General features: G+C 72.1%; 55 protein-coding genes (1 of these 55 only partly in view). 24 read left to right on the top strand and 31 right to left on the bottom strand.

Annotated features, from left to right (window positions below; genetic code table 11):
• Positions 1 to 1,180 carry the 5' portion of a HelD family protein gene (locus FH610_RS04260; protein WP_139572947.1) on the bottom strand. 1,085 nt of this gene lie to the left of the window's left edge, so 1,180 of the gene's 2,265 nt are visible here — the first part of the coding sequence; its start codon is at positions 1,178 to 1,180; its stop codon lies off the left edge, out of view.
• Positions 1,181 to 1,356: 176 nt separating this feature from the next.
• Between FH610_RS04260 and FH610_RS04265 the strand changes: the two genes are divergently transcribed.
• Genes FH610_RS04265 through FH610_RS04290 form a run of 6 tightly spaced genes read left to right on the top strand, consistent with a single transcriptional unit; the run spans position 1,357 to position 8,019 of the window.
• The gene (locus FH610_RS04265) at positions 1,357 to 2,577 is read left to right on the top strand and encodes an ROK family transcriptional regulator (protein WP_139572948.1); all 1,221 of its coding nucleotides are present in this window, start codon (positions 1,357 to 1,359) and stop codon (positions 2,575 to 2,577) included.
• A 32-nt stretch (positions 2,578 to 2,609) separates the two neighbouring features.
• A complete protein-coding gene (locus FH610_RS04270) occupies positions 2,610 to 3,947 on the top strand; it encodes an ABC transporter substrate-binding protein (protein WP_139572949.1) in 1,338 nt (445 codons plus the stop codon).
• 4 nt (positions 3,948 to 3,951) lie between these two features.
• Positions 3,952 to 4,893 carry a carbohydrate ABC transporter permease gene (locus tag FH610_RS04275; RefSeq protein ID WP_139572950.1) on the top strand — a complete coding sequence of 314 codons (942 nt, stop codon included), beginning with the start codon at positions 3,952 to 3,954 and terminating at the stop codon, positions 4,891 to 4,893.
• Positions 4,890 to 5,732 carry a carbohydrate ABC transporter permease gene (locus FH610_RS04280; RefSeq protein ID WP_139572951.1) on the top strand — a complete coding sequence of 281 codons (843 nt, stop codon included), beginning with the start codon at positions 4,890 to 4,892 and terminating at the stop codon, positions 5,730 to 5,732. The genes FH610_RS04275 and FH610_RS04280 overlap by 4 nt, the downstream gene beginning before the upstream one ends.
• Positions 5,729 to 6,991, top strand: coding sequence for a 6-phospho-beta-glucosidase (locus FH610_RS04285; RefSeq protein WP_139572952.1), 1,263 nt, complete (start codon positions 5,729 to 5,731; stop codon positions 6,989 to 6,991). The genes FH610_RS04280 and FH610_RS04285 overlap by 4 nt, the downstream gene beginning before the upstream one ends.
• On the top strand, positions 6,988 to 8,019 hold the full coding sequence (locus FH610_RS04290) for an N-acetylglucosamine kinase (RefSeq protein WP_205825545.1): 1,032 nt from the start codon (positions 6,988 to 6,990) through the stop codon (positions 8,017 to 8,019). Before FH610_RS04285 ends, FH610_RS04290 begins: the two co-directional genes overlap by 4 nt.
• Here FH610_RS04290 and FH610_RS04295 read toward each other — a convergent pair.
• Positions 7,965 to 8,438: an Lrp/AsnC family transcriptional regulator gene (locus FH610_RS04295; RefSeq protein ID WP_139572953.1), complete on the bottom strand. Its 474-nt coding sequence runs from the start codon at positions 8,436 to 8,438 to the stop codon at positions 7,965 to 7,967. The genes FH610_RS04290 and FH610_RS04295 overlap by 55 nt on opposite strands.
• A gap of 138 nt (positions 8,439 to 8,576) precedes the next feature.
• On the opposite strand from FH610_RS04295, the gene FH610_RS04300 reads away from it, so the two are divergent.
• Together FH610_RS04300 and FH610_RS04305 are read left to right on the top strand one after the other, a co-directional pair.
• Entirely contained in the window at positions 8,577 to 8,855 is a 279-nt protein-coding gene (locus FH610_RS04300; protein WP_240808753.1) for a hypothetical protein, read from the top strand.
• The gene (locus tag FH610_RS04305) at positions 8,855 to 9,952 is read left to right on the top strand and encodes a DUF6745 domain-containing protein (RefSeq protein ID WP_240808754.1); all 1,098 of its coding nucleotides are present in this window, start codon (positions 8,855 to 8,857) and stop codon (positions 9,950 to 9,952) included. Before FH610_RS04300 ends, FH610_RS04305 begins: the two co-directional genes overlap by 1 nt.
• Here the strand turns inward: FH610_RS04305 and FH610_RS04310 are convergent.
• The 8 genes from FH610_RS04310 to FH610_RS04345 all read right to left on the bottom strand — a co-directional run bounded on the left by FH610_RS04310 (position 9,928) and on the right by FH610_RS04345 (position 18,836).
• Positions 9,928 to 10,803, bottom strand: a complete 876-nt coding sequence (locus tag FH610_RS04310; protein ID WP_139572955.1) for an STM4011 family radical SAM protein — start codon at positions 10,801 to 10,803, stop codon at positions 9,928 to 9,930. The genes FH610_RS04305 and FH610_RS04310 overlap by 25 nt on opposite strands.
• Positions 10,797 to 12,065, bottom strand: coding sequence for an STM4012 family radical SAM protein (locus tag FH610_RS04315; protein ID WP_139572956.1), 1,269 nt, complete (start codon positions 12,063 to 12,065; stop codon positions 10,797 to 10,799). The genes FH610_RS04310 and FH610_RS04315 overlap by 7 nt, the downstream gene beginning before the upstream one ends.
• Positions 12,062 to 12,853: an STM4013/SEN3800 family hydrolase gene (locus tag FH610_RS04320; RefSeq protein ID WP_205825571.1), complete on the bottom strand. Its 792-nt coding sequence runs from the start codon at positions 12,851 to 12,853 to the stop codon at positions 12,062 to 12,064. Before FH610_RS04320 ends, FH610_RS04315 begins: the two co-directional genes overlap by 4 nt.
• Complete coding sequence (locus FH610_RS04325) at positions 12,850 to 13,899, bottom strand: STM4014 family protein (protein ID WP_139572958.1); 1,050 nt, start codon at positions 13,897 to 13,899, stop codon at positions 12,850 to 12,852. Before FH610_RS04325 ends, FH610_RS04320 begins: the two co-directional genes overlap by 4 nt.
• A complete protein-coding gene (locus FH610_RS04330; protein WP_240808755.1) occupies positions 13,896 to 14,849 on the bottom strand; it encodes an STM4015 family protein in 954 nt (317 codons plus the stop codon). Before FH610_RS04330 ends, FH610_RS04325 begins: the two co-directional genes overlap by 4 nt.
• On the bottom strand, positions 14,846 to 15,808 hold the full coding sequence (locus FH610_RS04335; protein ID WP_139572959.1) for an STM4015 family protein: 963 nt from the start codon (positions 15,806 to 15,808) through the stop codon (positions 14,846 to 14,848). Before FH610_RS04335 ends, FH610_RS04330 begins: the two co-directional genes overlap by 4 nt.
• 67 nt (positions 15,809 to 15,875) lie before the next feature.
• Entirely contained in the window at positions 15,876 to 17,651 is a 1,776-nt protein-coding gene (locus FH610_RS04340; RefSeq protein WP_139572960.1) for a tetratricopeptide repeat protein, read from the bottom strand.
• Positions 17,652 to 17,717: 66 nt separating this feature from the next.
• Entirely contained in the window at positions 17,718 to 18,836 is a 1,119-nt protein-coding gene (locus FH610_RS04345) for a M24 family metallopeptidase (RefSeq protein ID WP_139573213.1), read from the bottom strand.
• A 230-nt stretch (positions 18,837 to 19,066) separates the two neighbouring features.
• Here FH610_RS04345 and FH610_RS04350 point away from each other — a divergent pair, with 230 nt between their 5' ends.
• The 4 genes from FH610_RS04350 to FH610_RS04365 all read left to right on the top strand — a co-directional run bounded on the left by FH610_RS04350 (position 19,067) and on the right by FH610_RS04365 (position 22,945).
• The gene (locus FH610_RS04350) at positions 19,067 to 19,951 is read left to right on the top strand and encodes a PP2C family protein-serine/threonine phosphatase (RefSeq protein WP_240808756.1); all 885 of its coding nucleotides are present in this window, start codon (positions 19,067 to 19,069) and stop codon (positions 19,949 to 19,951) included.
• Between the two features lie 25 nt (positions 19,952 to 19,976).
• Positions 19,977 to 20,867 (top strand): 5'-3' exonuclease, encoded by an 891-nt coding sequence (locus FH610_RS04355; RefSeq protein WP_139573214.1) that lies wholly within the window; start codon positions 19,977 to 19,979, stop codon positions 20,865 to 20,867.
• A 49-nt stretch (positions 20,868 to 20,916) separates the two neighbouring features.
• Complete coding sequence (locus FH610_RS04360) at positions 20,917 to 22,353, top strand: RNB domain-containing ribonuclease (RefSeq protein ID WP_240808757.1); 1,437 nt, start codon at positions 20,917 to 20,919, stop codon at positions 22,351 to 22,353.
• Between the two features lie 76 nt (positions 22,354 to 22,429).
• Complete coding sequence (locus tag FH610_RS04365) at positions 22,430 to 22,945, top strand: hypothetical protein (protein WP_139572962.1); 516 nt, start codon at positions 22,430 to 22,432, stop codon at positions 22,943 to 22,945.
• On the opposite strand, the gene FH610_RS04370 is transcribed toward FH610_RS04365, so the two are convergent.
• The 7 genes from FH610_RS04370 to FH610_RS04395 all read right to left on the bottom strand — a co-directional run bounded on the left by FH610_RS04370 (position 22,927) and on the right by FH610_RS04395 (position 30,057).
• Positions 22,927 to 25,644 (bottom strand): DEAD/DEAH box helicase, encoded by a 2,718-nt coding sequence (locus FH610_RS04370; RefSeq protein WP_139572963.1) that lies wholly within the window; start codon positions 25,642 to 25,644, stop codon positions 22,927 to 22,929. The two genes, FH610_RS04365 and FH610_RS04370, sit on opposite strands and share 19 nt — an antisense overlap.
• A 92-nt stretch (positions 25,645 to 25,736) precedes the next feature.
• Entirely contained in the window at positions 25,737 to 26,621 is an 885-nt protein-coding gene (locus tag FH610_RS04375; RefSeq protein ID WP_139572964.1) for a diacylglycerol/lipid kinase family protein, read from the bottom strand.
• Between the two features lie 48 nt (positions 26,622 to 26,669).
• Positions 26,670 to 27,539, bottom strand: coding sequence for a twin-arginine translocase subunit TatC (tatC, locus tag FH610_RS04380; protein ID WP_139572965.1), 870 nt, complete (start codon positions 27,537 to 27,539; stop codon positions 26,670 to 26,672).
• Between the two features lie 34 nt (positions 27,540 to 27,573).
• Positions 27,574 to 27,897, bottom strand: a complete 324-nt coding sequence (gene tatA / locus FH610_RS04385; RefSeq protein WP_139572966.1) for a Sec-independent protein translocase subunit TatA — start codon at positions 27,895 to 27,897, stop codon at positions 27,574 to 27,576.
• Positions 27,898 to 28,011: 114 nt separating this feature from the next.
• Entirely contained in the window at positions 28,012 to 28,155 is a 144-nt protein-coding gene (locus tag FH610_RS42710) for a hypothetical protein (protein ID WP_161627911.1), read from the bottom strand.
• A gap of 13 nt (positions 28,156 to 28,168) precedes the next feature.
• Positions 28,169 to 29,119: a helix-turn-helix transcriptional regulator gene (locus FH610_RS04390; RefSeq protein ID WP_240808759.1), complete on the bottom strand. Its 951-nt coding sequence runs from the start codon at positions 29,117 to 29,119 to the stop codon at positions 28,169 to 28,171.
• Entirely contained in the window at positions 29,116 to 30,057 is a 942-nt protein-coding gene (locus FH610_RS04395) for a helix-turn-helix transcriptional regulator (protein WP_139572967.1), read from the bottom strand. Before FH610_RS04395 ends, FH610_RS04390 begins: the two co-directional genes overlap by 4 nt.
• Positions 30,058 to 30,096: 39 nt before the next feature.
• On the opposite strand from FH610_RS04395, the gene FH610_RS04400 reads away from it, so the two are divergent.
• A complete protein-coding gene (locus FH610_RS04400; protein WP_139572968.1) occupies positions 30,097 to 31,164 on the top strand; it encodes a DUF3866 family protein in 1,068 nt (355 codons plus the stop codon).
• Here FH610_RS04400 and FH610_RS04405 read toward each other — a convergent pair.
• Positions 31,110 to 31,586, bottom strand: a complete 477-nt coding sequence (locus tag FH610_RS04405; RefSeq protein WP_139572969.1) for a DUF3291 domain-containing protein — start codon at positions 31,584 to 31,586, stop codon at positions 31,110 to 31,112. The genes FH610_RS04400 and FH610_RS04405 overlap by 55 nt on opposite strands.
• 14 nt (positions 31,587 to 31,600) lie before the next feature.
• Positions 31,601 to 32,257, bottom strand: coding sequence for a helix-turn-helix transcriptional regulator (locus FH610_RS04410; RefSeq protein WP_205825546.1), 657 nt, complete (start codon positions 32,255 to 32,257; stop codon positions 31,601 to 31,603).
• Between the two features lie 201 nt (positions 32,258 to 32,458).
• Between FH610_RS04410 and FH610_RS04415 the strand changes: the two genes are divergently transcribed.
• Entirely contained in the window at positions 32,459 to 33,325 is an 867-nt protein-coding gene (locus tag FH610_RS04415) for a chitosanase (RefSeq protein WP_139572970.1), read from the top strand.
• 63 nt (positions 33,326 to 33,388) lie between these two features.
• Here the strand turns inward: FH610_RS04415 and FH610_RS04420 are convergent, their stop codons facing one another.
• The 5 genes from FH610_RS04420 to prcB all read right to left on the bottom strand — a co-directional run bounded on the left by FH610_RS04420 (position 33,389) and on the right by prcB (position 38,323).
• Entirely contained in the window at positions 33,389 to 34,351 is a 963-nt protein-coding gene (locus tag FH610_RS04420) for an FKBP-type peptidyl-prolyl cis-trans isomerase (RefSeq protein ID WP_139572971.1), read from the bottom strand.
• Positions 34,352 to 34,422: 71 nt separating this feature from the next.
• Positions 34,423 to 35,781, bottom strand: a complete 1,359-nt coding sequence (gene pafA, locus FH610_RS04425) for a Pup--protein ligase (RefSeq protein WP_030507137.1) — start codon at positions 35,779 to 35,781, stop codon at positions 34,423 to 34,425.
• A gap of 69 nt (positions 35,782 to 35,850) precedes the next feature.
• Positions 35,851 to 36,537, bottom strand: coding sequence for a RodZ family helix-turn-helix domain-containing protein (locus tag FH610_RS04430; RefSeq protein ID WP_139572972.1), 687 nt, complete (start codon positions 36,535 to 36,537; stop codon positions 35,851 to 35,853).
• A gap of 124 nt (positions 36,538 to 36,661) precedes the next feature.
• A complete protein-coding gene (gene prcA, locus FH610_RS04435) occupies positions 36,662 to 37,480 on the bottom strand; it encodes a proteasome subunit alpha (protein WP_139573218.1) in 819 nt (272 codons plus the stop codon).
• A 27-nt stretch (positions 37,481 to 37,507) separates the two neighbouring features.
• On the bottom strand, positions 37,508 to 38,323 hold the full coding sequence (prcB, locus tag FH610_RS04440) for a proteasome subunit beta (protein WP_139573219.1): 816 nt from the start codon (positions 38,321 to 38,323) through the stop codon (positions 37,508 to 37,510).
• Positions 38,324 to 38,556: 233 nt separating this feature from the next.
• Here prcB and FH610_RS04445 point away from each other — a divergent pair, with 233 nt between their 5' ends.
• The 7 genes from FH610_RS04445 (at position 38,557) to FH610_RS04475 (ending at position 48,002) form a co-directional block, all read left to right on the top strand.
• On the top strand, positions 38,557 to 39,930 hold the full coding sequence (locus FH610_RS04445) for an extracellular solute-binding protein (RefSeq protein WP_139572973.1): 1,374 nt from the start codon (positions 38,557 to 38,559) through the stop codon (positions 39,928 to 39,930).
• Positions 39,931 to 39,932: 2 nt separating this feature from the next.
• Positions 39,933 to 40,823 (top strand): carbohydrate ABC transporter permease, encoded by an 891-nt coding sequence (locus FH610_RS04450; protein WP_139572974.1) that lies wholly within the window; start codon positions 39,933 to 39,935, stop codon positions 40,821 to 40,823.
• Positions 40,820 to 41,644, top strand: coding sequence for a carbohydrate ABC transporter permease (locus tag FH610_RS04455; protein WP_139572975.1), 825 nt, complete (start codon positions 40,820 to 40,822; stop codon positions 41,642 to 41,644). The genes FH610_RS04450 and FH610_RS04455 overlap by 4 nt, the downstream gene beginning before the upstream one ends.
• The gene (locus FH610_RS04460; protein WP_139572976.1) at positions 41,641 to 42,699 is read left to right on the top strand and encodes an ABC transporter ATP-binding protein; all 1,059 of its coding nucleotides are present in this window, start codon (positions 41,641 to 41,643) and stop codon (positions 42,697 to 42,699) included. Before FH610_RS04455 ends, FH610_RS04460 begins: the two co-directional genes overlap by 4 nt.
• Positions 42,696 to 43,967 (top strand): CehA/McbA family metallohydrolase, encoded by a 1,272-nt coding sequence (locus tag FH610_RS04465; protein ID WP_240808760.1) that lies wholly within the window; start codon positions 42,696 to 42,698, stop codon positions 43,965 to 43,967. Before FH610_RS04460 ends, FH610_RS04465 begins: the two co-directional genes overlap by 4 nt.
• A 68-nt stretch (positions 43,968 to 44,035) precedes the next feature.
• Positions 44,036 to 45,247, top strand: coding sequence for a Gfo/Idh/MocA family protein (locus FH610_RS04470; RefSeq protein ID WP_240808761.1), 1,212 nt, complete (start codon positions 44,036 to 44,038; stop codon positions 45,245 to 45,247).
• A gap of 10 nt (positions 45,248 to 45,257) precedes the next feature.
• Positions 45,258 to 48,002, top strand: coding sequence for a glycoside hydrolase family 38 N-terminal domain-containing protein (locus FH610_RS04475; RefSeq protein ID WP_240808762.1), 2,745 nt, complete (start codon positions 45,258 to 45,260; stop codon positions 48,000 to 48,002).
• A gap of 264 nt (positions 48,003 to 48,266) precedes the next feature.
• On the opposite strand, the gene FH610_RS04480 is transcribed toward FH610_RS04475, so the two are convergent.
• Positions 48,267 to 48,476 carry a ubiquitin-like protein Pup gene (locus FH610_RS04480; protein ID WP_079315247.1) on the bottom strand — a complete coding sequence of 70 codons (210 nt, stop codon included), beginning with the start codon at positions 48,474 to 48,476 and terminating at the stop codon, positions 48,267 to 48,269.
• 306 nt (positions 48,477 to 48,782) lie between these two features.
• Here FH610_RS04480 and FH610_RS04485 point away from each other — a divergent pair, with 306 nt between their 5' ends.
• Positions 48,783 to 49,835 (top strand): serine/threonine-protein kinase, encoded by a 1,053-nt coding sequence (locus FH610_RS04485; protein ID WP_139572977.1) that lies wholly within the window; start codon positions 48,783 to 48,785, stop codon positions 49,833 to 49,835.
• A 109-nt stretch (positions 49,836 to 49,944) separates the two neighbouring features.
• On the opposite strand, the gene FH610_RS04490 is transcribed toward FH610_RS04485, so the two are convergent.
• From FH610_RS04490 to FH610_RS04505, 4 genes are all read right to left on the bottom strand, one after another.
• Positions 49,945 to 50,805, bottom strand: a complete 861-nt coding sequence (locus tag FH610_RS04490) for a class I SAM-dependent methyltransferase (RefSeq protein WP_139572978.1) — start codon at positions 50,803 to 50,805, stop codon at positions 49,945 to 49,947.
• A gap of 34 nt (positions 50,806 to 50,839) precedes the next feature.
• Positions 50,840 to 51,733, bottom strand: a complete 894-nt coding sequence (locus FH610_RS04495) for an IS982 family transposase (RefSeq protein ID WP_139572979.1) — start codon at positions 51,731 to 51,733, stop codon at positions 50,840 to 50,842.
• A 297-nt stretch (positions 51,734 to 52,030) separates the two neighbouring features.
• A complete protein-coding gene (locus FH610_RS04500; RefSeq protein WP_139572980.1) occupies positions 52,031 to 52,210 on the bottom strand; it encodes a hypothetical protein in 180 nt (59 codons plus the stop codon).
• A 3-nt stretch (positions 52,211 to 52,213) separates the two neighbouring features.
• On the bottom strand, positions 52,214 to 52,825 hold the full coding sequence (locus FH610_RS04505) for a TetR/AcrR family transcriptional regulator (protein WP_205825547.1): 612 nt from the start codon (positions 52,823 to 52,825) through the stop codon (positions 52,214 to 52,216).
• A gap of 53 nt (positions 52,826 to 52,878) precedes the next feature.
• Between FH610_RS04505 and FH610_RS04510 the strand changes: the two genes are divergently transcribed.
• Positions 52,879 to 53,904, top strand: coding sequence for a hypothetical protein (locus FH610_RS04510; RefSeq protein ID WP_139572981.1), 1,026 nt, complete (start codon positions 52,879 to 52,881; stop codon positions 53,902 to 53,904).
• Between the two features lie 53 nt (positions 53,905 to 53,957).
• On the opposite strand, the gene FH610_RS43215 is transcribed toward FH610_RS04510, so the two are convergent.
• Positions 53,958 to 54,113, bottom strand: a complete 156-nt coding sequence (locus tag FH610_RS43215) for a hypothetical protein (RefSeq protein WP_167538675.1) — start codon at positions 54,111 to 54,113, stop codon at positions 53,958 to 53,960.
• Between the two features lie 62 nt (positions 54,114 to 54,175).
• Positions 54,176 to 54,742 (bottom strand): TetR/AcrR family transcriptional regulator, encoded by a 567-nt coding sequence (locus FH610_RS04515; protein WP_205825548.1) that lies wholly within the window; start codon positions 54,740 to 54,742, stop codon positions 54,176 to 54,178.
• 109 nt (positions 54,743 to 54,851) lie between these two features.
• On the opposite strand from FH610_RS04515, the gene FH610_RS04520 reads away from it, so the two are divergent.
• Positions 54,852 to 55,808, top strand: a complete 957-nt coding sequence (locus FH610_RS04520; protein ID WP_139572983.1) for an NADP-dependent oxidoreductase — start codon at positions 54,852 to 54,854, stop codon at positions 55,806 to 55,808.
• The last annotated feature ends 260 nt before the right edge of the window (positions 55,809 to 56,068 follow it).

Raw genomic sequence — 56,068 nt, forward strand, 5'->3', positions numbered from 1 at the left:
TGAGCGCCACCCGCACCGGCTCCTCGGTGCGCAGGTCCTCGCGCAGGTCGGCGAAGTCGGCCTCGTCGAGGTTGCCGCGGCCCAGGTGCCGGGCCGCCTGCCGGGTGAGCACGGTCAGCAGGTGGCGGATGAAGACGGCCCTGGCCTGGTTGTGCGGACGGCGGGAACGGCCGGCCTTCGACCGGGCCGCCTCCAGCGTCTGCCGGTCGAGCTTCAGCGTGAACTTGTCGAGCTTGATCTCCACGGGCGTGCGCGGCATCCGCTGGCGCTCCCGTACGGCCCGGGCGACCACGTCGGCCATCGCGATCCGGCCCTTGACCGCGGCGGCCTCGGGCGGCTCCTCCCGGGTCGCGGTGACGCCCGGGTACAGCTCGCCCACGGTGGACAGCAGCACGTCGGTCTCGCCTAGGGACGGCAGCACCTGCTCGATGTAGCGCATGAAGGTCGGGTTGGGCCCGAGGATCAGCACCCCCCGGCGTTCCAACCGCTCACGGAAGGTGTAAAGGAGGTAGGCCGCGCGGTGCAGGGCCACCACGGTCTTCCCGGTGCCCGGGCCGCCCTGGACGACGAGCATGCCGTTCAGGTCGCTTCGAATGATCTTGTCCTGCTCGGCCTGGATGGTGGCGACGATGTCGCGCATGCGGCCGGTGCGCTTCTCGCCGAGCGCGGCCAGCAGCGCCGCCTCGCCGTTCAGCGAGGCCCGGTCGGCGTCGGTGAGGCTGTCAAGGTCGAGCAGGTCGTCGTCGATCGCGGTGACCCTGCGGCCCCGCGTGTGCAGGTGACGCCGCCGCGTGACGCCCATCGGGGCCGCCGGGGTGGCCCGGTAGAACGGCTGCGCCACCGGGGCCCGCCAGTCGATCAGCAGCCGGTGCTGGTCGTCGTCCGCCAGGCCGATCCGGCCGATGTACAGCCGGCTCGCGTCAGCCCGGCTCTCTTCGGCATGATCCAGCCTCCCGAAGCACAGGCCGTGCTCCACCGCCCACAGGCGGGCCAGCCGCTGGGTGTACATGACGGCGAAATTGTCGCGCTCCGAGCGGTTCTGGTGGGTGCCGAAGGCTCCCTGGGCCAGCACGGCGTCGAGCTGCCCGCGCGTGCGCTCCCGCAGCACGTCGAGGCGCTCGTACAGCGCGGCGACGTACTTCTGCTCCCGGGCCAGCTCGCCCGTCGAAGACTCTGGCATAGGCCGCCAGATTCTACGTGCCGTCCCGCTCATCTCCCGCATCGGGCACGGCGGGGTAACGGGTGCGGTCACAGGTGGATCTCGGCGCGGATCACGCTCTTGACGGCACTCGAGCCCGTTCGTACGGTCGCACCAAAAGTTAGGAAACTTTCCTAACCGCCTTCGTGGGAGAACGTATGACCCGGCCCATCGCGGGGACGCCGAGCCTGCTGCGCGCCATCAACGACCGTGCCGCGCTGATGGTCCTGCTCGAACGCGGCCCGCTGACCCGGCCCGAGCTGGGGGCCCTCACCGGCCTGTCCAAGCCGACCGCCTCCCAGCTGCTGGCCCGGCTCCAGGAGGCCGGCCTGGTCGTCCTGGACGGCATCCGCGAGGGCCTGCCGGGCCGTACGGCCGAGCTCTACCGGATCAACCCCCGCGCGGCACACGTGGCGGCGCTGGACGTCACGCCGGCGCGCATCGCCGTGGCGGTCGCGGACGTCACCGGCGCGGTCGTCGCCGAGCACCGCCTGGCCACCCCCGGGCGCACCGGGGGCGACGTGGTGGAGCGGGTCCGCGCCGCGCTCGCAGGGGCGTGCGGCCCGGCCGGGCTCGACCCGACGGAGCTGAGCCGGGTGGTCGTCGGCATCGGCGGCGCCGTCGACCCCTCGACGGGCAGGCTGGGATACGCCGCCCACATCCCGGGCTGGCACATCCCCGACCTGATCGGGACCCTCCGCGACGGGATCGGCGTGCCGATCGACGTGGAGAACGACGTCAACCTCGTCGCCCAGGCCGAACGGTCCACGGGCAGCGCCCGGGGCCACCAGGACTACGTGCTGCTGTGGGCCGACGAGGGCATCGGCGCGGCCCTCGTCATCGGCGGCCGCCTCCATCGCGGGGCGACCGGCGGCGCGGGCGAGGTCGGTTACATGCCCGTGGTCGGCGCCCCCACCGCGCGGGACGTCGGCAGGCGGGCCAACCACGGGTTCCAGGCGCTGTCGGGCGGCCCGGCCGTGCTCGCCCTCCTGCGGGCCCACGGCGTGCGCGGCTCCACGCCGAGCGGCGCCGTCCGCAACGCGGTCGCCGTGGCCGGACGCGGCGGCCCGGACGGCGAGAGCGCGCGCGAGGCCCTCCGCGACCTCGCAGGCCGCCTCGCGCTGGGGCTGGCCGCGATCACGGCCGTGGTCGATCCCGAGATCGTCGTGCTGTCCGGCGGCGTGCTGCTCGCCGGCGGCGAGGTCCTGCGGGAGACGGTCGAGCGGGAGCTGCACGCGCTGACCATCCCCCGGCCCCGCGTGCTGCTGTCCACCCTGGAGGGCAATCCGGTCCTCGCCGGGGCCCTCGACCTCGCGCTCGGCGCCGTACGCGAGGAGCTGTTCGGCGCGCTGAACAAATCCCCTTCGACGCACTGTTGACGCACTGCTGACGCACTAGGGAGGCACCCCCCATGAAACGCCTTCTCTTCCTCTCCGCGGCACTATCCATCGGGGCCGAGCTGGCCGCGCTCACCGCCTGCACGGCCGGCACCGAGAGCGGGCCGCCCAAGATGGCCCAGAGCGGGGCGAGCCACGAGCCGGTCACCATCGAGTTCTGGCACGGCTTCAGCGCCGACAACGAGCTCAAGGCCTTCGACGAGACCCTCGCCGGCTTCCGGAAGAAGTTCCCCTGGATCACGGTCAAGCCGACCAAGGCCGTCCAGGACGGCCAGATCCTCCAGTCCGTGCGCGGCGGCAACCCGCCCGACGTGGCCCTGTCGTTCACCACCGACAGCGTCGCCGAGTTCTGCAAGGCCGGGATCTTCCAGGACCTCAACCCCTACCTGAAGGCGAGCGGCATCGACCCGGCGTCGCTGTTCCCGAAGGTGATCGCCGAGTACACGCAGTATCAGGGCAAGCGCTGCGTGATGCCCATGCTCGCCGACGCGTACGGCCTCTACTACAACAAGACGCTCATGCAGGGCCACCAGCCCCCGAAGACGATGAGCGAGCTGGCCGACCTCGCCAAGAAGCTGACGGTCAAGGACGACAAGGGCGACATCAAGGTCGCCGGGTTCGTCCCGACCAGCCAGATGTACGAGAACGCCCCCATCCACACCGGTGTGATGGTCGGTGCGAAGTGGACCAATCCCGACGGCACCTCGGCCATCGGCTCCGACCCGCAGTGGAAGAAGCTGATGACCTGGCAGAAGGAGCTCACCGACTGGTACGGCTACGACAGGCTCGAGAAGTTCCGCAAGAGCTTCGGTGACGAGTGGTCGGCCGAGAACCCGTTCAACACGGGCAAGGTCGCCATGGCCGTCGACGGCGAGTGGCGCACGGCCATGCTCGCGGCCGACGCCCCCGACCTCGACTACGGCACCGCGCCGCTGCCGGTGGCGGACGACCAGCCGCAGAGGTACGGCGCGGGCTTCATCGCCGGCACCGTCATCGGGATCCCGCGCGGCGCCAAGCACGCGGAGGCCGCCTGGGAGCTGGTGAGATACCTCACCACCGACACCGGCTCGCTGGTGACGCTGTCGAACGCGATCAGGAACGTGCCGAGCACGCTGCCCGCGCTCCAGTCGCCGGACCTCAAGAAGGACCCGAACTTCCAGACCTTCCTCGACGTCTTCGCCAACCCCGACAGCACGACGCTGCCGGCTCACGTCAACTCCGTCTTCAACCAGCAGACGCTGCAGGAGGCGCAGATCAAGTGGGAGTCGGGCCGCGCGTCCGACCTGGACGCGCTGCTCGCCGAGGTCGACAAGAAGATCGACGAGAAGCTCAAGCTGACGGCGGGCGGCTGAGCCGATGGCAGGAACGGCTCTCAGCCGCCCGAACCCTCTCAGCCGGGGAAATCTCCGTGCGCTGCTCTACCTGTCCCCCTGGCTCGCCGGGTTCGCGATCTTCTTCGTCTACCCGCTGGTGTCCACGGTCTACTTCTCCTTCCAGCGGTACGACCTGTTCACCCTGGAGCCCGTAGGGCTGCTCAACTGGGAGTACTTCCTCAAGGACCAGGCGGCCTGGACGGCGATCCGCAACACGCTGTGGCTCGTCGTGGTGATGGTCCCCTTGCGGGTGCTGTTCGGCCTCGGCGTCGCCCAGCTGGTGACCCGGTTGAAGGCCGGTGCCGGGGTCTACCGCACGATCTTCTACCTGCCGGCCCTGGTGCCGCTGGTGGCCGGGACGCTGGGGTTCGTGTTCCTGCTCAACCCCGGCACCGGGCCGGTGCAGGCGATCCTGTCGGCGGTCGGGCTGCCCGCGCCGGACTGGTTCGGCGACCCGGCGTGGTCGAAGTGGGGCCTCACTCTGCTGGGCCTGTGGTCGGTCGGCGACCTGATGGTCATCTTCATGGCCGCCCTGCTCGACGTGCCGAAACAGCTCTACGAGGCCGCCGCGATCGACGGCGCGAACGGCTGGCGGCAGTTCACCTCGATCACGCTGCCGGTGATCCGGCCGGTGCTGATGTTCGCCCTCGTCACCGGGGTGATCCAGACCCTGCAGTACTTCACCCAGGCCGAGGTCGCCGCGCGGGTCGCGTCCGGGGCGACCGATTCGGCCGGGTCGGTCTTCACCCCCGGCTACCCCGACCAGTCCACGCTGACGTTCCCGCAGTGGCTGTTCCAGCAGGGCTTCCGCGACTACGCGATGGGCTACGCCTGCGTGCTCGCGCTGATGCTGTTCGCGGTCGCGATGGTGTTCACGCTCATCCTGCTCCGGCAGTTCCGCGGCCTCGGTGAGGAGGACGTATGACGAGGCGCTCGGTGGTCAGGAGAGGCACGGTACTGCTGTGGGTCGCCCGGCACGCGCTGGCCATCGCGCTCGCGCTGATGTTCCTCGGCCCGCTGGTGTTCATCGCGCTCACGGCCCTGATGAGCGACCGGCAGGCGCTCACCTCCGACCTGTGGCCGCACACCTGGAACTGGGGCAACTTCGCCGAGATCTTCGAGAAGGCGCCGCTGCTGACCTGGATCCGCAACACGCTGCTCTACTCGGTGCTCGCCACCGCGTTCATGCTGGTGTCGTCGATCCCCGTGGCGTACGCGCTGGCGCGGTTCCGCTTCCGCGGCCGCCGGCTGGCGTTCCTGCTGGTGATCACCACGATGATGCTGCCGCCGCAGGTCGTGGCGGTGCCGATCTATCTGATCTGGGCCCGCTTCCACCTGACCGGCACGCTGTGGCCGCTGATCCTGCCGATGCTGCTCGGCGACGCGTTCTCGATCTTCCTGCTGCGCCAGTTCCTCGTCACGATCCCGCGCGAGTACTCCGACGCGGCGAAGGTCGACGGATGCGGCGAGTTCCGCACGCTCGTGCGGGTGATCCTGCCGATGGCCCGCCCGGCCATCGCCGCCGTCGCGCTCTTCCAGTTCTTCTACTGCTGGAACGACTACTACGGGCCCCTGCTGTACGCGGGCACCGACCTGGACAGCTGGACGCTGTCGCTGGGGCTGGCGGCGTTCCGGTCGGTGCACCGCGTGCAGTGGAACCTCACGATGGCCGCCACGCTGCTGGCCATGGCCCCGGTGATCATCGTGTTCTTCTTCGCCCAGAAGGTCTTCATCGAGGGCGTCAAGCTGACGGGAGTCAAATGAAGCTGGCCGTTGTCGGGGGCGGTTCCACGTACACGCCGGAGCTGATCGACGGCTTCGCCCGCCTGCGCGGCGAACTGCCGCTGTCGGAGATCGCACTCGTCGACCCCGACGAGCGACGGCTCGCGACGGTCGCCGGGATGGCCCGGCGGATGCTCGCCCGCGCCGGGCACCCGGCCGCGCTGACCACCGCCACCCGCGTCGAGGACGGCGTCGCCGGCGCCGCGGCGGTGCTGCTGCAGTTGCGCGTCGGCGGCCAGGCCGCCAGAAACGTCGACGAGACCCTGCCGCTGGAGTGCGGCTGCGTCGGGCAGGAGACCACGGGCGCCGGGGGCCTCGCCAAGGCCCTGCGGACCGTGCCTGTGGTGCTGGACATCGCGGAGAAGGTGCGCGCGCACGCGCCCGGCGCGTGGATCGTCGACTTCACCAACCCCGTCGGCATCGTCACCCGGGCGCTGCTCGACGCCGGGCACCGGGCCATCGGGCTGTGCAACGTGGCCATCGGGTTCCAGCGCCGCTTCGCCGCCCTCCTCGGCGTGGCCCCCGAGCGGATCGCGCTCGGTCACGTCGGGCTCAACCACCTCACCTGGGAGCGGTCCGTCCTGCTCGACGGCGTGGACGTGCTGCCCCGCCTGCTGGACGAGCACGGCGAGGGCATCGCCGAGGCCGTCGGCCTGCCGGTGCGGCTGGTGCGCCACCTGCGCGCCGTGCCGTCGTACTACCTGCGGTACTTCTACGACCACGACCGCGTGGTGGCCGAGCAGCGGACCTCGCCGTCGAGGGCCGCCGAGGTGGCGGCAATGGAGTCGGCGCTGCTGGAGATGTACGCCGACCCGGCCGTGGACACCAAGCCCGACCTGCTGAACAGGCGCGGCGGCGCCTTCTACTCGGAGGCCGCCGTCGCCCTGGTCGCCTCGCTCATGGGCGACCGCGGGGACGTGCAGGTCGTCAACACCCGCAACAACGGCACGCTGCCGTTCCTCGACGACGACGCGGTGATCGAGGTCCCGGCCGCCGTCGGGGCCGCCGGGGCCGTGCCGCTGCCCGTCGATCCCGTGGAGCCGCTCTATGGGGGCCTGATCGCCCACGTGTCGGCGTACGAGTCGCTCGCCCTGGAGGCGGCCCTGCACGGCGGCGAGGACCGCGTCAGGGACGCCCTGCTGGCCCATCCGCTGGTCGGCCAGGCCTTCCTCGCCGACGACCTCGCCGCGCGCCTGGTGGAGGCCAACCGCGCCTTCCTGCCGTGGGCGGTGGCCCGGTGACCCGTACGGTGCTCGCCGTGGACGGCGGCAACAGCAAGACCGACGTCGCCCTCGTCCGCGAGGACGGCGAGGTGCTCGCCACCGCGCGCGGACCGGCGTTCCTGCCGCAGAGCGCCGGGGTCTCCGCCGCCGTCGACGTGATCGGGACGATCGTGCGCCGTGCCCTCGGGATCGCCGCGCCGCCGTACGCCGACCACGTCGCGGCGTACGTCGCGGGCGCGGACCTGCCGGTCGAGGAGGGGTGGCTGCGGGCCGAACTGCTGGCCCGCGGCTACGGCGCGAGCGTGGTCGTCGGCAACGACACCTTCGCCCTGCTGCGGGCCGGGTCGGGCACGGGATGGGGCGTGGCCGTCGTCTGCGGCGCCGGGATCAACGCGGTGGGCGTCAGCCCCGCCGGGCAGGTCGCCCGCTTCCCCGCGCTCGGCCGCCTCAGCGGCGACTGGGGCGGCGGTCACCACCTGGGCGAGGAGGCGCTCTGGCACGCCGTGCGGGCCGAGGACGGCCGCGGCCCCGCGACCGCGCTGACCGACGTCGTGCGCGCCTGCTTCGGCGCCGCCACGGTCGAGGAGGTCGTCGTCGGGCTGCACTTCGGCGACCTGCCGGCCGACCGGCTGCACGCCCTCGTGCCGCCCCTGCTGGCCGCCGCCGCGGACGGGGACGCGATCGCCGGGTCGCTGGTGGAGCGGCAGGCCGAGGAGGTCGCGCTGCTGGGCGTCGTCGCCATGCGGCGGCTCGGCCTGCTCGCCGCGCCCTGCGAGGTCGTGCTCGGCGGCGGCGTGCTGACCGCCCGGCACCCCCTGCTGACGTCGCTGGTCGAGCGGCGCTACGCCGAACGCGCGCCGCTCGCCCGGCTCGTCGTCGCCGACGTGCCGCCGATCGTGGGCGCCGCGCTGCTCGGTCTCGATCGCCTCGGCGCGCCCCCCGAGGCGTACGCCCGGGTGCGTGCGCACTTCCTCCGGGAGGAGGACGGCACTCAGCCCTCGGCGGCGTCCGCTTCCGGCTCCTTCTCGATCACCGGGGAGCGGTAGTCGTACGGCGTGCTGAGGACGACGGTCGTGCGTGTGCTGACGTTGGCCGAGGCGCGGATCTGCTGGAGGAGCTCCTCCAGTCCCAGAGGAGAGGCGACGCGAACCTTGAGAATGTAACTTTCATCGCCCGCGACGCTGTAGCACGCCTCGATGGCGGTCAGATGGCTCAGCCGCTCCGGCGCGTCGTCCGGCGCGGAGGGGTCGATCGGCTTGATCGAGACGAACGCGGTCATCGGAAGGCCGATCTCGTCGTAGTCCACGAGAGCGGCGTATCCGCGGATGACACCGCGCTTTTCCAGCCTGCGTACCCGCTGGTGCACGGCGGAGACCGACAGCCCGGTCTCCTTGGCCAGATCGGTGAAGCTCATCCGGCCGTCAGTCGCCAGCAGGGTGACGATTCGGCGATCGATCTCCTCCACCCCAGCAACGGTAGCGCCGCCCGAGACTGTCTCGTCCCGAAGCCACCGAATTGCGGTGTTCACAGGAATGTCAGTGGGCCTGGCTACCTTGCGATCATCGCCGAGACCGGAGGTCGACTGATGTATCGACAGGGAGACGTGTTGATCGTGCCCGTGACGGAGGAGTCGGTGCCGCGCGGACTGCGCCCGGTGCCGCGCGACCCGCGCGGGAGGCTGGTGCTGGCGGAGGGCGAGGCGACCGGGCACTGCCACGCGATCCCGGGCCCGGGAACGCTGTACCCCGGTTTCCTGCACCTGCCCGCAGGCGGACGCCTCGTCCACGAGGAGCACGACCCGATCTCGCTGCCGAAGGGCTGGTTCCGGGTGATCCGCCAGCGGGAGTACGTGCCCGGCTCGTTCCGGACGGTTGCCGACTGATGGGCCGACTGATGGAGACGATGGAGACGATGGAGACGCTGACCTGGGAGCGGGTGGCCTTCGCCACCGGCGAAGGCGACCACGACGAGGCGTCGGCGGGAGTGCGGCTGGCCTACCGCGAGGCAGGCCTGCGCGAGCCGGAGGTGATCGTACGGCTGGCCTCCCCCGCCGCCGGAGCGATCGCGGCGGTGTGGCTGCTCGGCACCGACGAGGTCCGGGCGGCGATGGAGGAGATCGGCTTCGGGCGGCTGCGGGCCCTCGACGGCGTCGACCCCGGGGCCTCGGTGCGCTACGAGGTCCGCACCGTCCCCTGGGAGAGCGCCAGGGCGGAGGCGAGCGCCGCCGCCGGGCCCGCCGGCTGGGCCCGGTTGTGGGAGGAGACGGGCGGCCGGCTGTGGCCGCGCGTCGACCGGCTGGTCACCGAGATCCGCAGGGCGATCGGCGACCTCGGCGGCGACGTGCTGCGCCAGGCGACGCTCGACGCGGTGCTCGGCCAGCACGACGCGCCCTGGCTGTCGGCCTTCGAGGGTCTGGAGGGGCTGAAGCGGGCCGCGCGGCACGCGGGCTGGTGGTGGCCGTACGAGCGGGTCGCGATCGTCACCGACCGGCCGGTGGAGCTGCACCTGGACGACGTGGGACGGCTGCACTCTACTTTCGGCTCCGGGCCTTTCGGCTCCGCGGCCGAGGCCCCGGCCCTGTCGTACGCCGACGGCTTCGCGCTGCACGCCTGGCACGGGATGCCCGTCCCCGCGGGGTTCGGCGCGACCATGGCCGCGCTCACGCCCGAGCGCATCCGCGCGGAGGAGAACGCGGAGCTGCGCCGGGTCATGCTGGAGCACTTCGGCCTCGACCGCTACCTCGCCGAGTCGGGCGCCCGGCCGCGGCACTCCGACGAGACCGGCGTCCTGTGGCGGATCGACCTGCCGGGCGACGAGCCGGTGGTGATGGTCGAGGTGGTCAACTCGACGCCCGAGCCCGACGGAACCCGGCGCACCTACTTCCTGCGGGTCCCGCCGTGGGTGACCAGGGCCCGCGAGGGGGTGGCGTGGACCTTCGGCGTACGCGAGGAGGACTACCACCCCGAGCGGGAGACCTGATCCCGGGCGGCATCCCAGGCGGCATCCCAGGCGGCGGGGACGCGTTCCAGCACGCCCCCCGCGAAGACGTCGTAGAGGCCGAGGGGCTCCAGGTGGACGTACCCGATGTGGCAGTCGCAGACGGGTAGCGGGCAGGCGCGGGGCCGCAGGGCGGGGCGGTACGAGCCGTCGTAGAGGTTGCCCAGGACCTCCGGCACGAAGTGGCAGCGCCTGACCGTCCCCTCGCCGTCCACCGAGATCACGCTGTCCCCGGTGCGGCACGGCAGGCCCAGGCTGCGGTGCGCGTGCCGGCTGTAGCCGAACAGCGGGTCGACGGCCGTCCAGTCCGCGGCCTCGGCGTCGCTGTAGACCCGGCCCTCCTGCGCGTTGACCCACAGGTAGGTCTCGGGCGGCAGGTCCGCCCGGAGCCTGCGGGCGTCCGCCAGATGCGCGGGGTCGCCGACGATGCCGACGCTGTGCCGTACGGGCAGCGAGCGGACCTTGGGCAGGAACCGCTCGTAGGGCACCTGGGTGGGGTGGTAGGTCACCCACAGCGCCGCCCGGTCCGACGCCTCAGCGAGCCAGCCGGTGCGGCAGCTCAGGTTCGTCTGGATGGCCACCCGGCGCACGTTGCCGAGCCAGGACAGCCGCACCAGCGCCTCGCGATACCAGGACCGCACCAGTCCCTCGCCCCACGGGGTGAACAGCACCGAGATCTCGGCGTCCTGGGCCGCCACCCACGCCGTGAACCGCTCCAGGGCGGCCCGGTCGGCGCGCAGTTGTTCCGGGGTGTCCCTGCGCTTGGCGAACGGGCAGTAGCCGCAGTCGTAGTCGCAGCTCGCCAGTGGCCCCCGATAGAGGATGGTCAGCACGCGTCGTAATCCTCCATGAGCGCCCTCACGCGCGGCGAGAACAGCGCGGGGCCGATGGCGTCGGAGTGGGCGAGCCCGTCGGGGGTCGGGCGCACGGCGGACGCGTCCGCAGTCAGCCAGCCCGGGAAGCGGTCCAGCAGGGGGAAGTCGTCGAGCACGTCGGTGCCGAACCTGGACCGGTAGAGGTCCCGCGACAGCCCCTCGGTCCGCAGCAGCGACTGGATGAGGTGCCGCCTCCTGCGCTCCTCCTCGTCCAGGGCGAACCCCACGTTGGCCACGCCGAAGTCGTCGCGCCGCACGTAGTCGTCGATGATCGCCCGCACGTGACGGGCCCCGACCGCGTACTCGAAGGAGTGGTGCAGGGCGCTCGTGTACGACCGGGCCCCGCAGCCGAGGCCGACCATGCCGTCGGTCTGGCAGCAGTAGTCCGTGGACGCCGTCGTATCGGGCAGCCGGAACATCCGCATGGACACCTGTTCGTACCCCGCGTCGAGCAGGTGGTCGCGGCCCAGGCGGTACAGCTCCATCCGCTGGTCGTCCCAGGCGCGGCCCTGCCTGCCCAGCCCCGTGAGAGGCCGGACGTACAGCGGGTAGAGGTACAGCTCCTCCGGCTTCCACGTCAGCGCGGCGTCCAGCGAGTAGCGCCAGGAGTCGGACGTCTGCCCGTCGATGCCGTAGATCAGGTCGATGTTGAGGGTCGCGATGCCCGACGCCCGGATCGCGTCGAGCGCGGCGTCCACCTCCGCGCGCTTCTGCGGCCGTACGGCCGCGCGGGCCTCGGCGTCCGCGAAGCTCTGCACGCCGATCGAGATCCGGCTCGCGCCCCGCTCGGCCAGCACGGCGAGACGGTCGGGCGTGGCGGTGGCCGGGGAGGTCTCCACCGACAGCGGGATCTCCCGCAGGTCGACGCCCATCGCCCGCTCGGTGAGGTCGAACAGGCGGGTCAGCTCCCGGGCGTCAAGGTAAGTGGGCGTGCCGCCGCCGAAGGCCGCGGTCGCGAAGCGCGGCCCGTCCAGAGCGGCCCGTACGGCTCGCGCCTGCCGTTCCAGAGCGTCCAGGTAGGCCCCGGTGAGGCCCTCCGGAGCGCCCGTGCGGGTGAACAGGTTGCAGAACCCGCACCGCATCTCGCAGAACGGGATGTGGACATACAGCGCGCCCGCCCGTTCCCCCGCCCAGACCTCGCTCAGCGCCGGGCGCGGATCGAGCGGCCGGTAGGCGGTCTTGTGCGGGTAGGCGTAGACGTATCCCTCGTAAGGCGTCAATCGTGCTCCCCATCTGGATCAACCAGAATGAACTCGGCGTAGGGCACCGTCCAGACGACCTCGTGACCGACCCGGTGCCCGACGTGCCCGTCCTCGCCGTATGCCGTCCCGTGGTCGGAGCAGACGATGACGAGACAGGGCCGGCGCATCAGCGCGTACAGCCTGCCGATGTGCCGGTCGACGTATTCGAGCGCGGCGGCGTGGGTGTCCGGGCCGTCGCGGGTGGCGCCGGGCAGGTAGAAGTGGTTGGGCTGGTGCAGCGCCGACACGTTGACGAACAGGAAGACCGGCCGGTCCCGCCGGGCCAGCACCTCCTCGGCGCGGTCGATCTGCCGTTCCAGCGAGTGGGGGCCCGTCACCCCGAACTCCGGCTCCCAGTGGCTCTCCGCGAACAGCCCGGGCAGGGCCGAGCCCAGCGGAGTCAGCTTGTTGAAGAACCCGACCCCGCCGATGCAGACCGTGTGGTAGCCGGCGCGGGCGAGCCCGGCGGGCAGGTCGGGCGCGTCGAACACCCAGGTGCCCGCCCCGGTCGTCTCGCTGCCGGGGAAGGTGGCGGCGAACGGGCGCGGGTGCGGCCCCGGCGTGACCGGCGTGGGCAGGAACCCCGCGAAGATCGCGGCGTGCGCGGCATAGGTGAAGCTGCCGGGGCTGTGCCGCCGCTCCCACCTCCGGCCGCCGGGCAGCAGGCCGGGCAGCCGCCCGGCGTCGGCCAGCTCGGCCGCGACGTCGTAGCGGAGCGTGTCGAGCGTGACCAGGAGGATGTCGTGGGTCCCCACGATCTCGTTCATGTCCATCGCCGGTCCAGGATGGCCTCCACCTGCTCGGCGTAGGTGTCCCTGCCGTTGCCCGCCAGGTCGCCCAGGCCGGGCAGCAGGTCGCCGAACGCGTTGACCTCCGCCATGGCCACCGACCGCAGGTCGGCCCCGACCATCACGTCGGCACCGGTGGTCAGGCTCCCCGGGAAGCAGGCGGCGGTCCGGGCGGCCACGTCGAGCACCCGCTCCATCAGGCCGGGCCGCGCCCTGACCACGCCGAGGTCGCCCCGCTGGCCGCCGAGATGCAGGTTGGTGATCGGCGTCCTGCTCGTGCGCATCACCGCGTGGGTCGGGGTCCCGGCCACGGTCACGACGCGCAGGTCGAACGTCCGGCCGTCCGCCGACGCCTTCGGGAACCACCGCTCCACGTGCAGCCCGTCGGGCGCGAGCGTCTCGACCAGCGCCTTCACATCGGCCTCGTCCTCGTAGGCGCGGACCCGCAGCGAGTTGCACAACGTGCCGCCGATCCACGCCGCCGACGTGACCGCCTTGACCCGGCCCGCGTGGGCCTGGAAGGCGACCACCCCGGAGGCCGACGAGCCGTGGGCGGGCTTGACGAACACCCGGGCCCAGCCCCGCTCGGCCATCCGCTCGCGCAGCTCGCCGTACGAGCCGGCCTCGAAGGCGGGCGGCACCGGCACCCCGGCCGCGGCCAGCCGGGCGTGGCAGCGGCGTTTGTCGAACATCACCGCGATCTCCTCGACGTCCCCCAGCAGACGGACGCCGGGAACCGCCGCGATCCTCCGCAACCCGGCCGTGAAGGCGGCGTACCAGGCCGCGCCCCCGCCGACCCGGGTGGGGTCCCCCGGGCCGCGCAGCAGCGCGTCGGTCGCCGCGTCCTCGCCCGGCGAGTCGATCCGCACGAGCGTCCCCGGAGGCAGGCCGATCTCGCGTCCGGTCAGCACCTCACGCCAGGGGACCACCCGCGGCTCGGGCAGCCCCCGGGCGACGACGGCGTCGCGGAACATCGTCACCCGCCGGTCGCCCGGCACCCCGACCACGGCCAGGTGCGGCGTCACTCGCTCACCGCCACGTAGCGCTCGTCGTCGGGCTGCCGTTCGGACAGGTCCACGTCGACCCCGGGCAGGGACGCGGCGATCCGGGCCGCCATCGGCCCGCTGAGGTAATGGTGGTGCAGGTCGAGCCGGCGCAGACGGGTCAGCGGCTGCCCGCCGAGCAGCGCCTCCGCACCGGCGTCGGTGAGCTCGCCCATCGACAGGCTGAGCTCCTCCAGCCGGGCCACCACGGGGGCGGCGGCGACCGCCGCCGCGATCTCGTCCTGCGCCGGGCTGTCGCACAGGCCGAGCCGCCGCAGCGCGGGCAGGCGCTCCCCGGACAGGATCGGCGCCAGGTCGGCGACGGTGGTGTCCCCGCCGTACTGCTCCAGGCCGAGCCACATCTCCAGGTGCTCCAACGCGGGCAGATCGCAGGCCCCGACCGCACGCACCACATCGGCGGGCAGCCCGCCGGACTCGAAGCGCAGCACCCGCAGCCGCTCGTGCCGTACAGGCCGCAGGGTCAGCCCGTCCGAGCCGCGGACGTCCAGCCGCTCCAGCTGGGGGAACGCCTCCAGCAGCGGGGTGACGTCCCCCTGCTCGATCCAGGAGATCTCCATCAGCTCCGCGCTGACGAAGCCCAGGAAGACCGACCGGAGACGGGGCAGCCGCGCCGCGTCGGCGGCCAGGACCGCGGGCACGTCGCGCCCGTCGTGAACCAGCACGATCGACTCGATCGAGTCGCCGCCCATCGAGTCGATCAGGCGCCGAAGTTCCTGCTCGAGTCCCGGCTCTCCCCCGTTGCCGGACAGCCCGTTGGTGAGAGCCCACGCGACCGCCGATGGGTCGGCGACCGTCTCTCCCGGTTCCACCACCGGCCTGCCGGCGAAGAACTGCCCGGGCTCCCACTCCTGGCCGTACAGGTAGAGGTCCTCGTGGACGAAGGTCTCGCCGGGGTCGGGCGCGGCCGTCACTCGCTCACCGCCACGTAACGCCAGACCTCACCTTCGTCCTCCTCGGCCTCCTCCTGTTTCGACAGGTCGACCTCGACGCCCGGCAGCGCCTCGGTCACCCGGGCGACCATCGCGTCGGTGAGGAAGTGGTGGTGCAGGTCGAGCGCGTGCAGGTGGGTCAGCGGCTGCCCGCCGAGCAGGGCCTCCGCCCCGGCGTCGGTGAGCATGCCCATCGAGAGGGCGAGAGACTCCAGCCGGGCGACGACCGGCGCGGCGGCCACGGCCGCCGCGATCTCGTCCTGGATCTCGCTGTCCTGCAGGCCGAGGTGGCGCAGCGCCGGCAGCCGCTCGCCGGACAGGATCGGCGCGAGGTCGGCCACCGTGGTGTCGCCGCCGTAATTCTCCTCGCCGAGCCACAGGTCCAGGTGCTCCAACGCGGGCAGGTCGCAGGCGCCGACCGCGCGCACCACCGCGGCGGGCAGCCCGCCGGTCTCGAACCGCAGCATGCGCAGCGACTCGTGCCGCACAGGACGAAGCGCCAGGCCCGTGCCGCCGCGCACCTCCAGCCGCTCCAGCCACGGGAACGCCTCGAGCAGCGGCGTCACGTCCGACTGCTGAATCCAGGAGATCTCCGCCTCGTCGGAGCTGATCGCGCCGAGGAAGAGCGAGCGCAGCCCGGGGAACCGGGCGGCGTTGTCGACGAGCAGGCCGACAAGGTGCTCCGACGAGGTTCCGTAGCAGTCCTCCCACTCACCGATCACGAGTGCCGGAACCTTGGCCGTGTCCACACGCTTCAGTAAGGCGTCGAACGCCTCGTCGACGTCGTAGTCGTCGTCCATCTCCGCGCTGATCCGCACCGCCACCGAAGCCGGGTCGGGGATCTCCTCGTCCTCCTCGGGGACAACTTCGATCACCGGCAGCCCGGCGTAAGTGTCCTCGTACCGGTGCTTGTAGCCGAAGTAGGTGTCGTACGGGATCATGGGCGGACTTTCTCGTCGGGGGGAGTCGGCAGGTCCGTCCTACCAGACCCGGGCGACAATTCCGCGATCACGCGTCCGCGGCCAGCGCCCGTACGTCGGGGTGCATGCCGGGGGTCGCCGACACGAGGGCGGCGAGCGAGCCGAGGATCGTCACGGGCCGCGTCCTCGACGCCTCCACGGCGGCCAGGTAGCGCCAGGCCACCAGTTCGGCCACGTCGTCGCGGGCGTCCGGGTCCACCCAGGCCGTGGCGATCATTCCCAGCAGGGCGGCCTCGGTCACCCAGTCCTCCGGCCCGTACGCCAGGTCGGCCAGCACGCTCCTGCGCTCGGACTCCGCCCACGCCTGACCGGCCTGGTGGTGGGCGATGCCGAGGCAGGCCCACGCCTGGACCTGCCTGATCCACAGCGGCACGGCCGCGGGCTCGCCGTACGGCGACAGCGGCGGGTGCACGAGCACGCCGAGCAGGTCGCCGAGGGACAGGCCGGACAGGCGTACGGCGTGGTCGTAGGCGGCCGGCAGGTGCGGCCAGCGCAGCGTCGCGACGGCGGCGACGGCCTCCAGCGCCTCGCGGGACGGCGGCGGCACGGCGGGCACGGCCGTCATGCCCTCGTAACGCCACACCCGGCGTGTCACGCTCCGCACCGGGCCGTGGGCGTACACCTCCGGCACGGTCAGCCGCGCGTCGGGGGCCGGCGCGTCCGCGACGGTCACCTCGAAGCCGGGCACGACCAGGGAGAAGGCGAGCAGCGCGCTGGGCGGCTCGGGGGCGGAGACCGTGAGCTCGCCGTCGGCCGGGATCTCCTCCTGCTCCACCACCTGGTAGAGCACGTCGATCACCGACTCCGTCGGGCCGGGGACGCGTCCCAGCCAGAGGCGCAGCGCGCAGTGCTCGCCGAGGACCGCGTCGCCGTGCTCGTTGCCGGGGTCGTCACGCAGGTGGTCGGCCAGCTCCACCAGGTGCCGGACGTCCCCGTCCCGCTCGAAACGCATTCCGCAGGCCGTCGGGTAGGCGTTCGCGTGCCGGGGCTCGCGCCGCAGCGCGCGCTCCACCCACTCCAGGCCCTCCTCCGGGCGACCGCTGCTGTACAGCATCTCGCCGATGTCGGTGTACAACGCGAGGTTGGCGGGGTCGTGCTCGAGCGCCCGCACCATCGCCCGCTCGGCCTCGGGCCACCGATGCAGGTCGCGGCACGCGTATCCCTCGGCCAGTGCGGCCTGGAAGGACGGCGCCAGCGCGTAGGAGCGGGCGGCCAGCTCCACCGCCTCCTCGGCCTCCCCCACCCGGCGCAGGAGGAGCGAGGCCAGCCAGAGCAGCGACACGTCGTCCGGATGGGCGCGCAGCGCGCCCCGCACCAGGGCGACGTACGGCAGCAGCGCCTCGCGGCCGTCCTCCGGCACCGTGCCGGGCAGCCCGGAGGCCAGCAGCGAGACGAGCGAGCCCAGTTCGCCGGGCGGGATCCGCCCGGGCAGCTCGGGGTCGAGCACCCACGGCACGTGCGCCCAGCGTCCTCCCGGCTCGTGCCGCTGCACGGAGATCAGCAGACGCAGCGCGGGCACGTGCTCGCCTCGCGCGGCCAGTGCGTGGGCGCGGGCCAGCGCGGTGCCGAGGAAGACCGGCTCCTCCAGGGGGAACAGGTCCGGCCCGCCGCCCGGCCCGGCCAGCAGCCGCGCCAGCATCTCGTGCGCCTCGGGCAGGGCGGGATCGTGGGCCAGCGCCGCCGCGACGTGCGCGGCGGCGTGCCCGGTCTCCCCGTCGGCCAGGGCCAGCCGCGCCATGCTGACCTCGCCCTCGGCCTGGGCGCGGGGATCGTCCATGCCCTCGTCGATGCCCTCGTGCGTCATACGTCCTCCGATCCGGCAGTCGTGATCATCACTCTGCCAGAGCGGCGGAGAGCACGGCCGCAGGGATCAGTCGACCACGACCAGGTCCCTGGTGGTGTTGTTCATCCGCTCTCCGGCGGTCTCGCCGCAGACGACGATGTCCTCGATCCGGGCGCCGTGCCGTCCGGGCAGGTAGATGCCCGGCTCGACGGAGAAGGCGAACCCCGGCCGCATCTCCTCGGTGTTGCCCGCGACGATGTACGGCTCCTCGTGCGTCTCCAGGCCGATGCCGTGCCCGGTGCGGTGGACGAAGTACTCGCCGTACCCGGCCTCCGTGATCACCTCGCGGGCGGCGGCGTCCACCGACTCGCAGCTCACGCCGGGCCTGACGTGGGCACAGGCGGCCTCCTGGGCGCGCTTGAGCACCTCGTAGTACGCCGCGAAGTCGGCCGGGGGCTCGCCCACGCAGTAGGTCCGCGTGGAGTCGGAGCAGTAGCCGCTCGGCATGACGCCGCCGATGTCGACCACGACGGGCTCGCCGGGCCGGATCACCCGGTCGGTCAGCTCAGCGTGCGGGCTGGCGCCATTCGGGCCCGAGCCCACGATCACGAAGTCGACCCGGGCGTGACCCGCGTCGATGATCGCCTCCGCGATGTCCTTGCCGACCTCCCGCTCGGTGCGGCCGGCCTTCAGCAACTGGGGCACCAGGTTGTGCACGGCGTCGATGGCCGCCCCCGCCTCCGCGAGCGCCGCCTTCTCCGCGGGCGACTTGCGCATGCGCAGCTCGCGCAGGACGCTCCCGGCCAGCACCTGCTCGGCCCCGGGCATGGCCGCGCGGAACCGCAGCGACTGCAGCGCCCACATGCGGTCGGCGAGCCCGACCCGGGCGACCGGGCCCAGGCGGCGGGCCACCTCGGCGAACGGGTCGTCGGTCTCGTCCCACGCGACGAACTCGATGCCGAGCCGGGAGGCAGGCGAGTGCTCGGCGGCCGGCAGCTCCAGGCGCGGCACCATCAGGAACGGCGCGCCGGACGCCGGCACGACCAGGCAGGTCAGGCGTTCCAGCGGCATCGCGTCGTAGCCGGTCACAAAGCGCAGATCGGGGCCTGGCGTCAGCAGCAGCGCGTCGAGGCCGGCGCGGTCGACGGCCTCGCTCACTGCGGCCGGACGGGTCGTGGGATACAGGTCGGAGTGCTCCGGGGACATCGTCGTCACGCGACCTAATCTAACGAGCGCGGGCCCTGACGACCTACTCAGGTGCGCATACCACAGGCGCCACGCGGGCGAGCTTCGCGGGGCTCTGGCTTATTCCACGCCATAGAAGAAAACCAACCCCTGCGGAATGCAGGACTGCTACGCTCCGCGTCAGGGCGAGCACGGAACGTCCGCACGGCACTGCAAGAGCGGCATCGAGAGCGAGACAAATGGTCGGCGTAGTGGGCGGCACGAGGCCCGCCCTTCCCCCCGCGGACGACCGCGACCCGGACATGACGCCCGGCGCCGCCCCCGTCGGCACCCTCGTGGTTCAGGACATCGGCGGACGGCGGTGGGCCGAGCGCCGGGAACGCGCCGTCGAGGAGCGCCGCGTCACCCTGGCGCTGCGGGAGGCGATCCTGCCCGAGCCCGGCGCGTCGATCGACCTGCCCTACGCCCGGATCGCGGTCCGGTACGTCCCGGCGGGCCGGGCGTCGAGCCTCGGCGGCGACTGGTACGACGCCGCGCCGCTGCCCGACGGACGCATGTTCCTCGCGGTGGGCGACGTGTCCGGACACGGCCTGCCCGCGATCGCCGAAATGGCTCAGCTGCGTCACGCGCTGCTCGGCCTGAGCATGACGGGAGCCTGCCCCGGCAGGCTGCTGACGTGGCTGAACACCCTGGTCCTCACCCGGTTGGACGACACCACCGCGACCGCCGTGTGCGGCCACTTCGACCCGGCGACCCGCCTTTTCACGTGGGCACAGGCGGGCCACCCCGCCCCGATCCTGGTGCGTCGCGGGGGCGCGCGCCAGCTCGGGGCGCCCCGGGGGGTCGTGCTCGGGGCGACGTCGAGCCTGCCGTACGGGGTGGCCGACGTCCGCCTCGAGCCCGGCGACCTGCTGCTGATGTTCACCGACGGCCTGGTCGAGCGCCGCTCGCGCGACATCGGCGCCGGGGTCTCCCTCATCGTGGAGGCGGCCGTGGCGACCGGGCTCGGCACGGCCGGAGCGGACCTCGACGCGGGCCTCGACCGCCTGCTGGAGGCGATCGGCGGCCCCAACCCCGAGGACGACACCTGCCTGCTGGCCGTGGCGGTGACCGGAGAGGGCCCGCGGCACCCCTGACAGGCGTGACAATGGCAGGGTGCTGATGCTTCTCGACACCCCGTCGCTGTACTTCCGCGCCTTCTACGGAGTCCCGGAATCGGTGACCTCGCCGGACGGCATGCCGGTCAACGCGGTGCGCGGGCTCCTCGACATGATCGCCACCCTGGTCCGGCAGCACTCCCCCGCCCAGATCGTGGCGTGCATGGACGCCGACTGGCGGCCGGCGTTCCGGGTGGCCGCGATCCCGTCGTACAAGGCGCACCGGGTGGCGAGCGGCGACGAGGAGGAGGTGCCGGACACGCTGGCCCCGCAGGTCCCGGTCATCGAGGAGGTCCTGGACGCGCTGGGCATCGCCCGCGTCGGCGTCGCCGGATACGAGGCCGACGACGTGATCGGCACCTACGCGACCGCCGCCGCCGACGCCGTGGACATCGTCACGGGCGACCGCGACCTGTTCCAGCTCGTCGACGACGAGAAGCCCTGCCGTGCCCTTTACACAGTAAGGGGAATCCGCAACCTCCAGATCATCGATGAGGCGTTCGTCCGGGAGAAGTACGGCATCCCGGGCCGGGCATACGCCGACTTCGCGACGCTGCGCGGCGACCCGAGCGACGGCCTGCCCGGTGTCGCCGGGATCGGCGAGAAGACGGCGGCGGCCCTCATCACGCGCTTCGGCTCGCTGTCCGCGCTGCTCGCCGCGCTGGACGACGGCGGCGCCGACGGCTTCCCCGCGGGCGCACGCAACAAGCTCGCCGCCGCCCGCGACTACCTGGAGGTCGCCCCTGCCGTGGTTCGGGTGGCCCACGACGTCCCGGTCCCGGACGTCGACATCACCCTGCCCGCCGCGCCGCGCGACCCCGAGCGGCTGGTCGCGCTGTCGGAGAAGCACGGCCTGGACAGCCCGCTCAACCGCCTGCTCGCCGCGTTGGCCTGACCCCCGGCCGTTACGGCCCGGAATGTCCACACTCGGGTAGGTTGATCGCGTGCCGTACACGACGATCCGCCTCCCCCACGAGGACGGGCTCCGCCCGGGGTTGAAAGCAGGGTTCGCCCGCATCCGCGGCGAGTTCGACCTGCCGGACGGTTTCCCCGCCCCCGTGCAGGAGGAGGCCGAGCGGGCCGCCGTCTCCCCCGCCGTACCTGGCGAGGATCAGACCGGCCTACCGCTGGTGACCATCGACCCGCCCGGCTCGATGGACCTCGACCAGGCGCTGTGCATCGAGCGGCGCGGGACGGGCTACCGCGTCTGGTACGCGATCGCCGACGTCGCGGCGTTCGTCCGGCCCGGCGGGGCGATCGACGCCGAGGCGCGGGTCCGCGCCGAGACCGTCTACATGGCCGACGGGCGTGTGCCGCTGCACCCGCCGGTCCTGTCGGAGGGCGCGGCCAGCCTGCTGCCCGGGCAGGCCCGCCCCGCGGCCCTGTGGCGGCTCGACCTCGGGTCCGACGGGGAGATCGAGGCGGTGGACCTGCGCCGCGCGCTGGTGCGCAGCCGGGAACGGCTCGACTACGAGACGGTCCAGGCCGCGGTGGACAGCGGCCGAGCGGAGGGGACGATCGCGCTGCTCGCCGAGGTGGGGCCGCTGCGGCTGGAGCGTGAGCGGGCCAGGGGCGGGCTGTCGCTGCCGACCCCCGAGCAACAGGTGGTCCCCGACGGGAACGGCGGCTACCGGGTGGAGTTCCGCACGAACCACCCCTGCGAGGCGTGGAACGCCCAGATCTCGCTGCTCACCGGCATGGCGGCCGCCCGGATGATGCTGGACGCGGGCGTCGGCGTGCTGCGGGTCCTCCCCGAGGCGGGCCCGGAGGACGTCGGCAAGGTCCGCAGGGTCGCCGCCGCGCTCGGCGTGCCCTGGCCCGACGGCACGTCGTACGCCGAGGTCGTGCACGGGCTCGACCCAAAGATCCCCGGCCATGCCGCCTTCCTGCACGAGTCGACGGTGCTGCTGCGCGGCGCGGCCTACGTCGCCTTCGACGGCTCGGCACCCACGCAGGTGCTGCACGCCGCCCTGGGGGCGCCGTACGCGCACGTTACCGCGCCGCTGCGGCGGCTGGTCGATCGGTACGGCACCGAGGTCTGCCTGGCCGTGGCCGCGGGCCGCCCGGTCCCCGAGGAGGTCGCGGCGGCGCTGCCCGACCTGCCGGAGCAGATGGCCGCGGGCGGCAGGCGGGCCGGCGCGGTGGGGCGGGCCTGCGTGGACCTGGTCGAGGCGGCCGTGCTGCACCCCAGGATCGGCGAGGTCTTCGAGGCGGTCGTGGTCGACGTCACCGACGGAAAACCTGGCGGGCAGGTGCAGGTCACCGAGCCCGCCGTCATCGCCCGCTGCGACGGCGACCGCCTGCCACTCGGCGAGCGCGTCCCCGTACGGCTCACGCGCGCCGACCCCGCCACCCGCGAGGTCCGCTTCACCGCCGCCTGAGCGGCCACGCGCCGCCTTTCCGGGCTTTCGGTGATGACCGTCGTTATTCTGCGATGATCACGTCGGCGGAGGCCACATGACCACAGACGACTCCGCGCCGGAATCCGGCCGCGGCCCCCGCCCATGGGGCGAGTACGCCCTCATGATCCTCGGCCTCTCGGTCCTGTGGGGCGGCGCGAACTGGTTGAAGAAGACCTGCGAACCGCCGAACGCCGTGTGGGCGGCGGGCATCCCCGCCGTCGCCCGATTCTTCGCCGCCAACCCGCTGCGCGCCCTCGGGTACGCGGCCGAGGGCCTCAGGATGGGCACCGCACCGGCCGTGCTCTTCATCTGCCAGGAGCTACGCACCACCCGCCCGCTGCGGCAGTACCTGGCGATGTGCCTCACGCTGCTCGGCGTGGCGCTGCTGACGCTGGCGGGCGGACTGGTGATCCCGTCGAACGCCGCCGCCTACTCCGTCGCGATGGGCCTGCTGCTCGGCACCGCGCTGCCGGGCGCCGCCGGTCTCGTCCACGTCGCGTTCGCCTGGATACGGGACCGGACGGCGGGCCGCCGTGCGGCAGCCGGCGCGGGTCAGCTGACGGAGGAGTAGGCGACGACCCCGCGGCGCATGGCGTCGATGGCCTTGACGGCGTTCTCGGCGACCTTGCTCCCCTTGGGCGCGGCGTCCCTGAGCTGGCCGAGCAGGTCGAGCAGCTGCTTGACCCAGCGGACGAAGTCGCCCGCCGCGAGATCGCAGTCGGTCAGCACGGCGTCGAGACTGTGGCCCTTGGCCCAGCGGAAGGCCGCCCAGGCGAAGCCGACGTCGGGCTCGCGGACGAACGACAGGCCGTGGTCCTGCTCGATGCCCTCCAGCTCGCCCCACAGCCGCACCATCTCCCCGAGCGCCTCGCGCGTGGCCCCGGCCGGGATCTTGGGGCTGCGGACGTCGTCGGCCTGCCGCGACTCATACACCAGCGACGACACGCACGCGGCCAGTTCGGCGGGGTCGAGACGGTTCCACACGCCCGCCCGCAGGCACTCGGCCGTGAGCAGGTCCAGCTCGGTGTAGAGCGAGGCGAGCCTGCGGCCCTGTTCCGTGACGGTCTCGCCGTCCAGGTAGCCGAGCTGGTCGAGCACGCCGCAGACCCGGTCGAAGGTCCGGGCGATGACGTGGGAGCGCCCCTCGACCCGGCGGCGCAGCCCCTCGGTCTCCCTGAGCAGCTTGTGGTAGCGCTCGGCCCAGCGGGCGTGGTCCTCACGCTCGTCGCAGCCGTGGCAGGGGTGCTGGCGCAGCTCCCGCCGCAGGCGCGTGATCTCCTCGTCCTCCGCGGCGTGGTCGCGCGCCCGCGGCGGCTTGCCGAGGTCGCGGTCGCCCAGCTTCGCGTGCACCGTCGAGACGAGGTTGGCCCGTTCCTTCGGCGAGCGCGGATTGAAGCCCTTCGGAATCCTGATCTTGTCGACCGGCTCGACCGGCACCGGGAAGTCGGCCGCCGACAGGCGCTTGACCTGCTTGCCGATCGTCAGCACGAGCGGCGCGGGGCCCTCGTGTCCCCGGCCGTTGACACCGGGGTCGAGCACGACCGCGATGCCCGCACGGCGCCCGCCCGGCACCCGGATGACGTCGCCGGGCTTGAGCACCTCCAGGGACTGCACGGCCTGGGCGCGGCGGGCCGCCCCCCGCTGGCGCGACAGCTCGGCCTCGCGGTCCGACAGCCGCCTGCGCATCGCGGCGTACTCCTCGAAGTCGCCGAGGTGGCAGGTCATGGCCTCGGCGTAGCCCTCGAGGGCCTGCTCCGCCTTGCGGAGCTGACGGGCCAGCCCGACCACGGCCCGGTCGGCCTGGAACTGGGCGAAGGAGTCCTCCAGCAGGGTCCGCGCCCGCTCCCGGCCGACCTGCCCGACGAGGTTGACCGCCATGTTGTACGACGGCTTGAAGCTGGAGCGCAGCGGATAGGTGCGGGTGCCCGCGAGACCGGCGACGGCGAGGGGATCCATCCCCGGCTGCCAGACCACCACCGCGTGGCCCTCGATGTCGATGCCGCGCCGCCCGGCCCGGCCGGTGAGCTGGGTGTACTCCCCCGGGGTCAGGTCGGCGTGGGTCTCGCCGTTCCACTTGTCGAGCTTTTCGATCACCACGGACCTGGCCGGCATGTTGATGCCGAGCGCCAGCGTCTCGGTCGCGAAGACCGCCTTCACCAGCCCCTTGGTGAACAGCTCCTCCACGACCTCCTTGAAGGCCGGGAGCATGCCCGCGTGATGGGCGGCCAGGCCGCGCTCCAGGCAGTCGCGCCATTCGAGGTAGCCGAGCACCGCGAGGTCCTCGTCGGGCAGGTGCGCGGTGCGCTCGTCCACGATCTGGCGGATCTCGTGGCTCTCGGCCTCCGTGGTGAGGCGCAGCCCCGAGTAGAGGCACTGCATGACGGCGGCGTCGCAGCCGTTCCTGGAGAAGATGAAGGTGATCGCCGGCAGCAGGCCCTCGGCGTCGAGCTTCTCGATCACGTCCGACCGGCTCGGCGTCGTGCCCCGGCCGGGCCGCGAGTAACCCCGTCTGCCCCTGGCCTGGGCCAGCCGCATCTCGTCTCGGGAGATCCGCATGAGGGACGGGTTGACCCGCAGGGTGCCGTCGCCCTCGTCGACGAACAGGTCGAACATCTTGTTGCCGACCAGCATGTGCTGCCACAGCGGGACCGGCCGGTGCTCGTCCACGATGACCGTGGTGTCGCCGCGCACCTCGCCCAGCCACTCGCCGAACTCCTCGGCGTTGCTGACCGTGGCCGACAGGGCCACCACCCGCACCGACTCCGGCAGGTGGATGATGACCTCTTCCCAGACCGCGCCGCGGAACCGGTCGGCCAGGTAGTGGACCTCGTCCATCACCACATATGCGAGGCCGGTCAGCGTGTTCGAGCCCGCGTACAGCATGTTGCGCAGGACCTCGGTGGTCATGACCACGATCGGGGCCTCGCCGTTGACGCTGTTGTCGCCGGTCAGCAGGCCGACCTTGCGCGCGCCGTACCGCCTGACCAGGTCGTTGTACTTCTGGTTGGACAACGCCTTGATCGGCGTCGTGTAGAAGCACTTGCGGCCCTGCTCCAGCGCCAGGTGGACGGCGAACTCCCCCACCACCGTCTTGCCCGACCCGGTCGGCGCGGCCACCAGCACGCCGTCCCCGGCCTCCAGCGCCTGACAGGCGTCGATCTGGAACTCGTCGAGCTCGAAGTCGTATAGTTCGCGGAACGAGGCGAGAGCGGGTCCGGCGCCGGACTGCCCCTCACGGAAGGCGGCATAGCGTTCCGCTGGCGTACTCATACCGTCAACCCTACCGATAACGGGATTCCGGGCGTCCGTCATCGGAGATCCTTTTACGCGACCGCCTTTACGCCGTAGATCAGCATGGTCGGTCAGGGGGCCAGGACACGCAGCGCTCCCGGCTCCACGGCGCAGGTCAGGGGGGCGGGGCCGGCCCGCTCGCCGTCGGCGTACGCGACGACGTCCCCGTCCAGGGCCTCGATCTCCACCCGCCGGGCCCGCCGTAGGGTCACGGCGGGGTGCCCGGTGTGGCTGCCCCGGTAGACGCGGGGGAACGTGCGCAGGAACTCGCCCTTGGGCACCGCCCCGAGCACGAGGACGTCGAGCAGGCCGTCGTCGGGCCGGGCGTCCGGGCACACCCGCATCCCGGCGCCGTACGACCGGGTGTTGGCCACCGCCACCAGCATCGCCTCGCGCTCGGCGGCCTCCCCGTCGAGAGTGATCCGGAAGGGGATCGGCGTGAACGACCGCAACTCGCGCACGAGCGCGACCAGGTATTTCGCCATTCCGGGCGGCCGGGTCATGGCGTTGGCCCGCTCGTTGACCCGGGAGTCGAACCCGCAGGCGAGGACGCCGGCGAACCACTCGCCCGTGCCCAGCCTCGCGGCGTCGATCGTCCGGCAGGCGCCCGCGGTCACGATGTCCGCGGCGGCGAGCGGATCCTTGCGCGGGATGCCGAGGGCGTCGGCGATGTCGTTTCCGGTCCCCGCGGGCACGATCCCGAGCGGCACGGCCGTCCCTGCCAGGGCCTGCAGGGCCAGGTGGACCAGGCCGTCGCCGCCGAAGGCGACGAGCGCGGCCGGTCCGGCGGCGACGGCCTCGCGGGCCCGGCCCAGGGCGTCCGCCGCCGAGGTCCCGACGACCACCGAGACCGGGCGGCCGCCCGCCCGCAGCCGCCGCAGCACCGGGTCGAGCAGGCGCAGCGTACGGCCACCGCGGGCGGCGGGATTGACCAGCACGACGATCTCATCGGCCATAGGCGGAACCTACCGCCACCCACCAGGCGACACCAGAGGGATATTCGGTCAGTCCCTCACGTCGACCGAGTCCGCTGTGCCCTCGGCGGCGGACGGCCCGTCGAGCTCCTCCTCGATGGCCCGCGCGTGCGCCGCGTCGGCGGCGTCGCGCTTCTTGTCGTGGAAGTACATGAACGCCTCCGCGACGAAGAACAGCGCGACCATCGGGAGCGCCAGGGCCAGCATGGTGACGGGGTCCTGGCTGGGCGTCGCGACGGCAGCGAAGACGAACATCAGGAACACGACCATGCGGGTGTGCTTGGACACCGTCTTGAAGCGGAGCACCCCGATGACGTTGAGGAACACCAGCAGCAACGGCATCAGGAAGGAGACCCCGAAGATGATCAGCATCGCCATCGCGAAGCTGAAGTACTCGTTGATGCTCACCAGCGTCAGCGTGCCCTCGGGGGCGAAGCTGAGCAGCAGCGCAAGGCCCTTGTCCAACGTAAGGTAGGCCAGGCCCGCTCCGGCCGTGAACAGCGGGACGGAGAGCCCGAGGAACGCCATGGTGTAGCGGCGCTCGTTCTGGTACAGGCCCGGGGTCACGAACGCCCAGATCTGGTAGATCCAGAACACCGCCGAGACCACCACGCCGAAGATCACGGCGACCTTGAGGTTGACGAAGAACGAGTCGAAGACCCCGTTCACCACCAGCGTGCACTTGTCGCCGTTCAGCTGATGGGCCTGCGGCAGCCGGCAGTACGGCTGCTTCAGGAAGTTCCAGATGGGCTCGAAGTAGATGAACCCGACGGCGGTCCCGACGACCACCGCCAAGATGGCCTTGATCAGCCGGTTGCGCAGCTCGCGGATGTGCTCCATGAGCGTCATCCGCCCGTCATGTGCCGTGGCGGCGGGAGTCGACCGTTTCAACAGGGCCATCTGGTTCGTCCTGGGGTCAGTGGGGGTGCGGCGCCTAGTTGGAGCGCTGCTCGTTCTGCGAGCTCACCGGCTGCTGGCTCTCACGCAGCCTCCGGTTCTCCTCCTCCAGGACACGCAGCCGCTCCTCGACGGACGGGGTGGCCGGCGGGATCTGCGCCGCCGGCGGAGCGACGGGCTCGGCCTGCGCCTTGACCGTCTGCCGCTCCTCGTCCTCCTCGCTCATCTTGCTGGTTTCCTTCTTGAACATGCGCAGCGACTGCCCAAGGGCCCTCGCGGTGTCCGGGAGCTTCTTCGCGCCGAAAAGAAGGATCAGAACCAGGAGGATCAGAATCCATTCCATGGGTCCGAGGTTGGGCATGTCATGTCCTTACCGCGAGGGCCGTGGGTACTACCCCCCGATCGTACGCGCACCGGCCGCCAAAGTTCACCTGTCCTCGGGGCTCAAAATCACATCAATCGTGGGCAAAGTCCCTTATTCGGACACTCCGAGCCGCCCCTTGGCCCGCTTGACTTCGGCGTGCAGGTCCCGCGCCGCGGCCAGCACCCGGACGGCCGGCCACATGAGGACGGCGAGCCCCGCCACGGCCACCGCGGACAGGGCGAAGATCAAAGTCATGCGCTCCCCCAGGTCACACGGTCTCGTAGTTGGCCAGCGCCTGCTTGGCGGTGGCCGTCACCCGCTCGGCGAGGGACGCCGGCGACAACACCCGGCCACTGTCGCCCAGCCGGAGCGCGAGCCGCACCAGCCAGGACTGGTCGCGGGCCCGCAGCGAGACGCGCAGGCGGCCTTCGCCCAGCTCGGTGACCTCCTCGCAGGGGTAGTACTCCGCCACCCAGCGGCCCGCCGGGGTCAGTTCCAGCTCCACCAGCTCGTCGCTGTCCGACGGCCGGAACACGCCCCGGGTGACATCCATCGGCTCGGCCCCGGCCGGCGGGTCCACGGGCACGTCGAGGATCTCGACGTCGAGGATCCGGTCGACGCGGAACATCCGCATCGCCTCGGCGCGGTAGCACCAGCCCTCCAGGTAGTGCCGCCCGTCCACGAGCACGACCCGCAGCGGGTCGACCTCCCTGGGGGTGATCTCGTCGCGCCCCGGCACGTAGTAGCGCAGCGACAGCCTGCGGCCCCTGCGGGCGGCGTCGGTGATGACGGCGTGGGCGTCCGGCGCCGCGCCGATCTCCACCTGGACCTGGCTGCTCACCGTGGCCGCGCCCTCGCCCGCCGCCTGCTCCAGCTTGGCGATGACCCGGCCGAGCACGTCGCGGCCCTGGAACTCGGGCAGTTCGTCGAGCATGCGCAGCGCGACGAGCAGCGCGCTCGCCTCGTCCACACCGAGCTTGAGCGGCCGGGCGATCGCCTCGGCGTTGTCGATGAGGATCTCGCCGCCGTCCCACGAGACGTCGATCAGGTCGCCGGGCGTGTGCCCGGGCAGGCCGCACATCCAGACGAGCTGGAGGTCGTCGACGAGCTGCTTTTCCGACAGGCCGAACAGTCGTGCCACCTCGGGCACCTGCGCGCCCGGATGCGACATGAGGTAGGGCACGAGCGCCAGCAGCCGCGGCAGCCGGTCCGAACTCACTGCAACGCCCCCTTCAGACGGCGGATCACGGCATCGCGCGCGTCCGGCGGGTCCAGCACGACGGCGTCCGCGCCGAGGCTGGCCAGCCACCCGGCGAGCCGTTCCGCGTCGGCGAAGGTCACCTCGGCCTCGTCCCACTCCCCCGGCCCGTTACGCACTGCCTGGGCGGCGTGCCGCAGACCGAGGCAGGTGCCCTTACGTACGCGCACCAGGGCGACCCGCTCGTTCGGCAGCTCCTGGTAGCCCACCATGGCCCGCAGGTCCAGCCCCTCCGGCACGGTGAACGCCCCCGGCCGCCCGAGCGTGGACACCGCCCCGGTGATCCGGCTCAGCCGGAAGACCCGGGCGGCGCCGCGGTCGCGGTCGTGCCCGACCAGGTACCACCGGCCGCGCCTGCTGACGACCCCCCACGGCTCGACCGTCCGCCGCAGCACCGACTCGCTGCCGGCCGACCGGTAGTCGAAGGCGACCCCGCGCCGGTCCCGCACGGCCTCCCACAGCGCGGGGAACGCGGGGTCGCGGGTGTCCACCCGCAGCTCCAGCGGGCTCTCCGCGAGGTCGGCGTGCACGCCGCCCGCGGTCAGCTTCAGCAGCGCCCCGCCGGCCGCCTCGGCGAGGCTCGCCCGCTGCCACACCTGCGCGGCCAGGCCGATGACGGCGGCCTCGTCGGGCTCCAGGGTGATCTCGGGCAGCTCGTACGCCTCGCGTACGATCCGGTAGCCGGGGTCGTCCTCCCAGGGGTCCTTGTGGACCTCGATGGGGATGCCGATCTCGCGCAGCTCGTTCTTGTCGCGCTCGAACATACGCTGGAAGGCCTCGTCGTTGTCCGGGTCGTACCCGGGGACGGCCTGCCGGATCTGCTCCGCGCTCAACGGCCGCCGCGTCGCGAGCAGGCAGATAACCAGATTGAGCAGCCGCTCGGTCTTCCGCCGCGACATCGGGCCTCCCTTCCAGTCGAGAACGCTACCCTTTTCGGCGTGATCAGATGGCGCAAGGGCGAAGTGGTGCGGGTCCGGCGCGAGTGGCCGGGGGCGGTGGAACTCGACGTCGCCGTCGCCGAGGGCGAGTGCCGGGCGCTCGCCTATCCCCCGCTGGTGGGACGCCCTGAAGTGGGCGACACCGTGCTGCTCAACACGACCGCCCTCGCCATGGGTCTCGGTACGGGAGGGTACGCCATGGTGGTGGCCGTCCCGGAACGTTTACCGCAAGATCCTTCCGGTCCCGGCCACCTGGTGAAAGCACGCTACACCCCGTTGCAGGCCACCGTGCTCGGCGCGGACGAGCAGGGGTCCCCGCACCACGAGGCGCTGCGGGAGGCCGATTCGGTCGATGGAATGCCCGTCGTGGTCGCCGACCTGCACTCCGCCCTGCCCGCGATCCTGTGTGGTCTGTACGCGGACTCCCCGGGGATCAGGGTGGCGTACGTGATGCAGGACGGCGGGGCGCTGCCGGCCTGGTTCTCGATGTCGTGCGCGACGCTGCGCGAGCGCGACTGGCTGTGCGGGGTGGTGACGACCGGCCAGTCCTTCGGCGGGGACGTCGAGGCGGTCACGCTCCACACCGGCCTGCTGGCCGCCCGCCACGTGCTCGCGGCCGACGTCGCCGTCGTGACGCAGGGGCCGGGCAACCTCGGCACCGGCACCCGCTGGGGCTTTTCCGGCGTAGCCGCGGGCGAGGCCGTGAACGCCGCCGCCGTGCTGACCGGGCGGCCCGTGGCCGCGCTGCGGGTCAGCGAGGGCGACCGCCGCGAGCGGCATGTCGGGGTGTCGCACCACTCGCTCACGGCGTACGGCCGGGTCGCGCTGGCCCCGGCCCAGGTCGTCGTGCCTGATCTGCCCGGCGCGTTCGGGGCGACGGTGCGCGAGCAGACCGCGGCCCTGGCCACGCGTCACGAGATCGTGACGGTGCCGGTGGAGGGCCTGCACGAGGCGCTCAAGGCGTCCCCGGTGCGGCTGTCCACCATGGGCCGCGGCCTGGAGGAGGACCTGGCCTACTTCGTGACCTCCGCCGCCGCCGGGAGGCACGCGGCGTCACTGCTGTCGTAGAAGTCCTTGAACGTGAACGCCTCCGGGCCCGGCCCCTGAGCCCGGAGCAGGTCCAGACGTGCCACGGCCTCGTCGAGCGGCGGCAGGTGGCCCTCTGGCACCCACCACATCACCGTGTACGGCTCGGCGATCCGATGGAACCACTCCCGGCGGCGCCGCATCACCTCCAGGTGCGCACTGCGGTAGACGAAGTTCCACAACGTCTCGCGGGACTCCCAGACCGAGAGGTTCACGACCAGCATCGGTCCGTAGTCGTGCTGGATCAGGTCCGTGGGCTCATCGCCCTCCTTCATGCGCCAGACGAAGCCGGGCGCGGCGTCCGACACCTGGTAGATCGGCGCCAGGGCGGCGAGGAAGTCCGCCAGCGTGGGGGAGTCGAGGGGTTCCCTGAGATGGGCGACGTTGAGCTGAGCGAGATGCATGCCGGGATTCTATGTCAATCTACGTTGTTTTTAGAAGGCGTGAAGGCCACACAACACTCCTCCGGTCTCGGGTCCAGCCTCGCGGCGAACCCACTCTCGCCCAGACCGGCCAGCAGCCCCTCGCACAGCGCGAGGTTCATCGAGCACACGAGCAGCGGATGGCTGTCGGCCAGCACATGGAAGGGGCAGTTGCGCAGCCGCACCCGCCCGTCCTCCTCGTACGGCTCGTAGCCGCGCGCGCGCAACACCTCCAGGAGATCGCCGGAGGCGGCATCGGAGGCGACGAGGCGCTCCCCCGCCCGCCGGGCGGCCTCCTCGGCCTTCTCCTCGCCGCCCAGCAGGTCGACGGTCTCCGCCAGCACGAGCGCGAGCGTGCGGTAGTCGCGGGGCGGCAGGCTCACGGTCCGCTCCTCGCGCACCCGCCGGTAGACCTTCGCCGGGCGGCCGCCGCCGGGGCCGGCTTTGCCGCTGAGCCGCCGGAAGCCCGCCTCCAGCAACCCCGCGTCTACCAGTTTGTCCAGGTGGTGGGCGGCCAGCGTGCGCTGGACGCCGGTCGCCTCGGCCGCCTCGTTGCGGCCCACGTCCCGCCCCTGCTCGGCCACGAACCGGTACAGCGCCCGCCGTACGGGATCGCCGAGCACGCTCATCGACTCCAGGTCGTCGCTCGTCACAGCCGGAGTTTAGGTCGTGGCGGCCGCCACCATCGGACGCCGGCCGGGACGGCCGGTCAAGGGGCTGTTGACACCACCGCGGAGTACTGCTTTCATTAGGAAACCTTCCTAACTAAACCCCCTCACGGAGGGCTCATCCCCCGCCCCGCGCCCCCTTCCCGCCACGACGCATGGCCGCGGGCGGAGAACGGAGCGACGCACGTGAAAGACCCGCTGATCAGGCGCACTCCCCGGCGCGCGGCTCTGCTGCTCGTGGCCGCCGCCGCGGCCGTACTCCCCTCGAACGCGGCGGGAGCCGCCACCGGCGGCCCGGCCGCCACCGCGGAGACCGTGAAGGTGACGGTCAAGGCGGCGCCGGTCGACCTCACGGACCCGAAGAAGAAGGAGATCGCGATGGAGCTCGTCTCCAGCGCGGAGAACTCCTCACTCGACTGGAAGGCCCAGTACAAGTACATCGAGGACATCGACGACGGGCGCGGCTACACCGCCGGGATCATCGGCTTCTGCTCGGGCACCGGCGACATGCTCGATTTGGTCGAGCTCTACACCACGCGCAAGCCCGGCAACGTGCTGGCCAGGTATCTGCCCGCGCTGCGGAAGGTGAACGGCACCGACTCGCACCAGGGGCTGGCCCCGAACTTCCCCAAGGACTGGCGCGCCGCCGCCGCCGATCCCGTGTTCCGGCAGGCGCAGAACGACGAGCGCGACCGGGTCTACTTCAACCCCGCGGTGGCCCAGGCCAAGGCCGACGGCCTGCGCGCGCTCGGGCAGTTCGTCTACTACGACGCCATCGTGATGCACGGCCCCGGCGCCGACCCGGTCAGTTTCGGCGGCATCCGCAAGACGGCCATGAAGAAGGCGAAGACCCCGGCGCAGGGCGGCGACGAGGTCGCCTACCTCAACGCGTTCCTCGACGCCCGCAAGGCGGCGATGAAGACCGAGGAGGCGCACAGCGACACCAGCCGGGTCGACACCGCCCAGCGGGTGTTCCTCAAGAACGGCAACCTCGACCTCGACCCGCCGCTGCGGTGGAAGGTCTACGGCGACGGCTACCAGATCCTCGGCTGACGCCCGTACGCCAGGGGCCCCTTCCCACCGCCGGGTGGGAGGGGCCCCTGTCGTCCGTCGCTGTCAGGCCGCGCCGAGGACGTCCACGACGAAGACGAGCGTGTCGGTGCCCTTGATGCCGCCCTGCGCGTTGCCCTCCTTGCCGTAGCCGAGGTCCGGCGGGATCGTGATCAGGACGCGGCTGCCGACCGGGACGCCGGTCAGGCCCTGCGCCCAGCCCTTGACGACCTGGTCGAGGGCGAACGTCGCGGGCTGGCCGCGGTCCCAGCTGGAGTCGAACTTCTTGTCGGTGCCCCAGATCTTGCCGACGTAGTGGGCGAGGACCGTCTGACCGGCCTTCACCTCCGGGCCGCCACCCTTGATCACGGTCTTGACGACCAGCTTCTTGGGCGCCTTCTCGCTGGTCTTGGTGGTCAGCGCCGGGGCCTTGTCGCCGCTCGGGTTCTCGACCTTCACGCCGTTCACGGCGGGGTCGACGGCGGTGCCCTGGACGGACTTCAGCGCGGCCCCCAGCACGTCGATGACCAGCACCTGGGACACGGCGTTGAAGTCCTGACCCTGCTGCTTGGCCTGGTTGAGCTGCTCCGCGCTCAGGTTGTCCTTGGCGATCACGGCCATCACCCGGCCGCCCGGCTTGGCGCCGATAAGCGCCTCGTGCAGCGCCTTGGGCAGCTGCGGGCTGACCGAGACGAACTCCGACTTGCCCTGGTCGTAGTCGGAGCCTGCCGCCTTGTTCTCCTTGCCGTCCCAGTTGTAGACGGTGACGTTGGCGGTGAGGACGTCGCCGTCCTTGGCCGGGGTGCCCTGGCCCTCGACGACCTTGATGGAGGCCGACGTGAGCGAGGGCTTGCCCGCCGGGAAGGTCACGGTGGGCTTCTTGCCGGCCTCTCCCGTCACCTTGATGGCCGAGGCCGCGGCCTGGCCACTGGAGGCGGGGCTCGCGCTGGACGTGCTCTTCTGCGCGGTTCCGCAGGCGGCGACGAGCAAGAAGGGTAGGGCGGCGACGAGTGCCGTACGACGGCGCATATGGGAATCCTCAAACAGACAGCGGGTCCGGGCCAGGCTACCCGAACCCGCCGTCAGAGCGGTGTAAGAGATCACATACCCGCGATGAGCTTCTCGACTCTCTCGTCGACGCTGCGGAACGGATCCTTGCACAGCACCGTCCGCTGGGCCTGGTCGTTGAGTTTCAGGTGGACCCAGTCGACGGTGAAGTCACGCCGCTTCTCCTGGGCCTTGCGGATGAACTCCCCGCGCAGCTTGGCCCGTGTGGTCTGCGGCGGAACCGACTTGGCCTCGAAGATGCGCACGTCGTCGGCCACCCTCTCGACGGCCCCCCGCTTCTGCAGGAGGTAGAACAGCCCGCGCTTGCGGTGGACGTCGTGGTAGGCCAGATCGAGCTGCGCGACGCGCGGCGACGACAGCGGCAGGTCGTACTTCTGTCTGTAACGTTCAATCATCTGGTACTTGGTGACCCAGTCGATCTCCCGCGAGACGAGGTCGAGGTCGCCCGTATCGACCGCCCGGAGCGTGCGCTCCCACAGCTCCAGCACCCGCTTGGCGATGGCGTCCCCGCCGCGCCGGTCGACGAAGTCCTGCGCCTTGGTCAGGTACTCCTGCTGGATCTCCAGCGACGAGGCCTCGCGGCCGTTGGCCAGGCGCACCCTCCGCCGGCCCGTCATGTCGTGCGACACCTCCCGGATCGCCCTGATCGGGTTCTCGAGGGACAGGTCGCGCATCACCACACCGGCCTCGATCATGCGCAGCACCAGGTCGGTGGCGCCGACCTTGAGCAGCATCGTGGTCTCGCTCATGTTCGAGTCGCCCACGATGACGTGCAGCCTGCGGAACCGCTCGGCGTCCGCGTGCGGCTCGTCGCGGGTGTTGATGATCGGCCGGGACCGGGTGGTCGCCGAGGAGACGCCCTCCCAGATGTGCTCGGCCCGCTGGGAGACGCAGTAGACGGCTCCGCGCGGGGTCTGCAGCACCTTGCCCGCACCGCAGATGATCTGGCGGGTCACCAGATAAGGGATCAGGACGTCGGCCAGCCGCCCGAACTCCCCGTGCCGGCCCACGAGGTAGTTCTCGTGGCAGCCGTAGGAGTTGCCGGCCGAATCGGTGTTGTTCTTGAACAGGTAGATGTCTCCCGCGATGCCCTCCTCGCGGAGCCGCTTCTCGGCGTCCACGAGGAGGCCCTCCAGGATCCGCTCCCCCGCCTTGTCGTGGGTGACCAGCTCCACGACGTTGTCGCACTCAGGGGTGGCGTACTCGGGATGGCTGCCCACGTCCAGGTAGAGACGTGCGCCGTTGCGCAGGAATACGTTGCTCGATCGGCCCCAGGACACCACTCGCCGGAACAGGTACCGCGCCACCTCGTCCGGCGACAGCCTCCGCTGCCCGCGGAACGTGCAGGTGACGCCGTACTCGTTCTCCAGCCCGAATATGCGTCGATCCATCACCTCACACTATTCCCATAAACCGGCGGCCGAACAGTGATCAGGCGGTGGAATGCCGAGAAGGAGCCGTCAGGCGGCGTAAATCTCCGTCACCTTGACGATCTGCCCGCCCTGAACGGTGATGAGCGCCCGCAGGTCGCCCGCGTCGGCCCGCAGGACCAGCTTGCCCCGTGAGCAGCGCTGGGTGCCGAGGTACTTGCTGTCGATGGTCTGGTCCTTGCCGTCGCAGCCGACCGCGCTGAGGAACACGACGTTCTTCGCGATCGGCGCGGCGAAGGCCGTCACGTCTCCCCCCGGCGGCCCCTCGAAGTGGCCGCTGGTGCTGCCGCCGTACTCCTTGACGAACTTGACGGGCCGGTACTCCGCCACGTTCTCGTCGTGCATGGCGACCAGCTGGCCGCGTACGACACCGTCCCTGCTGGGGCTGAGCCCCTTGGTGAAGTCGTGCCCGGGGTCCGACTGGATGGTCCCGCCGAAGGGGGCCGGCGTCTTGTCCGTGATCGGCGGCCCGGCCTTGCCCGGCTTCCGCGTCGGCGCGGTCGTGCTCGAGTCGGTGGGCGTGTCCGCCGCCGGGGTGTCGGAGGCCGCCGGATCGGCGGACGGCTCCGCGGGCGACGCCGGGGCCGTCACCGTCACGGTGGCGGTCACGGTGGGCGAGGCCGAGGTGCCGGAGGCTCCGGAGCATGCGGTCAGCGACAGGAGGGCGACGGCGGCGGCCGGAACGCCCGCTCGCCGGAAGAGATCAAAAGTCGTCATAACCGGATGAGGGTAGCGAAATCGGGGGTTGGCTGGACCGAAATGCCCGAGCCGACCGCATGAGACGGCGGCGCCGCGCCCCTGATGAGGGCGCGGCACCGCGGTGTACGGACGGGAGGACGGGCTACTCGCCTGAGCCCGTGTCGATGTCGCCCTCGGGGGCGATCGGCGGGGCGGTGTCGGGAGCCTGCTCGGCCTGTTCCCGCTCTGCCTGGGCCTCCTCGGCGGCGGGCTGCCGCGCGCCCCCCTGGCTCTCCTGGGCGGCCTCCAGGAGCTTCTCCAGGCGGGACCCGGTCAGGCGCAGGAACTTGCGGTGCTCCCTGCCCCGGTCGAGGACGGCGACCTCGATCTGGGTCACCGGGGGACGCTCGCCGCCCGGCTCGGTCAGGGCGGCCAGCGCGGCGTCGAGGGCCTGCGGCAGCGGCAGTCCCTCGCTGTAACGCTCCTTCAGGCGCCCTCCGACGGCTTCGGCCTGGCCGCCGATCACGGCCATGCCCTGCTCGTCGAAGACGGAGCCGTCGAAGGTGATCCGGTAGATCTGGTCGTCCTCGGCCGCCTCGCCGACCTCCGCGACGACGATCTCCACCTCGAACGACTTGATCGACTCGGTGAAGATCATGCCGAGGTGCTGGGCGTACAGGTTCGCCAGGCCGCGGCCGGTGACGTCGTTGCGGTTGAACGTGTAGCCGTTGATGTCCGCGTAGCGGATGCCGGCCAGGCGGAGCGACTCGAACTCGTTGTAGCGCCCCACTGCGGCGAAGCCGATGCGGTCGTAGATCTCGCTGATCTTGTGCAGCGCCTTGGACGGGTTGGGAGCCACGAACAGGATGCCGTCCGCGTACTGCATCACGACCACGCTGCGACCGCGAGCGATGCCCTTGCGGGCATACTCCGCCCTGTCCCGCATGATCTGCTCGGGCGAGGCATATCCTCCGAAGGGGATGGACACCGGGGGTGATCCTCTCTTGGGTTAGCGCAGCGGCGCGGTCGGGCCTTCGGGGGCGGTCATCCGCCTCTCCAGCATGGACTCCACGAACTCGGCGACCTCGTCGTCCGGGAGGCGGCGGAAGCCGTCGGCGGTGATGACGGACACGACCGGCCAGATCTTCCGCATCACGTCGGGGCCGCCGGTCGCCGAGTCGTCGTCGGCGGCGTCGTACAGGGCGTGCAGGCAGGCCAGGACCGTGTCCTGCGGGCTGGAGTTCTCCCGGTAGAGCTTCTTGAGCGAGCCCCGGGCGAAGATCGAACCCGAGCCGATCGAGTGGAACTCCCTCTGCTCGTACGGCCCGCCGCCCACGTCGTAGCTGAAGATCCGCCCGGTGTCGTGGGACGGGTCGTAGGCCGCGAAGAGCGGCACGACCACGAGGCCCTGCATGGCCATGGGCAGGTTTCCGCGGATCATGGTGGCCAGGCGGTGCGCCTTGCCCTCGGTCGACAGCGAGCGACCTTCGGTCTTCTCGTAGTGCTCCAGCTCGACGCGGTAGAGCCGGGCCAGCTCCAGGCCGGTGCTCGCGGTGCCCGCGATGCCCATGCAGGAGTAGTCGTCGGTGCGGAACACCTTCTCGATGTCCCGCTGCGAGATGATGTTCCCGGAGGTCGCACGCCTGTCGCCCGCCATCACCACGCCGCCGGCGCAGGTCGCCGCGACGATGGTGGTCGCGTGCGGGATCTCGTCACCCACCGGCGCCGCCAGCGACTCGTTGCGGGCGGGCAGCAGGTTCGGCGCGTGCACGCCTAGGAACTCCGAGAACGACGACGATCCCGTATATGTGAAGAGGCTGTTCATCCAGGCTGGCTGAGATGCCACGCGACTCCCTCCAAGCATGCGTTGTTACGCCCGACCATACTCAGGTCTCAGCGCTGGTTGCACTCTTCCCGATCAGCTCAGCGCGAACCAGACATCCCGCAAGAGGCCGGGCGCGCGTCCCTTACTCGTTCACCAAACCGTTTCTTTACGTGTCGGTAATCGCGTGCGAGTGTCGATTTGTCCGTACGTCAGGACTTACGGGGAGGTCGATCATGAGACCTGCGCTCGCGGTGGCGGCGGTGGCCCTGTTGACCCTGGGCGCCTGCGGCACCGGCGGCTCCGGCGACTCCACAGACGAGGGCGTCACCCTGACCGTCACCGCCAACGCGATCTCCGGCGGCAAGAACGCCGAGACCGCCGACTGGACGGCCAAATGGGTCATCCCGCGGTTCGAGGCCGCGCAGAAGGCCAAGGGCCGCGACGTCCGCGTGGTGTTCCAGCCGAGCGGCGTGGACGACGAGCAGTACAAGACGAAGGTCGCCCTCGACCTCAAGTCACGGGCGGGCGCCGACGTCATCGACCTCGACGGCATCTGGGTGGGCGAGTTCGCCCAGGCCGGGTACGTCAAGCCGCTCGCCGAGGTGGCCGGTCCCGAGGCGGACTCCTGGGAGGGCTGGAGCCAGATCCCGCAGGCCGTGCAGGGCCTCGGCGCGTTCGAGGGAAAGAGGTACGGCCTGCCGCAGGGCACCGACGGGCGGGTGCTGTTCTACAACAGGGCCCTGTTCCGGAAGGCCGGCCTGCCGGACCACTGGCAGCCGCGGAGCTGGCAGGAGATCCTCGACGCCGGCGCGGCGCTCAAGAGGGCCGGAGTCCCCGTCCCGATCCAGATCGACGCCGGCACCGCCATGGGCGAGGCGACGACCATGCAGGGCGCGCTGCCGCTGCTGGCGGGCGCGGGGGCGCAGATCTACGCGGACGGCAAGTGGACCGGCGCCTCCCGGGCGCTCAGGGACGTGCTGGACTTCTACCGGCAGGTCTACTCCGGCGGCCTCGGCGACCCCAGGCTGCAGCAGGAGGCGCGGGGGCGGGACAAGTCGTTCGCCCAGTTCGCCGAGGGCAGGATCGCCATCCTGGCGGAGGGCGACTACTTCTGGCGGTCGGTGATCGAGCCCGAGGCCGAGGTCGCCCCGATGAAGGACCGCGACTCCGTCGTCGGCTACGCCCTGATCCCCGCCCAGCGCCCCGGCGCCGGCGTCCGGGGCCAGGACTTCGTCAGCATGTCCGGCGGCGCCGTACGGGTGCTCAACCCCAACTCGAAGAACCCGAAGCTGGCCTGGGAACTGCTGTCGTTCATGCACTCGGCCGAGGCCACCAGGTCGCAGCTCGCCGGGGCCGCCCGGATCACGGCGCGCAAGGACGTGAACGACACGGTGCTGGGGGCCGACCCGATGCTGAAGTTCGTCTCCGACGAGGTCCTGCCCCTCACGGCGTACCGGCCGCCCCTGGCCGTCTACCCGCAGGTGTCGGTCGCCCTGCAGGAGGCCACGGCCGCGGTCGTGGCGGGCACGAGCGTGGACGAGGCGGCCGCCGCCTACCAGCGCAAGGTCGAGTCCCTCGTCGGCGGCCCCGCCCATGTCGCGAGCTGAGCATGGCGCGAGCTGAGTCCGGCACGCTGGGCCGCCGTCCCGCCGTGGGGTTCGTGCTGCCGGCGCTGGTGCTGATCGGGGTGTTCCTGGTCTTCCCCGCGCTGTGGACCGTCTATCTGGGCCTCACGGACTACCGGCTCACCGGCCTGGCGGCGGCCGATCCGCAGGTGGTGGGGGCGGCCAACTACGCCGAGGCGCTGGGCGACGAGCGGTTCCGCACGTCGCTGTGGCTCACCGTGCAGTTCGTGCTCGGCTCGGCCGTGCTCGGGCAGGCGGTGCTCGGGTTCGCGATCGCGTGGGCGCTGCGCGACCGGCGGGGGCCGCTGAAGAGCCTCACCGAGGGGCTGGTGCTGCTGGCGTGGATCCTGCCGTCGTCGGTCGTCGCGTTCCTGTGGATCGCGCTGCTCGACCGCGACGGCGGGACGCTGAACGCGATCCTGCACACGCCCGGCTTCGCCTGGCTGCTCGACCACCCCATGGCGTCGATCATCGTGTTCAACGTCTGGCGCGGCACGGCGTTCTCGATGATGCTGTACGGCGCGGCGCTGGAGAACGTGCCGCCGTCGCACCTGGAGACCGCCCGGCTCGCCGGCGCGTCGACGCTCCAGCAGCTCAGGGACGTGGTCCTCCCGCACATCAAGGGGCATGTGCTGACGAACCTGCTGCTGATCACGCTGTGGACGTTCAACGACTTCACGGCCTTCCAGCTCACCGCCGGAGGGCCCGAAGGGCGGTCGGAGATCCTGCCCGTCTACATCTACAACGTCGCGATGAGCGGCGGCAGGCTCGGTTTCGGCGCCGCGGTCTCCTTCCTCGTCCTCGTGGTGAACCTGGTCCTGGCCTTCGGCTACCTGCGCCTCCTGCGGTCCCGGGGGGAAGTGAGGCCGTCATGACGCCGGTGCGCCACATGCTGGGGACCATCGGGCGGGCCGCCTTCCTGGCCCTGGTGCTGGGGTTCTTCGCGCTGCCGCTGCTGTGGCTGGCTTCGGCGCCGTTCGACGCCCACCCGTCGATCACGGCCTCGGTGCCGGAGTTCACGCTGGCGAACTTCCGGGCTCTGCTGGACAACCCGTACGCGCTGGGCTCGCTGCGCAACTCGCTGATCCAGGCGTGCGGCAGCGCGGCCCTGGTCGTGACGCTGGCCGCGCTGGCGGCGTACGCGCTGTCGCGGGCGCGGGTGCCCGGCCGCGACGCGCTGCTGTACGTCCTGCTGCTCCTGTCGTCGGTGGTGACGGGGACGGCGGCGATGGTGCCGCTGTTCGAGCTGGCGACCCGGCTGAACCTGATCGACACCCACCTCGGCGTCGTGCTCACGCTGTCGGGTGGCCTGCTCCCCGCCGCGATCTTCATCCTGAAGGACTTCATGGACGCCACGCCCACGTCGTACGAGGAGTCGGCGCGGGTGTTCGGCGCGTCGCCGGGGCAGGTGCTGCGGCACGTCGTGATCCCGCTGGTGCGGCCCGGCCTGGCCACGATCGCGGTGTGGGCGGTCGCAGGAGTGTGGGGCAGCTTCCTGCAGCCGTTCATCCTGCTGCGCGACCCGGACAAGGCCCCCGGCGCGGTCATCCTCTACACGCTCTACACCGAGGGCGGCGCGCCGCGCCTCGATGTGATCTCGGCGTTCTCGCTGCTCTACTCGCTGCCGGTGGTGGTGATGTACGTGTTCGTCAGCCGGAGGTACGGCTTCCGCTTCCACGGGGGGATCAAGCGGTGATCGCGTTGCGCGGCCTGACCAAGGAGTTCCCCGGCGGGGTGCGGGCGGTCGACTCGCTCGACCTGGAGATCGGCGACGGCGAGTTCTTCGCGCTGCTCGGCCCGTCGGGCTGCGGCAAGACGACGCTGCTGCGGACGATCGCCGGCCTGGAGACCCCCACCTCGGGGCGGATCGAGATCGGCGGCGTGGACGTGACCGGAACGCCTCCGGGACGGCGGGACGTCGCGATGGTCTTCCAGGACTACGCGCTGTTCCCGCACATGGACGTGACCGCCAACATCGCCTATCCGCTGCGGATCAGGAAGGTCCCGCGGGCCGGGCGCGAGGCGAAGGCCGCCGAGACGGCGTCCCGGCTCAGCCTGTCGGAGCTGCTGGACCGCAGGCCCGGCCAGTTGTCCGGCGGGCAGCAGCAGCGCGTGGCGCTCGCGCGTGCGGTCGCCTGCCACCCCAAGGCGTTCCTGTTCGACGAGCCGCTGTCGAACCTGGACGCGCGGCTGCGCCTGGAGGCCCGCACGTTCCTCAAGCGCCTGCAGCGCGAGCTGGCGGTGACCACGGTCTTCGTCACGCACGACCAGAGCGAGGCGCTCGCGCTGGCCGACCGCATCGCGGTCATGTCGGCCGGGCGGATCACGCAGCTCGGCACGCCGTCCGAGGTGTTCCGCCGCCCGGCCACCACGTTCGTGGCCTCCTTCATCGGGTCGACGCCGATGAACCTGCTGCCGGGCGTCGCGAAGGACGGCGTGCTGCGGGTGGCCGGGGCCGAGTTCCCCCTGCCGGACGGCGCGCCCGAGGGCGAGGTCCTGTACGGCCTGCGGCCCGAGTACGCCGACCTGACCACCCGGGAGCCCGGGGAGAAGGGGGCGTTCCCGGGGAAGGTGGCGGTGGTGGAGAACCTCGGCACGGCCCATCTCGTCACGCTGGAGTGCACGGACCACTTGCTGCAGGTGGTGGTCCCCGAGGGCGCCGAGCCCCCGCCGGGGACGGCCGCCTGGGCGGTGCCCCGCCCAGGCCGGGCGCTGCTCTACCGCGACGACACCCTGGTGGGTGGCGCGTGACGACCAGGGCCGCGATCAGCGGGACGTGGACGCTGGACGACCGGCTGGCCGGGCCGGTGGCGGAGGTGCCGGTGGAGGTGCGGCCCGGCACGGCCGCCCTCACGGTGCGCCTGTCCTACGACCGGTCGGCCGGCGTGCTCGACCTCGGCTGCGCCGGGCCGGCCGGGTTTCGCGGCTGGTCGGGGGGCGCGCGCTCCGAGTACACCATCACCCCGTCCTGGGCCACCCCGGGCTATCTTCCGGGCGAGATCGAGCCGGGGGTGTGGCGGGTGCTGGTCGGGCTGCACCGGGTGCCCCTCGGCGGCCTGCCGTACGAGATCCGGGTGATCAGGCACGTGCGGCCGCCCGCCCGGCCGCGCCGGCGCCGCAGCCGCTTCTCCCGCGTGCCCGCGCCCGTCCCGCCCGAGCCCGCCGCCGTACGGCGCCGCCTGCCGTCGCCGCCGGGATACCGCTGGCTCGCCGGGGACCTGCACGCGCACACCGACCACTCGGACGGGACGCTGAGCGTCTACGAACTGGCCTGTGTGGCGGCCGCGGCCGGGCTGGACTTCCTCGCGGTGACCGACCACAACACCGTCAGTCACCACGTGGAGCTCGCGGCGGCCTCGGCGCTGGCCGGCCTCGTGCTCGTGCCGGGGCAGGAGGTGACCACCGACCTCGGGCACGCGGGCGCGCTCGGGGACGTCGGCTGGATCGACTTCCGGCGGCCCCCCGACGAGTGGGCGAAGGCCGTACGGGACCGGGGCGGGGTGCTGTCGGTCAACCATCCGGTGGCGGCCGACTGCGCCTGGCGGCACCCGATGGCCGACCGGCCGCGGGTCGTCGAGTTGTGGCACTGGAGCTGGTGGGACCGCAGCTGGGGCGCGCCGCTGGCCTGGGCGCAGGCCTGGACGCACGATTCGATCGGCGACCCGGCCGGCGATCTCGTGGTGGTGGGCGGCGGCGACTACCACCGGCCCGAGGAGGGTCACCTGCCCGGCGCGCCGACGACGTGGGTGCTCGCCGAGGGCGACGGCCGCGGTCCCGAGGCGGCCGGGGCGGTCGTGCGGGCCGTGGCGGAGGGGCGGACGGCGGTGTCGGCCTCCCCCGGCGCCCCGCTGCTGCTGCGGCTGGAGGACGAGTTCCTCGCCGTGGACGCCGACGGGCTGGTGCTGTGGGGTCCGCAGACCCGGCGGGTGGTCAGGGGGGACCTCGCCCTCCTGCCCGCCCATCCCGGGGTGCACCGGCTGGAGACGCCCGCCAACGAGGTGGTGGCCGTCTGCACGTGACGGGGGGTTGCGCTCCGCCACCGATGGGGAGGTGCAGGGCAGGCCGCCGAGCGGAGGAGGGTGAGGACGTGGAGACGGTGAAGGTGGGGATCGCCGGGCTGGGCGTGGTCGCGCAGGTCGTCTACCTGCCCCTGCTCGCGCGGCGGCGCGACCTGTTCCGGGTCGCGGCCGTGTGCGACCTCGACCGCGGGCACGCGGAGACGGTCGGCCGGGAGGCGGGCGTCCCGGCGTACGACGACCCGCTGGCGATGCTCGACAGGGGCGGGTTCGACGCGCTGATCGTGCTCACGCCGGGATCCCACGGGCCGCTGGTGCGGGCCGCCCTCGAACGCGGCCTGTGGGTGCTGTGCGAGAAGCCCCTCGCCTACAGCCGGGCCGAGCTGAGCGGCTTTTCCGGCGAACGGCTGATGGCCGGCTACATGAAGCAGTACGACCCGGCCTCCCAGCGGCTGCTGGAGGCGCTGCACGAGGCCGGCGGGCCGGAGGTCGTCCGCCACCTGGACGCCACCGTGCTGCACCCGTCGGAGGAGTCGCAGCTGCTGTTCGCGCGGGCGCGGCCCGGACATCCCGCGCCCGAGCGGGTGGCCCCCTACGCGGAGGCCGACGAGCGGGCGCTCACCGCCGCGCTCGGCACGCCGTCGGAGCGGCTGCGGCGGCTGTACGCCGAGGTGCTGCTGAGCAGCCTGTGCCACGAGCTGTCGCTGATGCGGCTGTTCACGGGGTCTCCCGACACGGTGGACCACGTGGCCGTGTGGCCGGTGGAGGCGTTCCCGCCGTCCCTGGAGGTGAGCGGGACGCTCGGAGGCGAATGCTCCGGCAGATACGGCATCCGCTGGCACTACCTGCCGAGCTACCCGGCCTACCACGAGGTCATGACGCTGCACCACGAGCACGGCTCGCTGGAGCTGCGCTTCCCCTCCCCCTATCTGCTGAACGCGCCCACCCGGCTGACGGTCACCTGCCGCGTCGGCACCACCGAGCGGACGGTCGTCAACGAGGACGTCGCCGAGGCGTTCGAACGCCAGCTGCGCGCCTTCCACCGCTTCGTCACCCAGGAGGAACCGCCGCTCACCGGACTCGACGGGGCCCTGGAGGATATCGTCACGGCGCAGCGGATCGTGCACCGGTACGCGCGGTGGTCGGGCATCCCCATCGGCGGAGAGTGCGCCCAGGAGGTCACCGGCGCCCCGCGGGAGGCGACCGCCGGGGCCGACAGCAGCTACGCCGAGGAGGGCGGGAGTGGAGCCAGCGGTCACGCCGAGGAGAGCCTCAGCAGATAGCGACAGGATCGTGGTGGTCCCGCACACGCACTGGGACCGGGAGTGGTACCTCCCCTTCCAGCGGTTCCGGGTCGGGCTGGTGCGAGTGCTCGACGAGGTCCTGGACGCCATGGCCGCCGACCCCGCCTACCGCTTCACGATGGACGGCCAGCTCGCGGCGATCGAGGACTACCTCGAGATCCGGCCCGCGCGGCGCGGCGACGTCGCCCGCTTCGTCGCCGAGGGACGGCTGGCCGTCGGGCCCTGGCTGATCCTCGCCGACGAGTTCCTGTGCTCGGGCGAGACCCTGCTGCGCAACCTGGAGTACGGCATGCGGGGCGCCGCCGCGCTCGGCAGCGCGATGCCCGTCGGCTACCTGCCCGACCAGTTCGGCCACTGCGCCCAGATGCCGCAGATGCTGGCGCTGGCGGGGCTGCGCCTGGCGTGCCTGTGGCGCGGCGTGCCCGCGCACGTGGACCGCGACGCCTTCGACTGGACCGGCGCCGACGGCACCACGATCAGGACCGGATATCTGCCCGGCGGCTACGGCAACGCCTTCGGCCTGTTCACCGGCCCGGCCGAGGGCATGCCCGACCGCGTGACGGCCTTCGTCTCCACGGCGGAGGGCTGGGCGGCCGGTGACACCCTGCTGGCGATGTACGGCGCGGACCACTCGGCGCCCGCCCGCGAGATCACCGCGTCGGGGCTCCGCGTCGCCACCCTCGCCGAGGCCCTGACCCGTGATCCGGCGAATGGAGAGGTGCCGCGGGTGGCGGGCGAGCTGCGCTCGCACGCGCGGGCCAACATCCTGCCCGGCGTGATCTCGGCCCGGGTGCCGCTGAAGCAGGCCATGGCCCGCGCCGAGCGGGTCCTCACCCGCTACGCGGAACCGCTGTCGGCGCTGTGGCTCGCCGACCGGTCCGCCGGTGAACGCCTCATCGACATGGCCTGGCGGTCGGTCATCGCCTGCAGCGGGCACGACTCGGTCACCGGCTGCGGTTCGGACGAGACCGCCCAGCAGGTGGCCGCGAGGATCGCCGAGGCCGGGCAGACGGCCCAGGCGGTCGTGGACCTGGTCGCGGCGTCCCTCGCCGAGGCCGCGCCGAAGGGCGCGCTCGTGGTCGTCAACCCGTCCCCGTTCGAGCGGACCGGCCTGGTGCTCGCCGACCTGCCGGAGGACCGCGCGTCCCTGGCGGACGCCTCGGGGCGGGCCGTCCCCGTCCAGCGGCTCGAACACGCTCCGACCCTGCTCGACGAGACCGTCATGGACGACCTCTCCCGGCTTCTCGGGCGCGTCCACGAGCGGGAACTGTACGGCCACGAGATCGTCTCCTGGCACGCCGGGGACGGCGTGTTCACCGTCACCGTGAGCAGGCACGCCTCCGGCGCGTACGCCTACGAGGACCTGCGCCGGGCGGTCCTGGAGGCCGGTCCCGGGCCGTGGGTCGTCCGCACGGTGGCCGAGCCCGTGGTCACCGTGGCCGCGCTGGTCACCGTGCCGCCGCTCGGCCGTGCCGTCCTCACGGCCCGTCCGCCCGCGCCCGGCCTGACCGCACCCGTCGCGAACGCCCTGAAGACCGACCCGTACGGATTCGAGCCGGTGCTGGACAACGGGCTGCTGCGGGTGCGCGTGGCCGGCGACGGGACGCTCTCGCTGCGCGGCGCGGACGGGGCCGAGGTCCACGGCGTCGGGCGGATCGTCCACGGCGGGGACGCCGGGGACACCTACAACCACGCGCCCCCGCCGGACGACCGGCTCCTCGACCGGCCCTCCCGCGTCGTCGTCGAGGAGGTCTGCTCGGGCCCGCTGACCGGCGCGTACGAGATCACGCGGGTGTACGACTGGCCGGCCGGCCTCGGCGACGACGAGACCGTGCCCACGGCCGTCACGACCCGGGTGGAGCTCAGGGCGGGCGAGCCGTTCGCGCGGTGCGAGATCACGATGGACGTGCGCTGCCGCGACCACCGCGTCCGCTGGCACGCGCCGCTGCCCCGCGCGGCGGCCGAGTCGTACGCAGAAGGGCAGTTCGCCGTGGTGCGGCGCGGCCTGGCGGCCGAGGGCGGGGGCGGCGAACGCCCGATCCCGACCTTCCCCGCCGAGTCCTTCGCCGCCGCCGGCGGCCTGGCCGTGCTGCTCGACCACGTCACCGAATACGAGATCGTCAGGGACGAGATCGGCGGGGACGGGACGGAGATGGCGCTGACGCTCGTGCGGTCCGTCGGCTACCTGTCCAGGAACCGCAACCCCTACCGCGACGAGCCCGCCGGGCCCGAGGTGCCCACCCCGGCCGCCCAGTGCCAGGGGCCGCTGGCCGTGCGCTTCGCCGTCCTGCCGTACGCGGGCGAGTGGCACGAGGCCGGGCTGCCGAGGCTCGCCGAGGAGTTCCGCCACGACCTGCTCGCCGTACCGGGCACCGGCGGGGCCAAGGCGGGGGACATGGACGGGGACGGCCCGGGCGGAGGCGGTCGCGTCGCGATCAGCGGGGACGGCGTCATGATGGCCGCCCTGCGCGAGCGGGACGGACGGCTGGAGGTCCGCCTGGTGGCCGAGCATTCCACGGCCACCGAGGCGGTCGTCCGGGGAGATTTCACCGCGGCCTGGACGGCCGGCGTGCTGGGCTCTCCCCTGAGCCCTCTGGAGGTGTCCCGCGACGAGGTGTTCCCCGGCGACGGGGCGGACGGACAGGGGCCCGCGAGGTCCCCTGGGTCATGGCGGACAGTGCGCGTCCCGCTGAATCCGTTCGAGATCGCGACCGTTCTTCTCGGCGGAGCCTGACACCCGGCCTGCACGGCGTCACCCCATCGGGGCCACCTTCACGGGGCCGGTGGAACCGGGACGCCTGCCGGATACCGCGTCGTCTGGCACGTCATCGTCTGGCACGTCGTCTGCCGCATCGTCGCCGAGGACGGCTTCGCGCGCCGGTCATCGCGGCGCGGCGGCGAGGGCGCGTTCGACCGGAGTTTCCGGGCCCGGCGGCGGCCATGCCGGGGGAAGCTCCCCCGGCGCGACCGCCACCGGCCCGGACGCCTCCCGCCGGGGCTACTGCCCCCCCTTCTGCACGTAGGAACGGACGAACTCCTCCGCGTTCTCCTCGAGGACCTCGTCGATCTCGTCCAGGATCGCGTCCACGTCGTCGGTGAGCTTCTCGTGGCGCTCCTGGACGTCCGGGGACGCCTGCGCCTCGGTCTCTTCGACTTCGTGCTCCTGGCGCCCTGTCTGCTTCTGGCCGCCGGTCTCCTTGGTCGCCATCCCTGACACCTCCGCTGCTCGGGGGGACGCCTCTCCCCATATCTTCCCCGAACCGACCGACAATGCGCGCGAAAGAGCGTGCGATCTTCGGCCCGGCCACTGTGGCCAGACAACCCGGTGAACGCCGGGAAGGCAAACGCGCGGGGATTCGGGCCTGCGGCGGGCAATGCCGGCCCACGGGAACCGTCTTCGTTAGACCGGATCGTTATCGACCTCACACTCCCCGTGGCCGCCTTTCGGCGCAGAGCGACCGCGTCCGGGACGACAATTGATGGATCACGGCACGACCTAGCGCACGGGTGGTCGATGGCATCGCACGCACGGCAACTGCTGGCGGATCGGTACAAGCTGCTGACGCCCTTCCATCGTGACGGCGGCGGAATCATGTGGCAGGCACACGATCTCCGCCTCAAGCGCGACGTCGCGATCAAGGAAGTGCAGCCGCCGTACCGGGTGGACGTGGCCGACCTGCCGGCCGCCCGGCGGCAGGCGCTGCGGGAGGCCCGTTCCGCGGCCCGGCTCAGCCACCCGGCCGTGATCACCGTGCACGACCTGCTGGAGGACAAGGGCCGGCTCTGGATCGTGACAGAGCTCCTGCAGGGCCTCACGCTGGGCGCCACCGTCCGCCACCTCGGCCGGCTGCCGGTCCACTGGGCCGCCTGGGTGGGCTTCCAGCTCCTGTCGGGCGTACGGCACGCGCACGCGATGGGCGTCGTCCACGGGGACATCCGGCCCGCCAACGTCGTGCTGACCGAGGACCGGGTGGTGCTGACCGACTTCGGCATCGCCGCCTTCGACCGGGATCCCGGCGGGTCGACGACCGTGCCCGTGGCGCGGTCCGGCGCCTACCTCGCCCCCGAGCGGCTGCGCGGGAAGGGCCTGGCCCCCGCCGCCGACCTGTGGTCGTTCGGCGCCACGCTCTACTGCGGGGTCGAGGGGCGGCCGCCTTATCCGACCACGGAGCCGCTGCCGGCCGCGGCGCTGCTGGGCCGCGAGCCGGAGCCGCCGCGCCGGGCGGGCCTCCTACGACCGCTGATCGAGGGCCTGCTGCGGCACGACCCGGACGAACGGCTCACCGTCGACCAGGCGATGCACGTGCTCGTGGACGTTCTGCGGCGGCAGGGCATCCCGGCGGCGACGCCGGGCCGTACGGCCGGAGAGTTGCCCAGCCGCACCGCGCCCAAGCCGAGCGGGACGCACCCCTACAAGCCGCCGCCTTCCGGCCACGGGTGGCCTCTGGCACCCGGGGAGCTCACGACCGGACGCTTCCACGACGTGGAGTCGCGTCGCCGGGACAATCCCTACTGGCCCGCCCCCACGACCGGGTCCCGCCGACCCGGGCCTCCGCGCCTCCCGTAGCCTCCGGACCGCCGGGCCTCCGGCTTCGCGGGACGGGTCGGCGGCGAGCCGGTCAAGCAGCTCGGCCGCGCCGGCCCCCGCCACATGTGGGGGCCGGCCTTCATCGTGCTCAGCGCGCCGCGCGCACCGCCGAGACCAGTCCGCCGACGCCCTCGTCCTGCTGCGACGGGGTGAGCACCGGACGCCCGTAGGCCTCGGCGCGCTCACGAAGGGTGAAGGTCTCCGCCTCCCAGCCGAGGCCGTCCAGCCAGCCAACCGGGTCTTCCGGCATCTCCCAGACCCACATCGACGCCGGCGATCCCGGAGTGGCGTCCCCGCGGAAGCGTTCGACCACACCGGGCGAGCCCAGTGTCAGGCCCATCCTGCTGCCTGCAGCGGACAGCGCGCCGACCCGTTCGAGCAGCGACTGCACCGCGTCCTCGGGCAGATAGATCAGCAGTCCCTCGGCGATCCACACCGTCGGCTGCGCCGGATCGTGCCCGGCCGCGGCCAGGGCGCCGGGCCAGTCCTCACGCAGGTCGATCGGGACGGTGATCCGCTCGCAGCGCGGAACGGCCCGCTCCTGACGCAGCACCGACGCCTTGAAGCCCAGCGGTTCGGCCGTGTCGACCTCGAACAGCCGGGTCCCCGCAGGCCAGTCCATCCGGAAGGCCCTGCTGTCCATCCCGGCTCCGAGCAGCACGACCTGCCGGACGCCGGACGCGACCGCCCGGTCCAGCAGGTCGTCGAGGAACTTCGTCCGGATGACGATCGAGAAGGCTACAGCGAGCCGGCGACGCCGCGCCGCCTCGTCCGCGTGCGGGGGCGGCGGCACCCCAGGGCCTCTCCCGCCGGCCGTGGCGAAGGCCAGGGCCAGCGGGTCCCGGAACAGCGGCTGCTCGCGGGCCGTCTCCATCGCCCTCACCCGGGCCACACCCAAGGCTGTGGCCCACACCCCGGACGGCTCGACCCGTCCCGCCGCATCGGTCATGCGTTCACCCTAGACGAGTAAGTCCGATCTCCGGTCAGTGGTCGTAGGCGATCAGCGACCGGGTGATCGGGGCGTTGGTTGCGTTGTTGTGCCAGATCGCGGTGGCCATCGTAAGGACGCGCTGGGCGACGCGGACGGCGACACCCTCGAAGGACCGGCCACCATGGTCTTCCAGGTTGAGCTGGCCCTTGAGGGTGTCGTTGACCGACTCGATCAGTTGCCGGACCTTCTTGAGCATCGGCTCGCCGTAGCGGGCCTTCTCGTCCTTGCGGGACGGCCGCAACATCCTGATCCCATACTCGCCCAGCAGCGTCTCGAAGTCCTTCCCGGCGAACCCCTTGTCGCAGATCAGCAGGATGCCGTCGTGCTCAGCCGCCACGCCCGCCTCGACTTCGAGCAGCGCGGCCAGTACCTCGCGCTCGCCGATCTTCGGGTCGGCCAGGGCCCACAGGATCGGCATGCCCGCAGGGGTGCACACCAGGTACAGCTTCAGCCCCCAGTAGAACCGCGAGTGGCTGGCGCAGTAGCCGTAGCCCGCCCATCCGGCCAGGTTTGAGCGTTTCACGGTGGGCCGGGACATGCCACAGGGTATCGGGGTGGAGTCCACGATCCAGCAGTCGTCGAGCCAGAAGTCGCTCGATTTCGCGAGCATCCGGATGACCCGTTTGATCAGCCCGAGCGCGGCGCGCAGCCGCTTGTTGTAGCCGGACTGCTGCGACAAGTAGGGGAACAGGTCCCTCAGGTGCTTGCGGGCGTAGCGCAGCCAGTGGGCCTTGGAAGTGAAGCCGAGCATCGACTGGGCGACCGCGACACAGACCAGTTCGGAGTCGGTCAACACGGGAGGTCTGCCCATCCATCGCGGTCCGCCCAACTCGTCGTCGATCTTCACGTACAGTGCGGTCAAGAGGGTGTTCAGGTCTTGCGTCACAACATGATCCTGAATGCCCTCTGCTCATTCCTGATCACCGGCCACAGACCGGGCTGGCGTTCCTGCCGAACACCCTGCTAACCATGCTGGTGGGCCTGAAGGTGACGCCGTGGCTGATGCGCCGCACCGACGATCGCGTGCTCATCGTCGCTGCGGCCGACGCGGGGGCAGCCTCCGGGCTGATGAACACCGGCAAGCAGATCGGCGGCGCGCTCGGCCTGGCCGCCCTGGTCGCTGCAACGGCGGGGGAGGGTGGCGAACCCGGCGGCCCGGCCCCGCGCAGGAGCTGGCGGCCGGCTACGGGCAGGCCTTCGCCGCCATCGCCGTGGTGCTGGCCGCCGTCGCTCTCCTGGCGGCCGCACTGCCGCGACGGCGCCACGCCGCCCCGGCGCACCCGGCGCTTCCCTCGTCGCCGGCCAGCACTGCGTACGAGCGCAGCCCCGCCCCTGGCCACGGCGGCGCCTGCCATGCCGGCATCTCCTACGTGTCGTCTCGATCGTGGCTTGCGAGCAGGGGCAGGACGATCTGGTCGACGATCTCGGCGAGTGCGGTCTCAGGCAGCGGACGGTGATGGACGAGCGTCTCCACGGCGACGAGCGTGATGGGCGCGACAGCGACCCGGGCCGGGGTGCGGGCGTGGTTGATCTCGCCGCGTACCACAGCGCGTTGGAGCAGGGCGTCCATCTCGCGCGTACCGGCCTGGCTGAGGCGCTCGCGCAGGTAGTCGGTGAGATCGCTGTCATCTGCCCGGCCGTCGCCGATGACTTGAAGGACGGGGGCGAGCTCGATCATGCGTGAGCTGACCAGGCGGAGCAGGGTCAGCAGGTCGGTGCGCAAAGAGCCGGTGTCAGGTATGGGCGGGGGTGCTGGCACCTGCTGACGCATGGCGGCCAGCACCAGGTCACGTCGATGCGGCCAGCGGCGATAGAGCACCGTCCGGCTCGTCTGGGCGCGGGCGGCCACGGCGTCGTAGGTGAGCTCGTGGTAGCCGACAGCGCGCAGTTCCTGCCAGGCCGCCTCTAAGAGGACCGTCTGCAGTTCCGCCCCCCGGCGGCGTCTGCGCCGGGATCCATCCATCTCCGTTTTAGGCACATCATGTATCTTATCTTCTACTTAAGAAACAAAACGAACCTTAGGGGAGAGTCATGCGTGGCAAAGGCGTGCAGTACGACACCGGTACCTTTCCCAACGGCGACAGCAGCCGCAGCCTCTTCGACCCGGCGACCGTCGCACGCGAGATGCGCATCATCGCCGACGACCTGCACTGCAACGCCATCCGGATCACCGGCGGCGACCTCGATCGACTCACGACCGCCGCCCAGCACGCGGCCGAGGCCGGACTGCAGGTCTGGTTCTCACCATTTCCCTGTGAACTTACCGAGCAGCAGATGCTGCCCTACTTCGACGACTGCGCCGACCGGGCCGAAACGCTGCGCCGCCAGGGCGCCGACGTCGTGCTCGTCACCGGGTGCGAGCTGAGCCTGTTCGCCCGCGGTTACCTGCCTGGCGACACCTTCACCGAACGCATGCAGGCCCTGCGCGCAGCGCCCGAGGAGCGCGCCGCGGCACTGGCCGCGCTCCCCCGCCCCGTCAACGCCTTCCTCTCCCAGGTCGCCGCCTCCGTACGCCCCCGCTTCGGCGGCCCGCTCAGCTACGCCTCCATCCCCATCGAGCACGTCGACTGGACGCCCTTCGACATCATCGGCGTGGACGCCTACCGCAACCGGCACAACGCCGCCACCTTCCGCCAGGACCTGCGCGAGCACTTCACCCACGGCAAGCCCGTCGCCGTCACCGAGGCCGGCTGCTGCACCTTCCGCGGCGCGGCCGACTGGGGCGCCGGCGGCTGGACCGTGGTTGAGAACGGCCGCGTCAAGCCCGGCACCGAACGCGACGAGGGCGAGCAGGTCCGCTACATGGACGACTTGCTGACCGTCTTCGACGAGGTCGGCATGGACACCGTCTTCTGGTTCAGCTTCGCCGGGTTCGAGCTCCCGCACCGCGCCAACCCCACAGACGACCTCGACATCGGCTCCTACGGCATCGTCAAGATGCTCGACGGCGCCCAAGCCACCACCTATCCCGGCATGCCGTGGGAGCCGAAGGAAGCCTTCCACGCCCTCGCTAGCCACTATGCGAGCAGGACCAGGACCGCGACGACATCGCCCTGATCGCCACCACCGTGCCATCACATAGGACTTACTCGTCTAGCCAGTCTGGGGCGTCACACCGGCGTGGTGGGAAACAGCGCTCCGGGGGCCAGGTGCGACCTGGCGGCGACGACGTCCTTGGGCGAGATGAGGTCCAAGTGCCAGTCGCCGAAGCGGCGTATGGTGCGCGTGATCAGGGGGCAGACGGTGGCCAGGTCGTCGGGGTCCACGAGATGGCCTTCGGCGACGAGGGCGTCGGCGGCATCGGCCTACAAGCCGCCTCGATCCGGGCTCAGGCCGGCCGGGCGGCGGGCCGGAGGCCGTCCATCAGGAGGTCCAGCAGGCGACCGGCCTTGGCTTCATGCTCGCGCCGGGGGGCCACGGTGAAGATGCCGATGAGGGAGGCGGCGATGTCTTCGGCGGTGACGTCGGAGCGGAGGTCGCCCGCCACGCGACCGGCGTCGAGAATCGTGGTGATGGCCGCCAGTAGCTCGCTCCGGGTCTGCGCATGGGCGATCTCGCCCGACTCGATCATCGCGAGCAGCGTGTCGAGCATGCCGTTCTTGGTCGCGATCCAGTCCCCGAACAAGTCCATCCAGCGCCGCATCGCCGCAGCCGGAGGCAGCTGGCCGAGCAGCTCGCGGGCGCCGGCCGTCAGCCGCACGACCTGGTCCCGGTAGACCGCATCGACCAGCGACTCGCGGGTCGGGAAGTGCCGGTAGACCGTGGCGATGCCGACTCCGGCCTCGCGGGCGATCGCACGCATCGACGGCTCGGCGTCAGCCGACATGAACACGCGGGTCGCCACCGCGAGCAAGTGGTCGCGGTTACGGGTTGCGTCCGCCCGTGGCGCGCGCATCTCCGCCTCAGCCAAAACGGATCACGCTCCGGTTGTGTTAGGGTCATCCATGGAAACGGAGCATAGTCCGTTTCAAGGCGTTCCCTAGCCCCCAAGGAGACAGGCGTACATGCAGGAACAGAGCGATCAACCGCCGACGGGCAGGAGCAGGGCGGTCCGGCTCGATTCATTCGGCGGCCCCGAAGTCCTGGACATCCGTGAGGTTCCCGCTCCGCAGGCCGGCCCGGGACAGATCCGCGTGCGGGTCACCGCGGCCGGTCTGAACCCGATGGACTGGATCATGACCGCCGACGCGGACACCGCCGCCCGGTTCGGCTTGAGCCTCCCGGCCGGGTTCGGGACCGACTACGCGGGACTGGTCGACCAGGTCGGTGACGGGGTGACCGGCTTCGCGCCCGGCGACCGGGTGTTCGGGGGCGCCCTGTCCCGCGCGGTCTCCGACTTCGTCGTGATCGACCTGGCCGGGGGGATCGCGGCGAACGAGGCCCATTACACTCCCGACGGCGTCGACGACCGCACCGCCGCCACCCTCACGATCGCCGGCCGCACGGCATCCGCCGCCCTCGCCGTGGTCGACCCCGGCCCGGACGACACAGTGCTGATCGGCGGCGCGGCGGGCGGGGTCGGGGTGTTCGCCGTCCAGCTGGCCCGGATCGCAGGAGCGCGCGTGATCGGGACGGGATCGGCGACATCATCCGATTTCCTGCGCGATCTCGGAGCCGAGCCGGTCGCCTACGGCGACGGCCTGGCCGACCGGGTCCGAGCCCTCGCTTCCGGCGGTGTCACCGCCGCCATCGACCTGCACGGGACGGAGACAGTGCACGCCGCAAGGGAACTCGGCGTCCCGGACGGCCGCATCTGCACCATCGCCGCGCAAGTCGACGGCGTGTCGACGGCCAACGGCGCGAACGCCGCCCCCGGCGCCCTGGAAGAGGTCGCCCGCCTGGTCGCGGCGGGCCGACTCCGGGTGCCCATCGCGGCGAGCTTCCCGGTCGAGCAGATCCGCCGCGCGGCCGAGCTCCAGGCCGGCCGGCACGTGCACGGCAAGGTCGTCATCGACCTCTAGATCAAGGCCGTCGCGACGATGAACGCGATGTCGTCGTCACTGATCGGGCGGGGACGGACCGGACCCGGTTGGCGCGACAGCCTCTGACAAGCTGCGGCACTCATCGCCGCATTCTCGGCGGCCCTGGACGATGACGCGCATGCCGAGAGTGCCGCCGAATCATGAGGCAGCCCAGTTTCCCGGCATGCCTACCCTCCCGAGCGATGACCTCTGGAGAAGCTCGCTTGATCTCCTCCCCGAGGACCTCAAACCCGACGCTC

Origin of the sequence: Microbispora catharanthi (assembly GCF_006334915.2) — a bacterium.
Lineage (GTDB): Bacteria > Actinomycetota > Actinomycetes > Streptosporangiales > Streptosporangiaceae > Microbispora > Microbispora catharanthi.

Coding starts and splice junctions, on each gene's coding strand:
- FH610_RS04265 (WP_139572948.1), top strand. CDS start 1,357: ATGACCCGGCCCATCGCGGGGACGCCGAGCCTGCTGCGCGCCATCAAC.
- FH610_RS04270 (WP_139572949.1), top strand. CDS start 2,610: ATGAAACGCCTTCTCTTCCTCTCCGCGGCACTATCCATCGGGGCCGAG.
- FH610_RS04275 (WP_139572950.1), top strand. CDS start 3,952: ATGGCAGGAACGGCTCTCAGCCGCCCGAACCCTCTCAGCCGGGGAAAT.
- FH610_RS04280 (WP_139572951.1), top strand. CDS start 4,890: ATGACGAGGCGCTCGGTGGTCAGGAGAGGCACGGTACTGCTGTGGGTC.
- FH610_RS04285 (WP_139572952.1), top strand. CDS start 5,729: ATGAAGCTGGCCGTTGTCGGGGGCGGTTCCACGTACACGCCGGAGCTG.
- FH610_RS04305 (WP_240808754.1), top strand. CDS start 8,855: ATGGGCCGACTGATGGAGACGATGGAGACGATGGAGACGCTGACCTGG.
- FH610_RS04320 (WP_205825571.1), bottom strand. CDS start 12,853: ATGAACGAGATCGTGGGGACCCACGACATCCTCCTGGTCACGCTCGAC.
- FH610_RS04335 (WP_139572959.1), bottom strand. CDS start 15,808: ATGATCCCGTACGACACCTACTTCGGCTACAAGCACCGGTACGAGGAC.
- FH610_RS04340 (WP_139572960.1), bottom strand. CDS start 17,651: ATGACGCACGAGGGCATCGACGAGGGCATGGACGATCCCCGCGCCCAG.
- FH610_RS04345 (WP_139573213.1), bottom strand. CDS start 18,836: ATGTCCCCGGAGCACTCCGACCTGTATCCCACGACCCGTCCGGCCGCA.
- FH610_RS04355 (WP_139573214.1), top strand. CDS start 19,977: ATGCTTCTCGACACCCCGTCGCTGTACTTCCGCGCCTTCTACGGAGTC.
- FH610_RS04365 (WP_139572962.1), top strand. CDS start 22,430: ATGACCACAGACGACTCCGCGCCGGAATCCGGCCGCGGCCCCCGCCCA.
- FH610_RS04370 (WP_139572963.1), bottom strand. CDS start 25,644: ATGAGTACGCCAGCGGAACGCTATGCCGCCTTCCGTGAGGGGCAGTCC.
- FH610_RS04375 (WP_139572964.1), bottom strand. CDS start 26,621: ATGGCCGATGAGATCGTCGTGCTGGTCAATCCCGCCGCCCGCGGTGGC.
- tatC (WP_139572965.1), bottom strand. CDS start 27,539: ATGGCCCTGTTGAAACGGTCGACTCCCGCCGCCACGGCACATGACGGG.
- tatA (WP_139572966.1), bottom strand. CDS start 27,897: ATGCCCAACCTCGGACCCATGGAATGGATTCTGATCCTCCTGGTTCTG.
- FH610_RS42710 (WP_161627911.1), bottom strand. CDS start 28,155: ATGACTTTGATCTTCGCCCTGTCCGCGGTGGCCGTGGCGGGGCTCGCC.
- FH610_RS04395 (WP_139572967.1), bottom strand. CDS start 30,057: ATGTCGCGGCGGAAGACCGAGCGGCTGCTCAATCTGGTTATCTGCCTG.
- FH610_RS04405 (WP_139572969.1), bottom strand. CDS start 31,586: ATGCATCTCGCTCAGCTCAACGTCGCCCATCTCAGGGAACCCCTCGAC.
- FH610_RS04420 (WP_139572971.1), bottom strand. CDS start 34,351: ATGCGCCGTCGTACGGCACTCGTCGCCGCCCTACCCTTCTTGCTCGTC.
- pafA (WP_030507137.1), bottom strand. CDS start 35,781: ATGGATCGACGCATATTCGGGCTGGAGAACGAGTACGGCGTCACCTGC.
- FH610_RS04430 (WP_139572972.1), bottom strand. CDS start 36,537: ATGACGACTTTTGATCTCTTCCGGCGAGCGGGCGTTCCGGCCGCCGCC.
- prcB (WP_139573219.1), bottom strand. CDS start 38,323: ATGAACAGCCTCTTCACATATACGGGATCGTCGTCGTTCTCGGAGTTC.
- FH610_RS04445 (WP_139572973.1), top strand. CDS start 38,557: ATGAGACCTGCGCTCGCGGTGGCGGCGGTGGCCCTGTTGACCCTGGGC.
- FH610_RS04450 (WP_139572974.1), top strand. CDS start 39,933: ATGGCGCGAGCTGAGTCCGGCACGCTGGGCCGCCGTCCCGCCGTGGGG.
- FH610_RS04455 (WP_139572975.1), top strand. CDS start 40,820: ATGACGCCGGTGCGCCACATGCTGGGGACCATCGGGCGGGCCGCCTTC.
- FH610_RS04480 (WP_079315247.1), bottom strand. CDS start 48,476: ATGGCGACCAAGGAGACCGGCGGCCAGAAGCAGACAGGGCGCCAGGAG.
- FH610_RS04485 (WP_139572977.1), top strand. CDS start 48,783: ATGGCATCGCACGCACGGCAACTGCTGGCGGATCGGTACAAGCTGCTG.
- FH610_RS04490 (WP_139572978.1), bottom strand. CDS start 50,805: ATGACCGATGCGGCGGGACGGGTCGAGCCGTCCGGGGTGTGGGCCACA.
- FH610_RS04500 (WP_139572980.1), bottom strand. CDS start 52,210: ATGCCGGCATGGCAGGCGCCGCCGTGGCCAGGGGCGGGGCTGCGCTCG.
- FH610_RS04510 (WP_139572981.1), top strand. CDS start 52,879: ATGCGTGGCAAAGGCGTGCAGTACGACACCGGTACCTTTCCCAACGGC.
- FH610_RS04515 (WP_205825548.1), bottom strand. CDS start 54,742: ATGCGCGCGCCACGGGCGGACGCAACCCGTAACCGCGACCACTTGCTC.
- FH610_RS04520 (WP_139572983.1), top strand. CDS start 54,852: ATGCAGGAACAGAGCGATCAACCGCCGACGGGCAGGAGCAGGGCGGTC.